At 72.6% G+C, this 55,734-nt stretch carries 52 protein-coding genes and 1 pseudogene (1 of these 53 cut by a window edge); 16 read left to right on the forward strand and 37 right to left on the reverse strand.

Features of this window, described 5'->3' with window-relative positions:
- Together ACIP94_RS20955 and ACIP94_RS20960 are read left to right on the forward strand one after the other, a co-directional pair.
- Positions 1-82, forward strand: partial view of an FMN-binding protein gene (locus ACIP94_RS20955; protein ID WP_402427419.1) — the end only. It extends 734 nt beyond the left edge of the window; 82 of the gene's 816 nt are visible here — the last part of the coding sequence; the start codon falls outside the window, past its left edge; the stop codon is at positions 80-82.
- 60 nt (positions 83-142) lie between these two features.
- Complete coding sequence (locus ACIP94_RS20960) at positions 143-880, forward strand: FAD:protein FMN transferase (RefSeq protein ID WP_402427589.1); 738 nt, start codon at positions 143-145, stop codon at positions 878-880.
- Positions 881-940: 60 nt separating this feature from the next.
- On the opposite strand, the gene ACIP94_RS20965 is transcribed toward ACIP94_RS20960, so the two are convergent.
- The 6 genes from ACIP94_RS20965 to argC are packed head-to-tail and all read right to left on the reverse strand — an operon-like array spanning position 941 to position 5,938.
- Positions 941-1,477: an arginine repressor gene (locus ACIP94_RS20965; protein ID WP_402427421.1), complete on the reverse strand. Its 537-nt coding sequence runs from the start codon at positions 1,475-1,477 to the stop codon at positions 941-943.
- A gap of 7 nt (positions 1,478-1,484) precedes the next feature.
- A complete protein-coding gene (locus ACIP94_RS20970; protein ID WP_402427424.1) occupies positions 1,485-2,729 on the reverse strand; it encodes an acetylornithine transaminase in 1,245 nt (414 codons plus the stop codon).
- Positions 2,726-3,643 carry an acetylglutamate kinase gene (argB, locus tag ACIP94_RS20975; protein WP_402427428.1) on the reverse strand — a complete coding sequence of 306 codons (918 nt, stop codon included), beginning with the start codon at positions 3,641-3,643 and terminating at the stop codon, positions 2,726-2,728. The genes ACIP94_RS20970 and argB overlap by 4 nt, the downstream gene beginning before the upstream one ends.
- Positions 3,640-4,791, reverse strand: coding sequence for a bifunctional glutamate N-acetyltransferase/amino-acid acetyltransferase ArgJ (gene argJ, locus ACIP94_RS20980; protein ID WP_402427431.1), 1,152 nt, complete (start codon positions 4,789-4,791; stop codon positions 3,640-3,642). Before argJ ends, argB begins: the two co-directional genes overlap by 4 nt.
- On the reverse strand, positions 4,788-4,913 hold the full coding sequence (locus ACIP94_RS20985) for a hypothetical protein (RefSeq protein WP_402427434.1): 126 nt from the start codon (positions 4,911-4,913) through the stop codon (positions 4,788-4,790). Before ACIP94_RS20985 ends, argJ begins: the two co-directional genes overlap by 4 nt.
- Positions 4,910-5,938 carry an N-acetyl-gamma-glutamyl-phosphate reductase gene (gene argC / locus ACIP94_RS20990; protein WP_402427436.1) on the reverse strand — a complete coding sequence of 343 codons (1,029 nt, stop codon included), beginning with the start codon at positions 5,936-5,938 and terminating at the stop codon, positions 4,910-4,912. The genes ACIP94_RS20985 and argC overlap by 4 nt, the downstream gene beginning before the upstream one ends.
- Positions 5,939-6,270: 332 nt before the next feature.
- Between argC and ACIP94_RS20995 the strand changes: the two are divergent.
- A pseudogene (locus tag ACIP94_RS20995) lies at positions 6,271-6,717 on the forward strand (DUF6314 family protein); the annotation flags it as partial.
- A 70-nt stretch (positions 6,718-6,787) separates the two neighbouring features.
- Here the strand turns inward: ACIP94_RS20995 and ACIP94_RS21000 are convergent.
- On the reverse strand, positions 6,788-7,366 hold the full coding sequence (locus ACIP94_RS21000) for a histidine phosphatase family protein (protein ID WP_402427439.1): 579 nt from the start codon (positions 7,364-7,366) through the stop codon (positions 6,788-6,790).
- Between the two features lie 199 nt (positions 7,367-7,565).
- Entirely contained in the window at positions 7,566-9,101 is a 1,536-nt protein-coding gene (locus ACIP94_RS21005) for a PLP-dependent aminotransferase family protein (protein ID WP_402427442.1), read from the reverse strand.
- Between ACIP94_RS21005 and ACIP94_RS21010 the strand changes: the two genes are divergently transcribed.
- Together ACIP94_RS21010 and ACIP94_RS21015 are read left to right on the forward strand one after the other, a co-directional pair.
- The gene (locus ACIP94_RS21010) at positions 9,007-9,987 is read left to right on the forward strand and encodes a DMT family transporter (protein WP_402427445.1); all 981 of its coding nucleotides are present in this window, start codon (positions 9,007-9,009) and stop codon (positions 9,985-9,987) included. The two genes, ACIP94_RS21005 and ACIP94_RS21010, sit on opposite strands and share 95 nt — an antisense overlap.
- A 94-nt stretch (positions 9,988-10,081) precedes the next feature.
- A complete protein-coding gene (locus tag ACIP94_RS21015; protein ID WP_402427448.1) occupies positions 10,082-10,288 on the forward strand; it encodes a DUF1918 domain-containing protein in 207 nt (68 codons plus the stop codon).
- Between the two features lie 88 nt (positions 10,289-10,376).
- Here the strand turns inward: ACIP94_RS21015 and ACIP94_RS21020 are convergent, their stop codons facing one another.
- The gene (locus ACIP94_RS21020; protein WP_402427451.1) at positions 10,377-11,597 is read right to left on the reverse strand and encodes a glycoside hydrolase family 10 protein; all 1,221 of its coding nucleotides are present in this window, start codon (positions 11,595-11,597) and stop codon (positions 10,377-10,379) included.
- A gap of 222 nt (positions 11,598-11,819) precedes the next feature.
- Between ACIP94_RS21020 and ACIP94_RS21025 the strand changes: the two genes are divergently transcribed.
- Both ACIP94_RS21025 and ACIP94_RS21030 read left to right on the forward strand, forming a co-directional pair.
- Complete coding sequence (locus ACIP94_RS21025; protein ID WP_402427592.1) at positions 11,820-12,680, forward strand: 3-hydroxybutyryl-CoA dehydrogenase; 861 nt, start codon at positions 11,820-11,822, stop codon at positions 12,678-12,680.
- Between the two features lie 215 nt (positions 12,681-12,895).
- Positions 12,896-13,153 (forward strand): hypothetical protein, encoded by a 258-nt coding sequence (locus ACIP94_RS21030; RefSeq protein WP_402427454.1) that lies wholly within the window; start codon positions 12,896-12,898, stop codon positions 13,151-13,153.
- A 21-nt stretch (positions 13,154-13,174) separates the two neighbouring features.
- Here the strand turns inward: ACIP94_RS21030 and ACIP94_RS21035 are convergent, their stop codons facing one another.
- The 10 genes from ACIP94_RS21035 to infC form a co-directional block, all read right to left on the reverse strand.
- Entirely contained in the window at positions 13,175-13,720 is a 546-nt protein-coding gene (locus tag ACIP94_RS21035; protein WP_402427457.1) for an NUDIX domain-containing protein, read from the reverse strand.
- 161 nt (positions 13,721-13,881) lie between these two features.
- Positions 13,882-15,222: a transcriptional regulator gene (locus tag ACIP94_RS21040; protein WP_402427460.1), complete on the reverse strand. Its 1,341-nt coding sequence runs from the start codon at positions 15,220-15,222 to the stop codon at positions 13,882-13,884.
- A gap of 608 nt (positions 15,223-15,830) precedes the next feature.
- Complete coding sequence (locus ACIP94_RS21045; RefSeq protein WP_402427463.1) at positions 15,831-16,820, reverse strand: PP2C family protein-serine/threonine phosphatase; 990 nt, start codon at positions 16,818-16,820, stop codon at positions 15,831-15,833.
- 384 nt (positions 16,821-17,204) lie between these two features.
- Complete coding sequence (gene pheT, locus ACIP94_RS21050; protein ID WP_402427466.1) at positions 17,205-19,733, reverse strand: phenylalanine--tRNA ligase subunit beta; 2,529 nt, start codon at positions 19,731-19,733, stop codon at positions 17,205-17,207.
- Positions 19,733-20,854, reverse strand: coding sequence for a phenylalanine--tRNA ligase subunit alpha (gene pheS / locus ACIP94_RS21055; protein ID WP_402427469.1), 1,122 nt, complete (start codon positions 20,852-20,854; stop codon positions 19,733-19,735). The genes pheT and pheS overlap by 1 nt, the downstream gene beginning before the upstream one ends.
- 147 nt (positions 20,855-21,001) lie before the next feature.
- Positions 21,002-22,147, reverse strand: coding sequence for an ATP-binding protein (locus tag ACIP94_RS21060; protein WP_402427472.1), 1,146 nt, complete (start codon positions 22,145-22,147; stop codon positions 21,002-21,004).
- Positions 22,148-22,236: 89 nt separating this feature from the next.
- Positions 22,237-23,097, reverse strand: coding sequence for a TrmH family RNA methyltransferase (locus ACIP94_RS21065; protein WP_402427476.1), 861 nt, complete (start codon positions 23,095-23,097; stop codon positions 22,237-22,239).
- Between the two features lie 150 nt (positions 23,098-23,247).
- The gene (gene rplT, locus ACIP94_RS21070; protein ID WP_301974986.1) at positions 23,248-23,631 is read right to left on the reverse strand and encodes a 50S ribosomal protein L20; all 384 of its coding nucleotides are present in this window, start codon (positions 23,629-23,631) and stop codon (positions 23,248-23,250) included.
- A 97-nt stretch (positions 23,632-23,728) separates the two neighbouring features.
- Complete coding sequence (gene rpmI / locus ACIP94_RS21075) at positions 23,729-23,923, reverse strand: 50S ribosomal protein L35 (RefSeq protein WP_055470308.1); 195 nt, start codon at positions 23,921-23,923, stop codon at positions 23,729-23,731.
- A gap of 186 nt (positions 23,924-24,109) precedes the next feature.
- Complete coding sequence (gene infC / locus ACIP94_RS21080; protein WP_402427595.1) at positions 24,110-24,757, reverse strand: translation initiation factor IF-3; 648 nt, start codon at positions 24,755-24,757, stop codon at positions 24,110-24,112.
- Positions 24,758-25,171: 414 nt separating this feature from the next.
- Here infC and ACIP94_RS21085 point away from each other — a divergent pair, with 414 nt between their 5' ends.
- Positions 25,172-25,564 (forward strand): DUF1844 domain-containing protein, encoded by a 393-nt coding sequence (locus tag ACIP94_RS21085; protein WP_402427481.1) that lies wholly within the window; start codon positions 25,172-25,174, stop codon positions 25,562-25,564.
- Positions 25,565-25,667: 103 nt separating this feature from the next.
- On the opposite strand, the gene ACIP94_RS21090 is transcribed toward ACIP94_RS21085, so the two are convergent.
- Positions 25,668-26,399 carry an SseB family protein gene (locus tag ACIP94_RS21090; protein WP_402427484.1) on the reverse strand — a complete coding sequence of 244 codons (732 nt, stop codon included), beginning with the start codon at positions 26,397-26,399 and terminating at the stop codon, positions 25,668-25,670.
- 366 nt (positions 26,400-26,765) lie between these two features.
- Here ACIP94_RS21090 and ACIP94_RS21095 point away from each other — a divergent pair, with 366 nt between their 5' ends.
- Positions 26,766-27,515: a serine hydrolase gene (locus tag ACIP94_RS21095; RefSeq protein ID WP_402427486.1), complete on the forward strand. Its 750-nt coding sequence runs from the start codon at positions 26,766-26,768 to the stop codon at positions 27,513-27,515.
- A gap of 19 nt (positions 27,516-27,534) precedes the next feature.
- Here the strand turns inward: ACIP94_RS21095 and mycP are convergent, their stop codons facing one another.
- Positions 27,535-28,782 carry a type VII secretion-associated serine protease mycosin gene (gene mycP / locus ACIP94_RS21100; protein WP_402427489.1) on the reverse strand — a complete coding sequence of 416 codons (1,248 nt, stop codon included), beginning with the start codon at positions 28,780-28,782 and terminating at the stop codon, positions 27,535-27,537.
- Positions 28,779-30,587, reverse strand: a complete 1,809-nt coding sequence (locus ACIP94_RS21105) for a hypothetical protein (RefSeq protein ID WP_402427492.1) — start codon at positions 30,585-30,587, stop codon at positions 28,779-28,781. The genes mycP and ACIP94_RS21105 overlap by 4 nt, the downstream gene beginning before the upstream one ends.
- Positions 30,588-30,876: 289 nt before the next feature.
- On the opposite strand from ACIP94_RS21105, the gene ACIP94_RS21110 reads away from it, so the two are divergent.
- Positions 30,877-32,079 (forward strand): amino acid deaminase/aldolase, encoded by a 1,203-nt coding sequence (locus ACIP94_RS21110; protein WP_402427495.1) that lies wholly within the window; start codon positions 30,877-30,879, stop codon positions 32,077-32,079.
- 126 nt (positions 32,080-32,205) lie between these two features.
- On the opposite strand, the gene ACIP94_RS21115 is transcribed toward ACIP94_RS21110, so the two are convergent.
- The 3 genes from ACIP94_RS21115 to ACIP94_RS21125 are packed head-to-tail and all read right to left on the reverse strand — an operon-like array spanning position 32,206 to position 35,755.
- Positions 32,206-32,997, reverse strand: coding sequence for a 3-oxoacyl-ACP reductase (locus ACIP94_RS21115; RefSeq protein WP_402427498.1), 792 nt, complete (start codon positions 32,995-32,997; stop codon positions 32,206-32,208).
- Positions 32,994-34,373 (reverse strand): aldehyde dehydrogenase family protein, encoded by a 1,380-nt coding sequence (locus ACIP94_RS21120; RefSeq protein WP_402427501.1) that lies wholly within the window; start codon positions 34,371-34,373, stop codon positions 32,994-32,996. The genes ACIP94_RS21115 and ACIP94_RS21120 overlap by 4 nt, the downstream gene beginning before the upstream one ends.
- 11 nt (positions 34,374-34,384) lie before the next feature.
- Positions 34,385-35,755, reverse strand: coding sequence for a glutamine synthetase family protein (locus ACIP94_RS21125; protein ID WP_402427504.1), 1,371 nt, complete (start codon positions 35,753-35,755; stop codon positions 34,385-34,387).
- A 75-nt stretch (positions 35,756-35,830) separates the two neighbouring features.
- Between ACIP94_RS21125 and ACIP94_RS21130 the strand changes: the two genes are divergently transcribed.
- A complete protein-coding gene (locus ACIP94_RS21130) occupies positions 35,831-36,568 on the forward strand; it encodes a FadR/GntR family transcriptional regulator (protein WP_402427507.1) in 738 nt (245 codons plus the stop codon).
- Positions 36,569-36,640: 72 nt separating this feature from the next.
- Positions 36,641-37,330 carry a gamma-glutamyl-gamma-aminobutyrate hydrolase family protein gene (locus tag ACIP94_RS21135; RefSeq protein WP_402427510.1) on the forward strand — a complete coding sequence of 230 codons (690 nt, stop codon included), beginning with the start codon at positions 36,641-36,643 and terminating at the stop codon, positions 37,328-37,330.
- Positions 37,331-37,349: 19 nt separating this feature from the next.
- Here the strand turns inward: ACIP94_RS21135 and ACIP94_RS21140 are convergent, their stop codons facing one another.
- Positions 37,350-38,267, reverse strand: coding sequence for a LysR family transcriptional regulator (locus ACIP94_RS21140; RefSeq protein WP_402427598.1), 918 nt, complete (start codon positions 38,265-38,267; stop codon positions 37,350-37,352).
- A 76-nt stretch (positions 38,268-38,343) separates the two neighbouring features.
- On the opposite strand from ACIP94_RS21140, the gene ACIP94_RS21145 reads away from it, so the two are divergent.
- A complete protein-coding gene (locus tag ACIP94_RS21145) occupies positions 38,344-39,468 on the forward strand; it encodes a TDT family transporter (protein ID WP_402427513.1) in 1,125 nt (374 codons plus the stop codon).
- On the opposite strand, the gene ACIP94_RS21150 is transcribed toward ACIP94_RS21145, so the two are convergent.
- Positions 39,434-40,153 (reverse strand): helical backbone metal receptor, encoded by a 720-nt coding sequence (locus ACIP94_RS21150; RefSeq protein WP_402427516.1) that lies wholly within the window; start codon positions 40,151-40,153, stop codon positions 39,434-39,436. The two genes, ACIP94_RS21145 and ACIP94_RS21150, sit on opposite strands and share 35 nt — an antisense overlap.
- A gap of 45 nt (positions 40,154-40,198) precedes the next feature.
- Positions 40,199-40,777, reverse strand: a complete 579-nt coding sequence (locus ACIP94_RS21155; RefSeq protein WP_402427519.1) for a helix-turn-helix domain-containing protein — start codon at positions 40,775-40,777, stop codon at positions 40,199-40,201.
- Between the two features lie 604 nt (positions 40,778-41,381).
- Here ACIP94_RS21155 and ACIP94_RS21160 point away from each other — a divergent pair.
- Together ACIP94_RS21160 and ACIP94_RS21165 are read left to right on the forward strand one after the other, a co-directional pair.
- Positions 41,382-42,311 (forward strand): 5'-3' exonuclease H3TH domain-containing protein, encoded by a 930-nt coding sequence (locus ACIP94_RS21160; protein WP_402427601.1) that lies wholly within the window; start codon positions 41,382-41,384, stop codon positions 42,309-42,311.
- 105 nt (positions 42,312-42,416) lie between these two features.
- Positions 42,417-43,259: a siderophore-interacting protein gene (locus ACIP94_RS21165; RefSeq protein WP_402427522.1), complete on the forward strand. Its 843-nt coding sequence runs from the start codon at positions 42,417-42,419 to the stop codon at positions 43,257-43,259.
- Between the two features lie 61 nt (positions 43,260-43,320).
- Here ACIP94_RS21165 and ACIP94_RS21170 read toward each other — a convergent pair whose 3' ends face one another.
- The 3 genes from ACIP94_RS21170 to ACIP94_RS21180 all read right to left on the reverse strand — a co-directional run bounded on the left by ACIP94_RS21170 (position 43,321) and on the right by ACIP94_RS21180 (position 45,971).
- On the reverse strand, positions 43,321-44,097 hold the full coding sequence (locus ACIP94_RS21170) for an ABC transporter permease (RefSeq protein ID WP_402427525.1): 777 nt from the start codon (positions 44,095-44,097) through the stop codon (positions 43,321-43,323).
- Positions 44,094-45,107, reverse strand: coding sequence for an ATP-binding cassette domain-containing protein (locus ACIP94_RS21175; RefSeq protein WP_402427528.1), 1,014 nt, complete (start codon positions 45,105-45,107; stop codon positions 44,094-44,096). Before ACIP94_RS21175 ends, ACIP94_RS21170 begins: the two co-directional genes overlap by 4 nt.
- Before the next feature lie 213 nt (positions 45,108-45,320).
- Complete coding sequence (locus ACIP94_RS21180; RefSeq protein ID WP_402427531.1) at positions 45,321-45,971, reverse strand: PadR family transcriptional regulator; 651 nt, start codon at positions 45,969-45,971, stop codon at positions 45,321-45,323.
- 429 nt (positions 45,972-46,400) lie between these two features.
- On the opposite strand from ACIP94_RS21180, the gene ACIP94_RS21185 reads away from it, so the two are divergent.
- The gene (locus ACIP94_RS21185; RefSeq protein WP_402427534.1) at positions 46,401-47,342 is read left to right on the forward strand and encodes an RluA family pseudouridine synthase; all 942 of its coding nucleotides are present in this window, start codon (positions 46,401-46,403) and stop codon (positions 47,340-47,342) included.
- Positions 47,343-47,346: 4 nt separating this feature from the next.
- On the opposite strand, the gene ACIP94_RS21190 is transcribed toward ACIP94_RS21185, so the two are convergent.
- From ACIP94_RS21190 to ACIP94_RS21215, 6 genes are all read right to left on the reverse strand, one after another.
- Positions 47,347-48,882, reverse strand: a complete 1,536-nt coding sequence (locus ACIP94_RS21190) for a cytochrome P450 (protein ID WP_402427537.1) — start codon at positions 48,880-48,882, stop codon at positions 47,347-47,349.
- A gap of 110 nt (positions 48,883-48,992) precedes the next feature.
- Complete coding sequence (locus ACIP94_RS21195) at positions 48,993-49,613, reverse strand: GTP-binding protein (protein WP_402427540.1); 621 nt, start codon at positions 49,611-49,613, stop codon at positions 48,993-48,995.
- Positions 49,594-50,070, reverse strand: coding sequence for a DUF742 domain-containing protein (locus ACIP94_RS21200; protein ID WP_402427543.1), 477 nt, complete (start codon positions 50,068-50,070; stop codon positions 49,594-49,596). Before ACIP94_RS21200 ends, ACIP94_RS21195 begins: the two co-directional genes overlap by 20 nt.
- Complete coding sequence (locus tag ACIP94_RS21205) at positions 50,067-50,474, reverse strand: roadblock/LC7 domain-containing protein (RefSeq protein ID WP_402427546.1); 408 nt, start codon at positions 50,472-50,474, stop codon at positions 50,067-50,069. The genes ACIP94_RS21200 and ACIP94_RS21205 overlap by 4 nt, the downstream gene beginning before the upstream one ends.
- Complete coding sequence (locus ACIP94_RS21210; RefSeq protein ID WP_402427549.1) at positions 50,471-52,093, reverse strand: ATP-binding protein; 1,623 nt, start codon at positions 52,091-52,093, stop codon at positions 50,471-50,473. The genes ACIP94_RS21205 and ACIP94_RS21210 overlap by 4 nt, the downstream gene beginning before the upstream one ends.
- Positions 52,094-52,706: 613 nt before the next feature.
- Positions 52,707-55,559 carry a DEAD/DEAH box helicase gene (locus ACIP94_RS21215; RefSeq protein ID WP_402427552.1) on the reverse strand — a complete coding sequence of 951 codons (2,853 nt, stop codon included), beginning with the start codon at positions 55,557-55,559 and terminating at the stop codon, positions 52,707-52,709.
- Positions 55,560-55,734: the final 175 nt, after the last annotated feature.

A 55,734-nucleotide genomic window follows, 5' to 3' on the forward strand; every position in this document is an offset into this window, starting at 1 on the left:
CGACGCGGTGTCCGGCGCGACCTATACCAGTGCCGGATACAAGCAGTCCCTTCAGTCGGCCCTGGACAAGGCCCGTGGCTGAGTGGCGGGACAGGTGACCGATCCCGGGGCACCGCCCGCGCTGCGCCACGCGGAGGAGGTGATGGGCACCGTCGTCTCCTTCGATGTGCGCGGTGGCGAGCCCGAGGCCGTGCGCACCGCGCTGGTGGAGGCGATCGCCGGACTCCACCGGGTGGACGAGGTGTTCAGCACCTACCGGGAGCACAGCCAGATATCGCGGCTCGCGCGCGGTGAGACGACCGTCGAGGAGTGCGACCCGGAGGTCGCCGAGGTGCTCGCGCTCGGCGCCGAGGCGGAACGGCTCAGCGACGGCTGGTTCAGCACGCGCTACGCGGGACGGACCGATCCCACCGGGATCGTCAAGGGCTGGGCGGTCGAGCGGGCGGCCCGGCTGCTGTCGGCGACCGGGGCGAGCGGAGTGAGTGTCAACGGCGGCGGGGACGTCCAGCTGTACGGGGCTCCAGAGCCGCACCGCCCCTGGCGGGTCGGAGTGTCGGATCCGCTGCGTCCGGGCGGGCTGGCCGCGGTGGTCTCCGCGGCCGGCGCCGACGAGCTCGCCGTGGCCACGTCCGGGACCGCGGAGCGCGGCACGCACATCGTGGACCCGCGCACCGGGCGTTCGGCGGTGACCGACCTGGTCGCGGTGACCGTGGTGGCCCCCCGGCTGATCTGGGCCGACTGCTGGGCGACGGCCGCGTTCGCCATGGGCTCGCGGGCGGGCCTGGCCTGGCTGGAGTCGCTGCCGGACGTGGAAGCGCTGCTGATCACGGCGGGCGACGAGGTGCGGTGCACGGGCGGTCTGGCGGCCCGGCTGGGCTGACCGCACATGGGGGAGGGCGCACCGGTTCCGGTGCGCCCTCCCCCATGTGTACGGGCGATCTCAGTGCCCGGTCTGCGCCAGCCGCAGCAAGTGGTCCGCGAGCGCCTGGCCCCCGGTCGGGTCCCGGCTGATCAGCAGCAGGGTGTCGTCACCCGCGATGGTGCCGAGGATGTCGTGCAGTTCGGCCTGGTCGATGGCCGAGGCGAGGAACTGTGCCGCACCCGGAGGGGTGCGCAGGACCACGAGATTGGCGGACGCCTCCGCGGAGATCAGCAGTTCCTGGGACAGGCGCCGCATCCGCTCCTCCTTGGCCGACCCGCCGAGCGGTGCGCGCGGGGTGCGGAAGCCTCCCTCGCTCGGGACGGCGTAGATGAGGTCGCCGTCGGTGTTGCGGATCTTCACCGCGTTCAGCTCGTCCAGATCCCGGGAGAGCGTCGCCTGGGTGACGTTCAGCCCGTCGTCGGCGAGAAGCTTCGCCAACTGGCTCTGGGAGCGCACCGGTTGCCGGTTGAGGATGTCCACGATCCGGCGGTGGCGCGCGGTGCGGGTCTGCGGCACGGCCGGTCCCGTGTGCTCATGGTCCTGCGCCTGGGTCATCGTCGTCTCATTCTCCGGATCGTCCGTCCCCGTTCACTGCGTCGAGGACACCGGGGAGTGCCCGGAGGAACGCCGCCACATCGTCATCGCCGAGGTTCAGCGGCGGCATCAGCCGTACGACGTTCGGGGCGGGCGCGTTCACCAGGAGACCGGCGTCCTGAGCCGCCTGCTGCGCCTGCTGCGCGAGCGGTTCGCTGAGCACGATACCCAGGAGCAGGCCCGCACCCCGGACATGGTCGATCAGCGGGTGCCCCAGCGACTCGATTCCCTCCCGCAGTCGCTCGCTCTGCCGCTTGACGTTCTCCAGGAGACCGTCGGCCGCGATGGTCTCGACAACGGCGAGCCCGGCGGCGCAGGCCACGGGGTTGCCGCCGAAGGTCGTGCCGTGCTGGCCCGGCTGGAGCAGCTCGGCGGCGCGGCCGAAGGCCACGGTGGCGCCGAGCGGCAGTCCGCCGCCGAGGCCCTTGGCGAGCGTGACCACATCCGGCAGGACGCCCTCATGGGCCTGGTACTCGAACCAGTGCCCGGTGCGGCCGATGCCGGTCTGCACCTCGTCGAGCACGAGCAGCGCCCCGGTGGCCGCGGTGATCGCCCGGGCCGCCTTGAGGTAACCGGCGGGCGGGACGACGACCCCGTTCTCGCCCTGGACGGGCTCGATGATCACGAGCGCGGTCTCCTCGGTGACCGCGGCGGCCAGCGCCTGCGCGTCGCCGTAGGGGACGTGCGTGACCTCGCCGGGCAGCGGCCGGAACGGCTCCTGCTTGCCGGGCTGGCCGGTGAGCGCGAGGGCGCCCATGGTGCGGCCGTGGAAGCCGCCGTCGGTGGCGACCATATGGGTGCGCCCGGTCAGCCGGCCGATCTTGAAGGCGCCCTCGTTGGCCTCGGCGCCGGAGTTGCAGAAGAACACCTTGCCGTCCCGGCCGAAGAGCTGGAGCAGCCGCTCGGCGAGGGCGACGGGCGGTTCGGCGATGAACAGGTTGGAGACATGGCCGAGGGAGGCGATCTGCCGGCCGACCGCCTCGACGACCGAGGGATGGGCGTGGCCGAGCGCGTTGACCGCGATGCCGCCGACGAAGTCGAGGTACTCCTTGCCGTCGGCGTCCCACAGCCTGGTGCCCTCGCCGCGGACCAGGGGCAGCCTGGGGGTGCCGTAGTTGTTCATCAGCGCGCCCCGCCACCGCCGGGTCAGCTCCTCGTTGGCGGAGTGCGCGACGCCTGCGGAGCCGGCGGTGACATCGGTCGTACCAGTCATACGGAGGTCCCCTGAGCGAAATCGTCGGGCACGACCATCGTGCCGATGCCCTCGTCGGTGAAGATCTCCAGCAGGATCGAGTGCTGGACCCGGCCGTCGAGGACGCGGGCGGTGGTGACGCCGTTGCGCACGGCGAACAGGCAGCCCTCCATCTTCGGGGCCATGCCGGAGGACAGTTCCGGCAGCAGCTTCTCCAGCTGGGAGGCGGTGAGGCGACTGATCACCTCGTCGGAGTTGGGCCAGTCCTCGTAGAGTCCCTCGACGTCCGTGAGGACCATGAGGGTTTCGGCGCCCAGTGCCGCAGCGAGTGCCGCAGCCGCCGTATCAGCATTGACGTTGTAGACATGTCCGTCGTCCTGACTGCGGGCGATCGAGGAGACGACCGGGATGCGGCCGTCGGAGAGCAGCGCCTCGATGGCTCCGGTGTCGATAGCGGTGATCTCGCCGACCCTCCCGATGTCGACCAACTGGCCGTCGATCTCGGGCCGGTGCTTGGTGGCGGTGATGGTGTGCGCGTCCTCGCCGGTGAGGCCGACGGCGAACGGACCGTGCTGGTTGAGCAGCCCGACCAGTTCGCGCTGCACCTGGCCGGCCAGCACCATGCGCACCACATCCATGGCGTCCTCGGTGGTGACCCGCAGGCCCGCCTTGAACTCGGTGGGGATGCCCTGCCGGTCGAGGGCCGCGCTGATCTGGGGGCCTCCCCCGTGCACGACGACGGGTCGGAGGCCGGCGTGCCGCAGGAAGACGACGTCCTGGGCGAAGGCGGCCTTCAGCTCGTCGTTCACCATGGCGTTCCCGCCGAACTTGATGACGACGGTCTTGCCGTGGTGGCGGGTCAGCCAGGGCAGCGCCTCGATGAGGATCTTGGCCTTGGGCAGGGCGGTGTGCTTGCGCGTGGTTCCGGTGCTCATGAGGAGTAGGCGCTGTTCTCGTGGACGTAGTCGGCGGTGAGGTCGTTGGTCCAGATGGTGGCGGTCTCGTTGCCGGCGGCGAGGTCGGCGAGGATGTGCACCTCGCGGTAGCGCATGTCGACCAGCTCGCGGTCCTCGCCGACGGAGCCGTTCTTGCAGACCCAGACGCCGTTGATGGCGACGTTGAGCTGGTCGGGCTCGAAGGCGGCCCGGGTGGTTCCGATCGCCGACAGGACGCGGCCCCAGTTGGGGTCCTCGCCGTGGATCGCGCACTTGAGGAGGTTGTTGCGGGCGATGGAGCGGCCCACCTCCACGGCGTCCTCCTCGGTCGCGGCGCCCACGACCTCGACCCTGATGTCCTTGCTGGCGCCCTCGGCGTCGCCGATGAGCTGGCGGCCCAGGTCGGCGCAGACCTCCCGGACGGCGTCGGCGAACTCCTCGTACTCCGGGGTGATGCCGGACGCACCGGAGGCGAGGAGGAGGACGGTGTCGTTGGTGGACATGCAGCCGTCGGAGTCGACCCGGTCGAAGGTGACCCTGGTGGCGGCGCGCAGGGCCCGGTCCAGGGTCTCCTGGTCGACGTCGGCGTCCGTGGTGAGGACGACGAGCATGGTGGCGAGGCCGGGCGCGAGCATGCCGGCGCCCTTGGCCATGCCGCCCACGGTCCAGCCTCCCCTGGTCACCACGGAGGTCTTGTGGACGGTGTCGGTGGTCTTGATGGCGAGGGCGGCCTTCTCGCCGCCGTGCTCGGAGAGCTGGGCGGCGGCCGTGTCGATGCCCGCGAGCAGCTTGTCCATGGGGAGCAGGACGCCGATGAGGCCGGTGGAGCAGACGGCGACCTCGATGGCGCCCCGACCGAGTACGTCGGCGGCCTTCTCGGCGGTCGCGTGGGTGTCCTGGAAGCCCTTGGGGCCGGTGCAGGCGTTGGCGCCACCGGAGTTGAGGACGACCGCGGAGACCTGGCCCGCCTTGAGGACCTGCTCGGACCACTGCACCGGCGCGGCCTTCACACGGTTGGAGGTGAAGACGCCCGCGGCGGCGCGGCGGGGCCCGTTGTTGACCACGAGGGCCAGGTCCGGGCCGCCGTTCTCCTTGATCCCGGCGGCGACACCGGCCGCGGTGAACCCTTTTGCTGCCGTGACACTCACTGCGACTCCTTGTTCGCTTCTCCGCCCGTACGGCGCGGCGGTGCGCTCTTCTCCCCCGGTGCCTCAAGGGCCTGGGAGGCGCCCCCGGTCTGCGGCCCGGTGGCTGCACGTACGTCGCTCACGGTGCGACTCCGATCGTGGAAAGCCCGGTGGTCTCGTCGAGCCCGAGGGCGATGTTCATGCTCTGGACGGCACCGCCCGCGGTGCCCTTGGTCAGATTGTCGATGGCGCTGATCGCGATGATGCGGTGCACAGCGGCGTCGTACGCGACCTGCACCTGAACGGCGTTGGAACCGCAGACGGACGCAGTGGCGGGCCACTGTCCCTCGGGCAGCAGATGGACGAAGGGTTCGTCGGCGAAGGCCTTGTCGTAGGCGGCGCGGACGGTCTCGGCGGTGACGCCGGGCCTGGCCTTCGCGCTGCAGGTGGCCAGGATGCCGCGGGGCATGGGCGCGAGGGTGGGCGTGAAGGAGACGGATACGGTCTCCCCGGCGGCCGCGCTGAGGTTCTGGATCATCTCGGGGGTGTGGCGGTGCACCCCGCCGACGCCGTACGGGGACATCGATCCCATGACCTCGCTGCCGAGCAGGTGCGGCCTGGGTGTCTTGCCGGCGCCGGAGGTGCCCGAGGCGGCGACGATCACTGCCTCGTTCTCGGCGAGACCCGCGGCGTAGGCGGGGAAGAGCGCGAGCGAGGCGGCGGTCGGGTAGCAGCCGGGCACCGCGATGCGCTTGGCCCCCGCGAGCCGGGGTCGGCCGCCGGGCAGCTCGGGAAGGCCGTAGGGCCAGGTCCCGGCGTGCGCAGTGTCGTAGAACCTCTCCCACTCGGCCGCGTCCTCCAGCCGGAAGTCCGCGCCCATGTCGATCACCAGCACCTCCGGCCCGAGCTGCTCGGCGACCGCGGCGGACTGTCCGTGGGGCAGGGCCAGGAAGACCACGTCGTGCCCGGCGAGAACCCCGGGGGCGGTCTCCTGGAGCACGCGGTCGGCGAGGGGCAGCAGATGCGGCTGGAGCGCTCCCAGCCGCTGCCCTGCGTTGGAGTTCCCGGTCAGGGCGCCGATCTCGACCTCGGGATGGGCCAGGAGCAGACGCAGCAGCTCCCCGCCCGCGTATCCGCTCGCTCCGGCGACCGCCGCACGTACCGTCATGGAACCTCCTCCTGGATGGCATGACTATACGTATCGCTGCACGTTTATGCAATCCTGGAGACCGACCCTCCCTTCCGATGGTGACCGCCGAACCGCGTCACCGCACAGGAGGATGCGCGGGAGCGCCTCCGTCCCGGGAGAGCATGATCGTGCGGGAGACCACGAAGGTCACCGGAATCGCCGCCGAGGTGGTTGTGCCCTCATCGGAAAGTGAGGCGATTAACTCCGAATACGCGCCGGGGGTGGTGCGGCGCGGCACGGGCCGGAGGCACCGCTCGTCCCGGGCCTGGGCGGCTGCGGGCAGGGGCGGACGCGGGCATAGGGTCGGCGGCATGGATTCCAGCTTCTGGCCCGTGCCGGACGTGCTCGCGCATCTCGCCGGGCGGTGGAGGGTCGAGCGCGTCGTACGCGACCTCGCGAACGACGAAAAGGGCCGCTTCACCGGGACGACGGTGTTCCGCCCGCTGGAGGACGGCGGCGACGGGCTCCTGCACCATGAGTCGGGCACGTTCGTCTGGCGGGGCACACCCCGTCCCGCCGAGCGGACGCTGTGGTTCCTGCCCGGGGACTCGGCCGGCACGGCGCAGGTGCGGTTCGGGGACGGCCGCCCGTTCCACGACCTCGACCTCACCACCGGCCGCCATGTCGCCGACCATCCGTGCGCGGCGGATCTGTACCGGGGGGAGTTCACCGTCCGGGACGCGGACCACTGGCGCACGGTGTGGCGCGTCGGTGGGCCCGCGAAGGACCTGGTGCTGACAACCGACTACACACGCGAGCGCCAGCCGCCCGTCCGGCCCTGTGTGTCGCGCGCCCAGCGGGGAGCCGCCCCACGCGGGGCCGCTCCCGCTACCGGGCCTCCGGCTCCAGACGGAGGTTCCAGCGCCCGTCCCGTCCGGCCAGCGTGACCGTCGACAGCGGACGGACGTCGATGTTCCAGTACGACGACGGCTGCGCCCGCAGCGCGTAGACCAGGGCGGCCCGCACCACCGAAGGCTCCGCCACGGCCACGATGCGGCTGCCGTCGTCCACCGGACGGGTCTCCAGCCAGCCGCCCACGCGGGAGATGAACGCGGTCAGCGACTCGCCGCCGTGCGGTGTGGAGCGTGGGTCCGCGAGCCAGGCGTCCACCGCCGAGGGCTCCCGGGCCATCGCCTCGCCCAGCGTGAACCCGCGCCAGCGGCCCATGTCGCAGTCCCGCAGCGCGAGCTGTACCAGCGGCGCGTATCCGAGCGCGTCCCCGGTGGCCCGGCTCCGCGGCGTCGGCGAGCAGTAGCGCAGCTCGGCCGCCGCCAGCGGCACCAGATCCCGGGCGGCCCGTTGCACCTCGTCCCAGCCCGCCTGGTCCAGCGGGCGGTCGTCCTCGAAGCGTTCCGCGAGCAGCGAGGAGCTGCGCGCGGCGGCGACGAACGTGACCCGAACATGCACACGGCGATGGTGTGACGCGCAAGTGCGCAGGTCAAGACCTGTTACCCAGGAGATACCAAGGGCGTCGTCCGCGCCGGCCGGTGCGTCTTGCGGCCCGGTGACCCGTTTCGTCCGCGCTGGTGCCCCGTTCCGTGCGCGGACCCGTGACCGTTTCATCCGCCGGCCGGCGCGCCTACCTCCGCGGGCGCGGCGCCCTTGGCTACCGAGCCCCGAGCACCTCGTCGCAGGCGGTGCGCAGGCGCCGTACGCCCTCCACGATCTCCCCGGTCCCGCCAACCGCCGCGAAGCTCAGCCGGAGGTGGGCGGCGGGGGGTTCCGCACTGAAGTAGGGACGGCCGCGGGCGACCGCGACGCCCGCGCGCAGGGCTCCCGCGACGAGGGACGACTCGTCGGTGCCGTCGGGCAGACGGGCCCAGAGGTGGTATCCGCCGGAGGGGACGTGCGCCAGGGCGAGTTCGGGCAGGTGCAGTCCGAGGGCGGTGGTCATCGTGTCCCGGCGCAGCTTCAGCTCGGCGGCCACGGCGCGCAGATGGCGGGGCCACGCGGGCGAGCCGACGAGCTCCAGAGCGGCCTCCTGGAGGGGGCGCGGCACGAAGAAGGTGTCGACGACCTGGATCGCGCGCAGCCGCTCCAGGACCGGGCCGCGTGCGGCCAGCGCGCTGACCCGGAAGCTGGGCGAGGTGGCCTTGGTGAGCGAGGAGACATGCACGACGACCCCGTCGGGATCCTCCGCGATCAGCGGGGGCGGCAGCGGACCGGCGTCCTCGTGTGCCAGCCGCCGTACGAAGTCGTCCTCGATGACGAACGCGCCGGCCTCGCGTGCGATGCGCAGCACCTCGCGCCGGCGCTCCGGCGCGAGGACGGCTCCGGTCGGGTTCTGGAACAGCGGCTGGCACACGACGACACGGGCCCCGCTCGCCCGGAAGGCGTCCGCGAGCAGGGCCGGTTTCATCCCGTCCGGGTCGACCGGCACGGGCACGGGCCGCAGACCCGCCGCGCGGGCGATCGCCAGCATGCCGGGGTAGGTGGGTGACTCGACCAGCACGGGCGCGCCGGGCGGTGCCAGGGCCCTCAGCGCGGTGGTCAGCGCGGACTGGCCGCCCGCCGCGATCAGCACATCGGCCGCGGTGATCGCGCCGCCGATACCGCGCGCGAACCACTCACGCAGCTCGGCGACGCCCTCCACCGGCGGCCGGGCCCACACACCGGGGCGGCGCCCGGCCCGGGACAGGGCCGCGCCCATGGCACGCTCCGGTTGCAGGCCCGGGTGCAGATAGCCGCCGTTGAACTCGACGACGCCGGCGGGCGGGGCGGCCAGCGTGTCCAGCACGCCGGAGGCATCGACACTCCGGGGCACGAGCTCGGCGGCCGCCTCGGCACTGAGGGCCACCTCCTGCCAGGCGGTGTCCCCCACGGCCGGGGCCGACGCACGCGGCTCGGCCCGGAAGGCGCCGGCCCCGGGCCGCGTCACCACGAGCCCCTCGGCGGCCAGCCGGGCGAGCGCGCGCGACACGGTCACCGGACTGACCCGGAACCGCTCGACGAGTGCCCGACTGGCGGGCAGCTTCTCGCCCGGAGAGTAGCGGTTCACCTCGGACCGTAGATGCTTCGCCAATTCGGTGACACTGCTACGCTCTTGCATGAGAGCAGAGGATAGCGCTACTAACACTACGGCGATAGCGGCCGCACAGCCGAACGGCGGCACGGCCGGGGAGCCGAGGGCTCCCCGCCGCATCCGGCGGGGCGGGGCGGCGGGAACCGCCCCGCGGCACGGCGGCACGGTGCAGGCCGCCCTCGGAGTCGTCGCCTTCTCCCTCACGTTCCCCGCCACCGCCTGGGGACTGGAGGGGTTCGGGCCGTGGTCGCTCGTGGCGGTGCGCAGCGCGCTGGCCGCCGTCATCGCCGGCGGCTGTCTGCTCGCGCTGCGGATCCCTCTGCCCCCGCGCCCGCACCGGGCGGGGCTCGCCGTGGTCGCGGCCGGGGTCGTGCTCGGCTTCCCGCTGCTGACCACCCTCGCCCTCCAGACCTCCACGACGGCGCACGCCGCGGTGGTCGTCGGACTGCTCCCCCTCACGACTGCCGTCTTCTCCGCGGTGCGCGTCGGCGCCCGCCCCTCCCGTACCTTCTGGCTGGCGGCCCTGGCCGGTGCCGCGGCCGTCATCGCGTTCACCGTGCAGCAGAGCGGCGGCGCGCTGACCGGAGCGGACGCCTATCTCTTCGGGGCACTGCTGATCTGCGCCGCGGGCTACACCGAGGGCGGCCGGCTGGCCCGGGTCATGCCCGGCTGGCAGGTCATCGGCTGGGCACTGGTGCTGTGCCTGCCGCTGAGCGTGCCGGGCGCGCTCATCGCCCTCTCCCACGAGCCGGTCCACCTCACCGTGCACGCTGTGGCGGGGGTGCTGTGGGTGGCGGCCGGCTCCCAGTTCCTCGGACTGGTCGTCTGGTACCGGGGCATGGCGGCCGTCGGAATCCCCCGTGCCAGCCAGTTGCAGCTGGCACAGCCGCTGCTCACACTGGTGTGGTCGGTACTGCTCCTCGGCGAGCATCTCACCCCGGCCGCTCCGCTGACGGCCGCCGCGGTGCTGGTGTGTATCGCGGTCACCCAGCGGACGCGGTCCTGACCGGGGCGGAGGGCGCGGACGGGTCGACCGGCGCCACCGGCCGTAGACCGCGGCCACGGACCGATACTCCCGCACGTGACGAGGAGGGCCCCAGATGCACGCAACTGTGGGTGACAAGCTGGTGCAGCACGGCAGGATCGTCGGGCAGCACGACAAGGTCGGCGAGATCGTCGAAGTGATGGGCTCAGACGGCACGCCGCCGTACCGTGTCCGCTTCCAGGACGGGCACGAGGGGCTGTGCTCCCCCGGACCCGACACCGAGATCCGCCACAAGGAAATGGGTCAGCAGATCGGACAGTAGAGCGAGGACCGGACGGCGGGGCCCGGATCGGAGCGGGTCCCGCCCTCGTGCGCGGCGATCCGGGCACGGCGACGGCGATCCGGCACGCTCAGCGCGGGGGCCTCGCCGGCTGCCCGTAGTGGTCGGCGACGACCCGCGCCATCGCCCCCGCGGGGTCCGCCCGTACCTCCTTCGCCGCGAAGAAGACATGACCGCGCACCTGTGGATACCTCGCGGCGAGGCCGAGGTGGCGCGAGAGTTCCTCCGGGTCCTGCCACGCGTCGGGTTGCGCCAGGTCCCCGGCCTTGTAGAGCGCCTCTCCCACGTACAGCTGCACGCGCGTGCCCCGGGTCACCTCGGCCCACCAGGGCACGAGCGTCGCGTAGTCGGCGGCGGGGAAGCCGATGTTCCAGTAGATCTGCGGGCAGATGTAGTCCAGCCACCCGGACCGCACCCATGCCCGGGTGTCGGCGTACAGGTCGTCGTAGGCCTGCACCCCGGCCCGGGTGTGCGAGCCTCGGGGGTCGTTCTCGGCGTTGCGCCACACCCCGAAGGGGCTGACGCCGAAGCGCGCGGTGGGCCGGAGCGCGTGGACGCGCGTCGCGGTCTCCCGCACCAGGAGGTCGGTGTTGTGCCGCCGCCAGGCGGCCCGGCTCGCGAACCCGCCGCCGTAGGCCGCGTACGCCTCGTCGTCGTCGAAGACCCCGCCCGCGACGGGATACGGGTAGAAGTAGTCGTCGAAGTGGACGCCGTCCACCGGATAGCGGCGTACGGCGTCGAGGATCGCGTCCTCGACGAACATGCGCACCTGCGGCATCCCGGGGTTGTAGTAGAGCTTGCCGCCGTAGGCCACCACCCAGTCCGGGTGCCGGCGCGCGGGGTGCCCGGCGGCGAGTCGCGTCAGGTCGGTGTGGGTGGCCACCCGATACGGGTTGAACCAGGCGTGCAGCTCGAGCCCCCGGGCGTGCGCCTCCTGGACCGCCGTGCCGAGCGGGTCCCAGCCCGGGTCCTTCCCCTGGGTGCCGGTCAGGAACTGGGACCAGGGCTCGTAGGGCGAGGGCCACAACGCGTCGGCCGAGGGACGGACCTGGAAGAAGACGGTGTTCAGCCGGCGCCGTACCGCGGTGTCGAGGTAGGCACACAGCTCGGCGCGCTGCACGGCGGCCGGCAGTACGGCCCGGGAGGGCCAGTCACGGCGGAACTCGGTCGCCAGCCACATCCCCCGCATCTCCCCGCCCGCCGCCCGGCGTGGGAGCGCACGGGCATCGCCCGCCGTCACCAGGGCCGACAGGGCGGCCACCGTGAACGCCCGGCGTGACACTCGTCGCATGCACTCGCCCCCATACGTACTGTTTCCGTCCGGTCACGGATCGTATCCCCTGGAGTGGGTTCCCACCCGGACGATCGATCATCGGCACGCCGGGGGTAACGTGCAGAGTCACAAGCAGGCACCGAACCACGGGGGACCTGCCAGAGGGCGTCCTGTGACCGCGCGAGCCGGCGTGGTGCGCACACCCCCTCCCCAGGTCGGATGATCAGCGAAAGGGACGATGTGACCGACATCGAACGCGTCGGAGTGGTGGGCTGCGGCCAGATGGGAGCGGGCATCGCCGAGGTGTGCGCCCGCGCCGGACTGGACGTGAAGGTCGCCGAGACCACCGGCGAAGCCCTGGAGATCGGCCGGACCCGCCTGCTCAACTCCCTGTCCAAGGCGGCCGAGCGAGGCAAGATCTCCGAGGAGGAGCGGGAGGAGACGCAGGCGCGCCTCACCTTCACCACCGACCTCGGGGAGTTCGCCGACCGCGACCTGGTGATCGAGGCCGTCGTCGAGAACGAGCAGGTGAAGACGGAGATCTTCCAGGTGCTCGACCAGGTGGTCACCCGCCCGGACGCGATCCTCGCCTCCAACACCTCCTCGATTCCGCTGGTCAAGCTCGCGGTCGCCACCTCGCGGCCGGACCACGTGATCGGCATACACTTCTTCAACCCGGCGCCGGTGCAGAAGCTCGTCGAGCTGATCCCGGCCCTGACCACCTCCGAGGGCACGCTCGGCCGGGCCCAGCTGTTCGCGGAGAAGGTCCTCGGCAAGCACGCGATCCGTGCCCAGGACCGCTCCGGCTTCGTCGTCAACGCACTGCTCGTGCCCTATCTGCTCTCCGCCATCCGGATGTTCGAGTCGGGCATCGCGGGCCGCGAGGACATCGACAACGGCATGGAGCTGGGCTGCGCCCACCCGATGGGCCCGCTGAAGCTCTCGGACCTGATCGGCCTGGACACCATCGTCTCCATCGCCAACTCGATGTACGAGGAGTACAAGGAGCCCCTGTACGCCGCTCCCCCGCTGCTCCAGCGCATGGTGGAGGCGGGCCGGCTCGGCCGCAAGACGGGCTCCGGCTTCTACACCTACAGCTGATCCGGGGGTCTCCCACCCCACCTGGTCACAGACCGTGAGTCTCGGGCCAGGACGGGCCCGGCGCCGTTTTCGGTGCCGGGCCCGCGCCATTCACACACCGTGTGTGCCGGGGACACGCATATGCCTTTCGCACACTCTCCCCACGCGTCCACCAGGCGAGTTGACTTCTCATGCGCATGCAAAGGGATGTGACGACTACGGAAAGGAGCGGACACGTGAGCGCCGACCCCGAGCATCCCGTGGTCCATGGAGAAGTCGCAGAGTTACGCCGTCGCCTCGATGTGGCGCACGCCCGGGTCGAGGGAGGGCTGGCACTGCTCAGTCATCGTGCCGAGGAAACCGCCAAGGATCTCGACGAGTTGAGCCTGCGGGTGGTCGCGCTGGAGCACACGCGCTGGCCACTGCCCGCGGTCGCCGTCCTCACGGCGGTGGGCGCACTCGTCGTGGCGGTCTGGCAGGCGCTGGGTCGCTAGCCCGTCGGACGCGGTGGGGATTCAGGGCAGTGCGTCCTGCCCGAGCCTGAGGTGGTGCAGCAGGAGTAACGCGGCCGCCATGGTGGCGGCCGGGACCTCTCCGCGGGCGACCAGGTCGGGGGCGAGCTTGAGGGGAACCCATTCCCGACGGTCCGACTCGAAGTCGTCCACGGGGTGTCCGACGTACTCTCCCTCGTCGGCCCAGTAGACGTGGTGCCGGGCGTCGGTGAGTCCGTTGGAGGGCTCGACGCTCATGAGATGGCGCAGAGGTCCCGGCCGCCAGCCGGTCTCCTCCTCGAGTTCGCGGGCCGCCGCGGCGGCGATGTCCTCGCCGTCCTCCACGACCCCGGCCGGGAGCTCCCACCCCCAGCTGTCGGTGATGAAGCGGTGCCGCCACAACAGGAGCACCTCGTTGGCCTCGTTCACGACGGTGGCCACGGCGACGGGCCGCAGCCGGATCAGGAAGTGGTCGAGATGCCGGCCGCCCGGCACCTCCACATCGGCCAGATTGACGCTGAACCAGCGGTTTTCATACACAGTCTGTTCGTTCAGTTTCGTCCACTGCACGGTTCTGCCACCTTCCGCTGAGTAAGTGGCAATATCGCAGCAGGAGCGGCCTCTCAGCAGGCTCACAGCGGTGCATGCCCGGCGCATCGGGAGACACAGTGGCCCGCGTCGGCGGGAATCCCGGTGGGCCGGCGCGGCCGTCCGCAGGGGCCCCCGGGTCTCTACAGCGGTACGCGCAGTGCGCCGTCGATGAGTTCGGCTGCCTCCGCCGTTCCGGCACAGCCGCTGCGCACCAGGTGCTCGCGCACCGCGCGCAGTCTGTCGCGCAGGCGCATGGACTCCATCCCCCGCGCCCGCTCGGCCATTTCGACCGCGGTGGCCGCCGCCCGGTCGGCATTGCCCTGCCGCAGTTCGATCTGGCTGAGCATGGCGAGCCGGTGCACACGGCCCCGGTCGTGCGCGGGCGTGTCCACGGCGGCCGCGGCGTGCTCCCCCGCCGCCGTCAGATCGCCGAGGCTGAGCAGCGCCTCCGCGACCTGGACGTTGACGAGGCCGGGCTGGACATAGCCGGTCTCGTCCGGTTCGTGGCCGCGCAGGATGCGGTCGGCGGCCGACTCGGCCCGCCGGATGCAGGCCAGCGCGCTCGTCGCGTCCCCGAGATGCGCGTACGCCTTCGCCTGCATGGCATAGAGGTCGGAGGCGAGCGCCGGGGTGATGTGGGTGCCCGCGGCGCGCAGCGCGGCCTCCGCGAAGGCGACGGCCTGCCGGTACTCCTTCATGAACAGGGACTGGTTGACCAGCAGCGCTATCACATACGCGCCGAGCCCCCGGTCCCCACTGGCCTTCGCCAGGCGCAGGGCCTGGTGGAAGTAGCGCTGGGCGAGGCCGTGGGCGTCCGAGTCGTAGGCGCAGATGCCGGCGATGGCCACCAGGCCGCCGGTGGCGCGGTGCAGTTGGCGGCCCATGGCGTCGGTGTAGCTGCCGCGCAGCAGCGGCGCGGTCTCGGAGTTCAGGAAGCCGACGATCCGGCTGCGGGTCGCTATGCCGCCCGCCTTGCGGTACATCTGCTCGTAGTGGCTCCGGGCGGCGCGCAGCATCTCGATGTCGGCGGGGGTGACCCGGTGCCGGCCGCCGCGCGAGACGTCCACGTCCTCGGGCGGGTTCTCCCACTCCCACACCGGCATCACGGCGGGCGTGCCCGTGACCGCGGGCGCGTCGAGGAGGTGCGAGCGCTGCTGCTCGTCGGAGCGCCACAGGGCGGTGGCCCGTTCGACGAAGCCGGACAGGCCCGAGCTGTGCGGGGCGGCCGGCTCGCCGGGCACACCGAGGCCGATGTCGTCGAGGGTCACGGGGCGGCGCAGCCGGGCGGCGAGCACCTCGCAGATCAGATCGGGCACCTGGCCGCGCGGACGCTGGCCCTTCAACCACCGTGCCACGGCGGTGTGTTCGTACCGCAGCGCGAGGCCGCGCGCCCGCCCCGCCTGGTTGACGTGTGCGGCGAGTCCCGCGTGGGAGATCCCGGCCTCGTCGAGGATCGCGTCGAGCAGGGTGTTGGGCTGCATGGAATGCCCTCCGGTGGCTCGGTGCGGACAGCGTAGTGCGTCCGGGTTCACACGGGGTGTGAACGGAGTGCCCGCATCCGGGCTGTGCGTGCGCTGTTGCGGAGCGTTTCCGGCCGGTTGACTGAAACCCCTCGTAAGGGGCCGGCGGGCCGCCGGCTCCCCCTCGTACAGTGCGGCGGCCCGAACTCCGCGCCGTCCGCCCCGCTGCCTGCCCGACACTCCGTGGCGGGGTGGACGGCGCGTCGGCGCGCCGCCGCGAACGCCGGGGGGCCGATCCGTGCTTCGGCCGGTGGCCGACCGCGGCTCGTGGATCGCCGATCCGTGCTTCGGCCGGTGGCCGACCGCGGCTCGTGGATCGCCGATCCGTGCTTCGGCCGGTGGTCGATCCGTGCTTCGGCCGGTGGTCGATCCGTGCTTCGGCCGGTGGTCGATCCGTGCTTCGGCCGGTGGTCGATCCGTGCTTCGGCCGGTGGCCGATCCGTGCTTTGGCCGGTGGCCGATCCGTGCTTTGGCCGGTGGCCGATCCGTGCTTTGGCCGGTGGCCGACCGCGGCTCGTGGATCGCCGATCCGTGCTTCGGCCGGTGGCCGACGCCTGGCTCGTGGATGGCTATCCGTGGTTCGTCGGATGCGGATCCGTCGTGGTGTGCCGCGCGGCGCCCCGGGCCCCCGACGGGGCGTCCCGGCGGTCGTTGCGCACCGCCAGGAGGGCCACGTCGTCGGAGAGGCGTGCGCCGCTGTGGCGGAGCAGGCCGGCGAACACGGTGTGCAGCACCCTCTGGGGTACGACGTCGTCGCGGACGGCCTCCGTCAGGGCCGCGGCCAGGGGGAAGAAGCGCCCCTGCGGGTCCCGGGCGTCCTCGGCGCCGTCGGTGTGCAGGAACAGCGCCTGTCCGGGCGCCAGTCTCCCGCAGTCGACGGCCGGCAGATCCTCGGGAAGGGGGAACGGGCCGAGCGGGGGCAGGGGTTCGGCGCCGCTCAGGGGGACGGCCCCGCCCCGGTCCAGCAGATACGGCCACGGATGGCCGCAGTTGAGGACACGCAGTTCTCCCTCGCGGCCGACTTCGAGGAGCAGGAGGGTCACGAACTCCTCCGCGACCGGGCTGTCCGGCTCCCGGCCGGACGAGGGGTGTTCCGCCCGGACCCGCTCGCGCAGATGCCGGGCCAGCGCCCGGTCCAGCCGCCGCAGCACCGGGGCGAGTTCGGACTCGTCGTGCACGGCTTCGCGGAAGCTGCCGAGGACGGCGGCGGCCGTGGCGAGGGCCGCGAGTCCGTGTCCGCGCACATCACCCATCACGATGCGCACCCCGTGCTCGGTGGCGATCACCTCGTACAGGTCACCGCCGACGGCGGCTCCGCGGTCCGCGGAGAGCTGCGCGGCGGCCACCCGCAGCCCGTCGATCCACGGCGGCAGCGGGCGCAGCAGCACGCTCTGAGCGGCTCCCGCGACCTTCCGGGCCTGTCTCAGCTCCCGCAGATACACCTGCCGGACGTGCAGCAGCAGCCCCGCGCCGGCCGCCAGGAACACGGCGCTGCCCGCGATCCGCGCACCGAGTGCGTGCTGCTGGGCGAGCGGACAGGCCAGCTTGTACGAGACCATGGTCGCGCCCCACACGGTGGGCAGCCCGACCGAGAACGCCCGCCGCAGACGCCGGGGGCCCCTGTGGGCGCGGTGCCCGACTCCGCGGGCGACGACCGTGCCCCATCGGCCCCGGCAAGGTACACCGGGCCACGGCCCGCGAGGGGGCCCAGCCTTGATACGGATCATGCCGGCCCCCCATGAGAGCCCCGAATGCCCAGAATCGGCCCGCGGAGTCCCACCTCACGCCCCTGGGCCGGTCCGATTCTGTCGGTCCGATCGGCTGCCGGTCGGGATCATCGGGACTCGCCACCCTAATGAGTGAGGTGGCTCAAGGGAGTACGGGGGCGCAGGGCTGAGGGGAGCCGCGCGGTGAAGCTCCCCTCGCCCTGGTGCGTGCGGTGACTAGCTCCGCAGTGCCGCCCCGGTGCGCTCGGCCGCCAGCGCGACCGCCGCGTCACGGGCCGCGGAGGCCTCGTCGACGGTCAGGGTGCGGTCGGGGGCGCGGAAGCGCAGCGCGTACGCGAGCGACTTCTTGTCCTCGCCGAGCTGCTCGCTCTCGTAGACGTCGAACAGCCGGATGGACTCCAGGAGTTCACCGGCACCCTCACGCAGCGCGGCCTCGACGTCCGTGTGCGGGACCGTCCTGTCCACGACCAGGGCGACGTCCTGGGTGGCGACCGGGAAGGTGGAGATGTGCGGCGCCTGCGGGGTGTCGTTGCCCACCTGCTCCAGGACGTCCAGGTTCAGCTCCATGGCGCAGGTGCGCTCCGGCAGGCCCAGCGTCTTCACCACCCGCGGGTGCAGCTCGCCCGCGTGGCCCACGACCCGCTCGGTGCCGTCCATGGCGACCGTCAGCTCGGCGCAGCGGCCCGGGTGCCACGGCCCGTACTGGCCCTTGCGGACGATCAGCTCGGCGCCGGCCTCGCGGGCGACGGTCCGTGCCGCCTCGACGGCGTCGGCCCAGTCGGCCGGGCGGCCCTTGCCCCACCAGCCGGCCTGTTCCCGGGCGCCCGCGAGGACGACGGCGACATGGCGCGGCTGCTCGGGCAGCGCGGCGTTCAGCTCCGCGATCTCCTCGTCGGTCGGACGACGGTCGACGGACAGGTGCGCGGCGACGCGCCGCCCGCCCGCGGAGCCCTCGGGCCGGGGATGGAAGACCAGGCCGGTCTCGAACAGCGCCAGATCGTGGTTGCCCCGGCCGCCGTTTCGGCGCAGCGCGCCCAGCAGGCCCGGCAGCAGCGTCGTACGGAGCGCGGGCTCCTCGTCGTTGAGCGGGTTGACCAGCTTGACGACCCGGCGGGCCGGGTCGTCGCTCTCCAGGCCGAACTGGTCGAGGACCTGCTCGCTGACGAACGGGTAGTTCGGGGCCTCGACGTATCCCTCCCCGGCGAGGATCCGGCCGACCCGGCGGTGCAGGCGCTGCCGGTGGGTCAGCCCGCGGCCCGAGGGGAGCTTGGGCAGCGTGGAGGGCAGGTTCTCGTAGCCCTCCAGGCGGATGACCTCTTCGGCCAGGTCGTTGGGGTCGGTCAGGTCGGGCCGCCAGGACGGGACGGTCACGACCAGCTCGTCCTGCCCGTACACATCGCAGCCGACCTCCTGGAGGCGGCGGACGACGGTCTCACGGCCGTAGTCGACACCCGCGACCCGGTCCGGGTGGTCGGCGGGCATGGTGATGGTGTGCGGGGCGGACGGCGCGATGATCTCGGTGACGCCCGCGTCGGCCGTGCCACCCGCGAGCAGCACCAGCAGGTCGGCTGTGCGCTGGGCCGCCGCGGAGGCCGCCTGGGGGTCGACACCGCGCTCGAAGCGGCGGGATGCCTCGGTGGACAGCTTGTGGCGGCGGGCGGTGCGCGCGATGGAGATCTGGTCGAAGTGCGCGGCCTCGATGAGGACCTCGGTGGTCGCGTTCTCCGGGTCCTCCCCGTGGTCGGCGATCTCCGTGTTGGCGCCGCCCATGACGCCCGCGAGGCCGATGGGGCCACGGTCGTCGGTGATCACGAGGTCCTCGGCGTGCAGCGTGCGCGTCTGACCGTCGAGGGTCGTGAACTTCTCGCCCTCCTCGGCCCGGCGCACGCCGATCGTGCCCTGCACCAGCTTGCGGTCGTAGGCGTGCAGCGGCTGGCCGATCTCCATCATCACGTAGTTGGTGATGTCGACGGCGAGCGAGATCGGGCGCATGCCGACCTTCTGCAGCCGGCGCTGAAGCCAGATCGGGGAGCGCGCGTGAGGGTCGAGGCCGGTCACCGTGCGGGCGGTGAAGCGGTCGCAGCCGCGCGGCTCGGAGATCTTCACCGAGGGGCCGAACGCGTTGGGGGCCGGGACGTCGAGCAGCGCCGGGTCCCTGAGCGGCAGGCCGTAGGCGATGGCGGTCTCGCGGGCGACACCGCGGATGGACAGGCAGTCGCCGCGGTTGGCGGTGACCGCGATGTCGAGGACCTCGTCCACCAGCTGGAGCAGCTCGATGGCGTCCTTGCCGACCTCGGTCTCCGGCGGCAGCACGATGATGCCGTGGTTGCCGTCGTCGCCCATGCCCAGCTCGTCGCTGGAGCAGATCATGCCGTGCGAGGTCTTGCCGTACGTCTTGCGGGCGGAGATCGAGAAGCCGCCGGGCAGCGTGGCGCCCGGGAGGACCACGACGACCTTGTCGCCGACGGAGAAGTTGCGGGCGCCGCAGACGATCTCCTGGGGCTCGCCGGTGCCGTTGGCCTGGCCGACGTCGACGGTGCAGAAGCGGATCGGCTTCTTGAAGCCCTCCAGCTCCTCGATGGTCAGCACCTGGCCGACGACGAGCGGCCCCTTGAGGTCGGCGCCGAGCTGCTCGACGGTCTCGACCTCGAGGCCCGCCGAAACGAGCTTGGCCTGGACGTCGCGCCCGGTTTCAGTCGCCGGCAGGTCGACGTACTCCCGCAGCCAAGAAAGCGGGATCCGCATCAGATCTCCATCCCGAACGGCCGGGTGAACCGGACGTCACCCTCGACCATGTCTCGCATGTCTTCGACGTTGTGGCGGAACATCAGCATCCGCTCGATGCCGAACCCGAAGGCGAAGCCGCTGTACTTCTCCGGGTCGACGCCGCAGGCGGTGAGCACCCGCGGATTGACCATGCCGCAGCCGCCCAGCTCGATCCAGCCCTCGGACGAGCAGGTGCGGCAGGGGCGGTCGGGGTTGCCGACGGACTCGCCCTTGCAGACGTAGCAGAGCATGTCCATCTCGGCGCTCGGCTCGGTGAACGGGAAGAAGTTCGGCCGCAGCCGGGTCTTCATGCCCTCGCCGAACAGCGACTGGACCATGTGGTCCAGGGTGCCCTTGAGGTCGGCCATGGTCAGGCCCTCGTCCACGGCGAGCAGCTCGACCTGGTGGAAGACGGGCGTGTGCGTGGCGTCCAGCTCGTCGGTGCGGTAGACGCGGCCGGGGCAGATCACATAGACCGGCAGCTCGCGCTCCAGCAGGGAGCGGATCTGCACCGGCGAGGTGTGCGTGCGCAGCACGACACCGGAGTCGCCGCCGCCGTCGGGGCCCTGCACGAAGAACGTGTCGGCCTCGCCGCGGGCCGGGTGGTCCGGGCCGATGTTGAGGGCGTCGAAGTTGAACCACTCCGCCTCGGCCTGCGGGCCCTCGGCGACCTCGTAGCCCATGGCCACGAAGATGTCCTCGATGCGCTCGGAGAGCGTGGTCAGCGGGTGGCGGGCGCCGGCCGGGACACGGTCGTAGGGCAGGGTGACGTCCACCGACTCCTCGACCAGGACCCGGGCGTCCCGCTCGGCCTCCAGCTCGGCCTGTCGGGCGGCGAGGGCCTTGTTCACGGCGCCGCGTGCCATGCCGACGCGCTTGCCGGCGTCGGCCTTGGCGTGCGGGGGCAGGGCGCCGATCTCGCGGTTGGCCAGGGCCAGCGGCGAGGCGGGGCCGGTGTGGGCGACCTTGGCCTCGTGGAGCGCGTCGAGGGAGTCCGCGGCGGTGAAGGCGGCGAGCGCCTCGTCCCGCATGCGCTCGATCTCTTCCGGTTTCAAGGCCTCGACCTCGACAGGGTCGTACGACTTATTGGGTGCCGACATCTCTTCCCGTGCTTCCGATTGGCTGGCTGAGGGTCCCCGTCACCGACTCGTGGGTGAATCGTCTCCGTCTTCGGGACGCAAAGGTGCCAAAGGTCGAGTCTAACGGTGCCAGGGAAAGCGAATGCGCCCATGGGGCTCGGGCGGCGCCTACAGCAGGTGCGCCGGGGTCCCCACGGGCAGGGTAAATCGGAACTCCGCCCCGCCGCCGCGTGCGCGGCCGACCGTGATGGTGCCGCCGTGAGCCTCGACGATGCCCTTGACGATATAGAGCCCGAGCCCCGTGCCACCGCGCTTGCTTCCCCGCCAGAAGCGGGTGAACACGCGGTTCATGGATTCCTCCGGGATGCCGGGGCCCTCGTCGCTCACGGTGACCGACGTGGCGGTGTTCTGTTCGTCCTCCCCCTCGCGGGGGGACAGCGCGGGTGTGACGTCAATCGTGACGGTTCCCTCGCCGTGACGCACCGCATTTTCGATGAGGTTGCTGAGCACCTGGTCGATCTTGTCGGGGTCCGCCCACAGGGCGGGCAGGGGCTGCTCGATGCGGAGCAGGAAGCGGTCGGCGGGCTGGCCCGCGGCGACGTAGGCCTGGATGTGCCGGCCGACCGCCGCGCCCATGTCGACGGGCTGCCGGCGCACCTCCAGCCGTCCGGAGTCGATACGGGAGATGTCGAGCAGCTCGGCGATGAGCCGGGTGACCCGGTTGGCGTCGGCGTCGACGGTCTCCAGCATCAGCCGCTTCTGGTCGTCGGTGAACCGTTCCCACTTGGCGAGCAGGGTGGCCGTGAAGCCCTTGACGGAGGTCAGCGGCGAGCGCAGTTCGTGGGCCACGGTGGCGATCAGCTCGGCGTGGCTGCGCTCGGTGCGGCGCCGGGCCTCGGTGTCGCGCAGGGAGACGACGACGCGGCGGATGGGCCCGGCCGGGTACGCGCGCACATACCGGGCCGAGACGAGGACCTCGCGTCCCCCGGGCAGCAGCAGATTGCGCTCGGGCTGCCGTACCCGGATCGCGAGCCCGCCGTAGGGGTCGGTGAGCTGCCACCAGCGCCGCCCCTCCAGGTCCTCCAGGGGCAGCGCGTGCTCGAGACGCCTGCCGAGAGCCTCGGCGGCGGGGACGGCGGTGATGCGGGCGGCCGCGGCGTTGAAGCAGATCACGTGGCCGTGTTCGTCGGCGACCACGAGTCCGTCGGGGAGTTCGTCCGGGTCGATGCCGAGTTCGGCGAGATCAACGCACCGGGAGGCGGGCGCGCGGTGCGCATCCCGTGCTCCCGGCGCTCTGCTCGTGCCGACACCCATCGCCGTACCTCACCTCTCGTCTGGCGTGGGGAGCCTGCCTCCCCGCTCAAGCCGAGAGCTGGGGGAGGGCCCCCGAGCCCGCCACCCTACTAGCCGGTGGTGACGGAACGGCACCCTCCGTAGGCGCGCTGTGCCCGTGCGGACGCATAGAGACATACGGCGGCGGCGGTCGCGAGGTTCAGGCTCTCGGCCTTTCCGTGGATCGGCACCCGTACGACCGCGTCCGCGAGCTCCCGCGTCTCCTCCGGCAGCCCCCAGGCCTCGTTGCCGAACACCCAGGCGGTGGGGGTGCCCATGGTGCCCTGGTCCAGCTCGTCGTCCAGGTCGCGGTCTCCGGCCCCGTCGGCGGCCAGGATCCGCACTCCGGCCTGCTTCAGGCCCGCCACGGCGCGCTCGACGGGGACGCCGACGGCGACCGGGAGATGGAAGAGGGACCCGACGGAGGCGCGGACGGCCTTGGGGTTGTAGAGGTCGACGGAGGCGTCGGTGAGGACGACGGCCTCGGCCCCGGCGGCGTCCGCGCAGCGCAGTACCGTCCCGGCGTTGCCGGGGTCGCGGACATGGGCGAGAACCGCGACGAGCCGGGGACGGCGGTCGAGGATCTCGTCGAAGGGGGTGTCGAGGAACCGGCAGACGCCGACCAGCCCCTGCGGGGTGACGGTGGTGGAGATGTCGGCGATCACGTCCTCGTCCGCGAGGTGGACCCGGGCACCGGCGTCACGGGCCTGCCCCACGATGTCGGCGTACCGCTCCGCCGCCTCCACGGTGGCGAACAGCTCCACGAGGGTGGCCCCGGCGGCGGTGCGGTGCCCGGCGGCCTCGCGCACCGCCTGCGGCCCCTCGGCGAGGAACAGCCGCTCCTTTCCCCGGAAGTTCCGCTTGGCAAGCCGTCGCGCGGCGCCGACGCGGGGCGAGCGGGGGGAGATCGGCTCGGGGGCGGCGGGGGGCATGTGTGTCACCTTCGAAAGTTCAGGAGTCGTGGTTCGGCGGCGGCCGCGCGGCGCGCCGGCGGTGTGCGCCACCGCCGCCGAACACAGTCGGACCCGCAGGCTGCAAGCCTGCGGGTCCGTTCAGTCACGTCGGCTGGGCCGGCGCGGCGTTCAGGCGGCCTTGGGGGCGTTCACGTCCGACGGCAGCGCCTTCTGGGCGACCTCGACGAGCGCGGCGAACGCGCTCGCGTCGTTGACGGCCAGCTCGGCGAGGATCTTGCGGTCGACCTCGACGTTGGCGGCCTTCAGACCCTGGATGAAGCGGTTGTAGGTCATGCCGTTGGCGCGGGCAGCGGCGTTGATGCGCTGGATCCACAGCTGACGGAAGTCGCCCTTGCGCTTCTTGCGGTCGTTGTAGTTGTAGACCAGCGAGTGGGTGACCTGCTCCTTGGCCTTGCGGTACAGACGCGAACGCTGACCGCGGTAGCCGGAGGCCTGCTCGAGGATCGCCCGGCGCTTCTTGTGGGCGTTGACTGCCCGCTTGACGCGTGCCACTTGTTAACTCCTTGTAGCGGGGCCGCGGTGGTACTCACACGGCCCGGAATCGATTGGGTCCCGGTTTTGACGTTCGGCGCTCAGGAGCGCCGTCGCGTCACTTGCCGAGAAGCTTCTTGATCTTCTTGGCGTCGGCCGGGGCCATCTCGGCATTGCCGGTGAGGCGACGCGTCAGACGGGACGACTTGTGCTCGAGCAGGTGGCGCTTGCCGGCGCGCTCACGGAGCACCTTGCCGGAGCCGGTGACCTTGAAGCGCTTGCTGGCACCGCTGTGCGACTTGTTCTTCGGCATAGCGCCGTTCTCTCCTCGTCGGTGGCGCTCCGGTGCCCGGCTGCGAAAACCGGGCACGATGAAGCGTCTCTTGTATCGGTTACATCCTGGGACTGATGTCCCGGGCTTTCCGGGGTCCGCACGTCCGCCTCGCGACGGTCCGTACGTCCGTACGTCCGGTGTTCCCCCGGGGCGTCGGCCCCGGGATCACGCCTCGGCGGAAGCCTCGGCCGGGGCCTCAGCGGTCTCGGCTTCAGCGGCGTTCTGCGAGCGGCCGGGGTGGGCCTTCGCCTCCGCCTTGCGAGCCTCCTGCGCCTGACGAGCCTCGGCCATCGCCTCGGTCTTCTTCTTGTGCGGACCGAGGACCATGATCATGTTGCGGCCGTCCTGCTTCGGGTTCGACTCGACGAAACCGAGGTCCTGGACGTCCTCCGCGAGGCGCTGCAGCAGTCGGTAGCCCAGCTCGGGCCGGGACTGCTCGCGACCACGGAACATAATCGTGATCTTGACCTTGTCGCCCTGCTTGAGGAACCGGACGACGTGACCCTTCTTGGTGTCATAGTCGTGCGGGTCGATCTTCGGCCGGAGCTTCATCTCCTTGATGACCGTGTGCGCCTGGTTCTTGCGCGCCTCACGGGCCTTCATGGCCGACTCGTACTTGAACTTCCCGTAGTCCATGAGCTTGCACACAGGCGGACGGGCGTTCGCCGCGACCTCGACCAGGTCCAGGTCGTACTCCTGCGCAAGCTCCAGGGCCTTGGCAAGCGGCACGATACCGACCTGCTCGCCACTGGGACCGACAAGTCGCACCTCGGGAACGCGAATCCGGTCGTTGATGCGGGGCTCGGTGCTGATGGATCCTCCTCGGTAGCACCATACGACCGCCTGGCGGGCAGCCGCGTATGTCCGGTTGACATAAGGACCAACCACCGCAGCACATGAAAAATGCCCCGGACGGTACACAGGCGGGACTCCGAACCTTCCGGAGCACCGACGCGGTGACCGCGGGGCGCACATTCGGGCGACTCCACCGTCCGTACGGAACGGTGGGGGCCGCCTGACCGGTGACCCGCCGCCCAGAGGGCGGTCAGGTGGGAGATCGGAGCCTCCACTTGTGGGCCGGGCACAGCCGTGCTCGGCCGGTCGTCACACAAGGTTAGCAGCTCCCCGGCCCAGGTGCGAACCGGCGTGCACCGGGCATCCGCGGCCCCGGCCGCCGGGCCCCTCCCGCGCGCGGGCGGGGGCGCGCCGGGGCCTATCGTGTGAGGCATGAGTGACACCTCCCCCGAGGAATTCCCGGCCGCCGCGGGATCTCCGGCCGCCGAGAGTCCCGACTTCGACGCCATGACCCGTGACATCGCGGAGGTCCCGGCCGTCGAGGTGATCGTGACGGTCGCCGTCAACCTGATGAGCGCCGCCGCCGTGAAACTCGGTCTGACCGAGGAGGGCGACAAGTACAAGGACCTGGACGAGGCCCGCAAGCTCGTGCACGCCCTGGCCGGTCTGCTCGACGCGAGCGCGACGGAGATCAGTTCCTTCCACGCGGCTCCGCTGCGCGACGGCCTGAAGTCGCTCCAGCTCGCGTTCCGCGAGGCGTCGATCGTCCCCGACGAGCCGGGCCAGGGTCCGGGCGAGAAGTACACCGGACCGGTCTACGGCTGACCCGGACCCGTCGTCACGGCTGATCGCCCGCCGTCACGGCTGATCGCCCGCCGTCACGGCGCGCCCCGGCCCGCCGTCGCGGCTGATCACCGTCGGGGCCGATTCACCCTCGTACGTACAAGGGCTCGCCCGGAGGCGTCACCCCGGCCGGCAGCAGTGCCAGGTCGAGACCGCGCACCAGGCGGGCCCTGAGCGTTTCGTCGGCCGCCAGCCGTCCCGCCACGGCGCGTGCGGCCTCGGCCGGCGGCGCCGACGGGTCGAGGACGAGGGCCAGGGTGCCGTCGGCCTCGCCAGGGCCCAGATGGGCGCGGACCACCGACGGCTCCGCGGCGACGGCGGCACGCACGGCCTCGCGCACCACGGGATCGGCGAGCGGGTCGACGCTGGTGCGTCCCTCGGCGAGCGCCAGAAGCACGGGTCCCGTCAACTCGAAGGGCACCGGCCCCGACATGTCCAGCACGATCGTGTCGGCCTTCTCGTGCGCCGCCGCCTGGAGGGCCCGGTGCAGGGATACGGCGACGGGGCGGGCGCCGGGATCCCAGCGCGCCAGCGCGTCCGTGGAGGTGAAGGCGGGCAGCGCCGTGCGGCCCCCGGCCTTCAGCGTCGGCACGGCCATGTCGCTGGTCTTCTCGCGGCGCAGGCCGTTCCCGTCCTCCTCGACCTCCCCGAGCACCGCGACGACGGGCACCAGGAGCCGTGCGCCCTTCAGCGCCTCCAGGACCGGCCCCACCGCCGCGCGGTCCTCGGCCCACGCGGCGAGCGCCGCGCCGAGCCGGGGGTCGGCCGCACCGTCGTCGTCGGAGAAGCCGGAGTCGGGAATGTTCTTGTTCGCCACGGTCACCGACCCTATCGGGGGGTCTCGTCAGGGCCGGCGCCGCCCCTGACGCACGGCGGCCATCGGTTTCACGGGTCTCTCAGGCCGGGCTGACACGGATCTCACCTCCGTCCAACGGCGCCCACAGCAGCGTTCCCGAGCATCGCGGCCATGGAGTCCCACAGAGCCCCCCGTCGCCGCCGTGCCCGCCCCCGCGGCGCCGCCCGCTGCTCTGGACGGCGCCGGCCTCGGTCGCCCTCGCCGGCGGTACGGTCGTCGCGACCGAGCGCGTATGTGAAGAGGCAGGCGCATGCCGCCGCGGGCGCCGTATCGTCGCAGTCGTCGCCGACGCCCCGGGCGTCGGCCTCGGTGACCCGGGAGGCATCGGTGGAACCTGCGGCGAAGCCCTCGGCGGACCGGGACGCGCTGCTGGCGAAGGCCATGAAGGCCCTGACCGTCGAGGGCAGCGCGGAGGTGGCCGTAGCGGTGCTGGCGACGGAGTCCGGCGAGAGTGCCGTCTACGGCGACGGCACGTTCGAGACGGCAAGCATCGTGAAGGTCGACATCCTGGCGACGCTGCTGCTCCAGGCGCAGGACGCGGGCCGGCATCTGACGGGGCAGGAGCGGGCATACGCCACCGCCATGATCGAGAACAGCGACAACGCCTCCGCGTCGGCGCTGTGGACGGTCATCGGGCAGGCGGACGGCCTCGACACCGCGAACAAACGTTTCGGCCTGACGGGCACCGCGGGCGGTGACGGTGCGCTGTGGGGGCTGACCCGGACCACGGCGGCCGATCAGCTCACCCTGCTCCAGCAGGTGTTCGGGGACGACTCCAAGCTGAGCGAGGCGTCGCGGACGTATCTCCAGGGGCTCATGGGACATATCGCCGAGGACCAGCACTGGGGTGTGTCGGCGGCGGCGGACGGCACGCGGTGGGCGCTGAAGAACGGCTGGCTGACGCGCAGCACGACCGGGCTGTGGGTCATCAACAGCATCGGGAGGGTCACGGCCGACGGCCACGACTATCTGGTGGCGGCGCTGTCGAACGGCAACTCCACGAAGGACAGGGGTGTTTCCCTGGTGGAGGCGGCCGCGCGGACGGCCGTTTCCACGTTCGCGGACGACCCGGCCTGAGCGCCGGGCCGAACCGGCGTCACAGGCCCTGGGAGCGTGTTCTGGTACGGCTTCCGGTGCGGCCTCGCCACAGCATCACCGCCACCACCAGCAGCACCGCGCCCAGTCCGCCGGCCAGCGGGACCACCCAGTCCGGAGAGCCCGTGCCGTCGTCGGCCGTGCCCGGACCAGGGCCGAAGTACTTCGTGGCGTACTCGGCCGCCCCGGGGTCTCCCGGTTTGAGCTTCGCCGCCGCCTTGACGGCCGCCGCGGGATCCACGAGGCCGAAGCCGCGGGAGTCGTCCCGGCCGCCGGTGGGGGCGTCCTCGGCCGTCTGCTCCAGAAGCCGCTTGATCTGGGCCGGGGTGAGGCCCGGCCGGGCCGCCTTGATCAGCGCGACGACGCCCGAGACGAAGGCGGAGGCCGCGCTCGTGCCCCAGCCCTCGTAGTAGCTGCGGTCGGGGTCCGCTATGACGACGTCGACGCCGGGCGCACTGACCGTGGCGTACCAGCGGCGGGTGGAGAAGGAGGCGCGGGTGTCGTTGCGGTCGACGGCGGTCGCGGCGATGACGCCCGGGTAGGCCGCCGGATACGAGATGTGGTCGCCCTTGTCGCCGCCGTTGCCGGCCGAGGCCACCACGGCGACGCCCTTCTTCAGGGCGTACTGGACCGCCTCGTCCTCGACCGCTTCGGGGTGCGCGGAGTCGGAATCGTCGCCGAGGGAGAGGTTGATGACGTCGGCGCCGTGGTCGGCGGCCCAGCGGATGCCCTCGGCGAGGGCGTTGCCCCGGGTGTTGCGGGCCTTCGTACGGGCCGGGTCGCCGTCCTCGAGGATGACGCGGACCGGGAGGATCTTCGCCTCGGGTGCGATGCCCATGACGCCGTCGGAGTCACCGATGCCATGGCCGTGACCGGCGATGAGACCGGCCATGGCGGTCCCGTGCCGGGCCCAGGGGCGGTCGCCGCGCCGGGCGCCGAAGCCCACCATGTCCTTGTCGGGGAGCACATTGCCCGCGAGGTCGGGATGGGTCGCGTCCACACCGGTGTCGAGGACGGCGACGGTGATGCCCCTGCCCTTGGTCGTCTGCCAGACCTCCTGGGCGTGCAGGGCGTCCAGGGCCCACTCCTGGGCGCGGATCCCGTCGGCGTGCGCGGCGGTGGACGGCAGCAGGGCCAGGGAGCCGGCGAGCAGGACGGTCAGGAGCCGGGCGCAGGTTCCACGGCGGGTCGTGACGGCACCCTCGGCGGTGGGGCGGGACCGTGGGCGGAGGGTCGTAGGGCGGTTCATGACCGCTGCTCCGTCGCCGCGGTGACGGTCTTGTGGAGGGCGGCCGCGATGCGGTCGGCGAGGCCCGTCGCCTCGTTGCCGAGGCCCGCCTGCGCGGGGGCCGTGGTCGCGCCGGTCTTCACGGCGTCCGCGGCGGGCTGCGGTTCGGTGACGGTACGGCCGTCGGCGAAGCCGGAGACGGCGTAGACGACGACGGGCAGGTCCGTGCGGATGGAGAGCGTCCAGGAGGCGCGCTGGTCGTCGCCGAAGCCCGCCGCGACGGTGCCCTCGGCGGCGTACGGGCGGGGCATCAGGTCGGTGCGCCGGTCCAGGCCCTCCTTCTTGAACCGGGCGGCGAGGGCGCCCATGGCGGCGGAGTCGGCCCGGGTGAACAGCAGGCCGACGGTGGTGACCTGGCTGCGGGTCGCGTCCGTGTAGGTGGCGCGCAGCAGACGCAGACAGCCGACGGGGGCGAGGGCCTTGCGCAGCAGCGGGTCGAAGGCGTTCGCGCAGCCGCTGTCGGGGGCGACGGCGACCCGGGTCCAGGTGCGGTCGGCACCGCCGGGGCCGGCGCCCGGGCCGTGGACGGTGGGCGGGAAGAGCTGGTCGACGGGCACGTCGTGCCAGAGGCTTCCGGCGACCGCGAACGCTCCCCGCGCGCGCTCTCCCGAACCGTCGTCGATGAGCCAACCGCCGGTCACGGCACCGCCGATGAGTCCGAGACCGAGGACCAGGCAGATGGCGGCCCCGGCGGCACGGGGGCCCACCAGGGCGCCGAGCAGCCCAGGGCGCGCGGTGTCGGCATCGCGGATGTCGGGCTCGGCGAAGGTGACGACGGGGCGCGGCGAGATGACCCGGCGGGCCGTGTCGGGGCCGGGGCGCAGGCGCGCGGTCGTCTCCACGATGCCCTCGGCGGGCAGCGGCGATGCGAGGTCGGCCGCGCCGTCCGGCGAGGGGACGCCCACGGCGGGCGGCACGTCCGGGAAGCGCGAGGAGGCCGCCGGCGGGGGCGGGGCGGTGGGGCGGGCCTGCCGGTCGAGACGAGGGTCCGGGGATCGGGGGTGTGCGGCGGCACCGCGTGCGTATGCGTCCGCGGCTCCGCCGGGGGCGGGGGCGGCGGTGGGGGCGGCGGTGGCACCGGGCGCCGGGGCAGCCGCACCACCGAACGCCGAGGCCGCCGTGGCACCGGCCGTCGGGGCAGCCGTAACACCGGACGCCAGGGCCGCCGCACCACCGGACGCCGGGGCAGCCGTAGCACCGGACGACCGGGGTGCCGTGCCACCGGCGGCCGTGGCCGTCTGCTGCGGGCCGGACGCGCCGATCCGGAAGGGCCGCGCGGTCGCACCGGACCGCGAGGGCCTGCCGACGGCAGCGGCCCCACCCGGGGAACCGTTCACGCCGGGCCGTCCGGAGGAGTGGTGCGCGGCCGGCCGGTCCGGCGTCGGCTGTGCGGCCGCCGGGGCCATCGGCTCCCCGATGGCCGTCCCGTGCGGCGTGGCCGGTGGCTGGGTGCCGGTCGCGGGGCGGGGCGGAACCGTGCGCTCGGCGGACCGATCCTGCGCGGGGATCCCGCGCGGCGGCCCGCTCGGCCGGGGCGGTGTGACCGGGCGGGCGGTGACGTCGCGCCCGGGTGCGATGCCCGGCGCGGGCGGCTGGTCGGGGCGGGCCGGGACCGTGGCGCCGTCGCGGGGCGCCGGCAGGGGCGGGACCTGCGGAGCGGGGGGCGTCCGACCGGGCTCCGCGGAGGCCGTGCCGGGCGGGTTCGTGGGGCGGGGCGGATGCGTGGGGCGCGGAGGGATGAAGGCGCGACGCGCTTCCGTGCTCATGCACCCCCCGTTTCGTGTGGCCGGGCCGCCCCGGGGTCTCCCGGGGAGTTCGACCGCCCGCGGGGAGCGGTCCCTACGCGGTGCGGACGCGCCGCCCGTCCCCGGGCAGGCATACCCGCGTGGCCGGACACCCACCCCCGGCGTATGCGCCGGGCGGCGTTCGTCACGTCCCGCGTTCGCGTCACTCTACGGGTTGATGCCCCTCGAACGGGAACCAGTCGCCGCCACCGGGGCATCTGCCCGGATCGTCCCCCTACCCTGCGGAATTCGCATCTGGCAGGCTTCGTTCATGACTGCCCGCGCCGCAGACCGGGCCCGCTACGACCGGGCCACCGCCCATCTCGACGCGCCTGTCGCGATCGTGGACCTGGAGGCGTTCGACGCGAACGCCGACGACCTCCGGCGCAGGGCCGACGGCAAGCCGATCCGGGTCGCCAGCAAGTCCGTGCGCTGCCGTGCGCTGCTCGAACGCGTCCTGGCCCGGGACGGTTTCGCGGGCATCATGTCCTTCACGCTCGCCGAGTCCCTGTGGCTGGCCCGGTCCGGCTTCGAGGACGTGCTCCTCGCCTATCCGTCGGCCGATCGCCGCAGCTTCGCCGAGCTGACGGGCGACCCCAAGCTGGCCGCCTCCGTCACGGTGATGATCGACGACCCGGCCCAGCTGCGTCTCATCGACGACGCCCGCGAGGGCGGCACCGAAGTGGTGCGTGTCTGCCTGGAGTTGGACACCTCGCTGAAGCTGCTCGGCGGGCGGGTGCGGGTCGGTGCGCGGCGCTCGCCGCTGTACTCGGCCGCCCAGGTCGCGGAGATGGCCCGGGTGGTGACGCGCACCCCCGGCTTCCGGCTGGTGGGGCTCATGGCGTACGAGGGCCATATCGCCGGTGTCGGCGACGCGGTGGCGGGCCGGCCGGTGCACTCGCGGGCCATCCGGATGATGCAGGCCACGGCGCGCAGGGAGCTGGCCCGCCGGCGCGCCGAGGTGGTGCGTGCCGTCCGGGCCGTGGCGCCGGACCTGGAGTTCGTCAACGGCGGGGGAACGGGCAGTGTGCAGTACACGGCCGCCGAGGACGCGGTGACCGAGATCGCGGCGGGCTCGGGGCTGTATGTGCCCCGGCTGTTCGACAACTACACCTCCTTCCGGGGCCGGCCGGCCGCGCTGTTCGCCCAGCCCGTCGTGCGCCGGCCGGGGGTGGGTGTGGTGACCGTGCTGGGCGGCGGCTACCCCGCCTCGGGCGCGGCGGGACGCGACCGGCTGCCCGTCCCCTACCTGCCCGAGGGACTCGCCTACGACCCCCAGGAGGGTCCGGGCGAGGTGCAGACGCCGCTGCTGGGCGCGCCTGCCGACGACCTCCTCGTCGGAGACAAGGTGTGGTTCAGGCACGCCAAGGCGGGCGAGCTGTGCGAGCGGTTCGATGTGCTGCACCTGGTGGAGGGCGACGAGGTCACCGCGACCGTGCCGACCTACCGGGGCGAGGGACACACGTTCCTGTGAGGCCCGCCGTCCCGTGAGGACCCGGCGCGCGCCGCCGGGACGGCGGCCGCGACCGGGGCACACGCGCGTGGAAATGCCCCGCAGGGGAGGCGGTGCCCCTTGGGGCGTGAACGGCCCCCTTCGGCCCTACAGGGGTGTGACGTACGCACCCGAGATGCCGCCGTCCACCAGGAAGTCGGTGGCGTTGACGAAGGAGGAGTCGTCGCTGGCGAGGAACGCGACGGCAGCGGCGATCTCCTCGGCCTCCGCGAACCGGCCGAGCGGGATGTGGACCAGGCGCCGGGCGGCTCGCTCGGGATCCTTGGCGAACAGCTCCTGCAACAGCGGGGTGTTGACCGGCCCGGGGCACAGGGCGTTGACCCGGATGCCCTCGCGGGCGAACTGCACGCCCAGCTCCCGGGACATGGCGAGCACACCGCCCTTGGACGCGGTGTACGAGATCTGCGAGGTGGCCGCGCCCATGCGCGCGACGAACGACGCCGTGTTGATGATGGACCCCTTGCCCTGGCGCCGCATATACGGGATCGCGGCCTTGCAGCACAGGTAGACGGAGGTCAGGTTGACCTCCTGGACCCGCTTCCAGGCCTCCAGGCCGGTCTCCAGGATGGAGTCGTCGTCAGGCGGTGAGATACCGGCGTTGTTGAAGGCGATGTCGACGCTGCCGTAGGCGTCGTGGGCGGCCCGGAAGAGCGCGTCGACCTGTTCGGCGTCGGTGACGTCGACCTTCACGAACAGCCCGTCGACCTCGTCGGCGGCGGCCTTGCCGCGGGTCTCGTCGATGTCGCCGCAGACGACGTGGGCGCCCTCGGCGGCGAGCCGGCGCGCGGTGGCGAGACCGATGCCGCTGCCGGCTCCGGTGACGACGGCGGTCCGGCCGACCAGGCGGCGGCAGATGATGTCCGGTGTCTGCGAGGTCACTGTGCGGGGCCCTCCGTGCTGATGAAGACGTTCTTGGTCTCGGTGAAGGCGGTCAGGGCGTCCGGGCCGAGTTCACGGCCGATCCCCGACTGCTTGAAGCCGCCGAAGGGGGTCCAGTAGCGGACGCTGGAGTGGGAGTTGACGGACAGGTTGCCCGCGCGGACGGCCCCGGAGACCCGCAGCGCGCGGCCGACGTCCCGGGTCCAGATGGAGCCCGAGAGGCCGTAGGCGGTGTCGTTGGCGAGGCGGATGGCGTCGGCCTCGTCCTCGAAGGGCAGGACCACGGCGACCGGCCCGAAGACCTCCTCGACGGCCACGCGCGCGTGCGGCTCGACCCCGGTGAGGACGGTGGGCGGGAACCAGAAGCCGGGGCCCTCGGGGGCCTTGCCGCGGATGCCGGGGGCGTCGGCGTCGACATAGCCGCGGACCCGTTCCAGCTGGGCCCTGGAGATCAGTGGGCCCATCTGGGTGCTCTCCTCGGACGGGTCGCCGACCACGACCGCTTCGATCGCGGGCGCGAGCAGATCGAGGAAGCGGTCGTAGGCGGAGCGCTGGACGAGGATGCGGGTGCGGGCGCAGCAGTCCTGGCCGGAGTTGTCGAGGAAGGACAGGGGGGCGGCGGCCGCGGCGGCGTCGAGGTCGGCGTCGGCGAAGACGATGTTGGGGCTCTTGCCGCCGAGTTCCAGGGTGACCCGTTTGAGGAGCGCGGAGCCCTTGGCCAGCACCTGTCTGCCCACGGCCGTCGACCCGGTGAAGACGATCTTCGCCACGCCCGGGTGCTCGACGAGGGCGTTGCCCGCGACGGGACCGTGGCCGGGCAGCACCTGGAACAGCCCCTCCGGCAGGCCCGCCGCAAGCGCCAGTTCGGCCAGGCGCAGGGCCGTGAGCGGTGTGGTCTCGGCCGGTTTGAGCAGTACCGCGTTGCCGGCCGCGAGCGCCGGGGCGGTGCCCCACGCGGCGATCGGCAGGGGGAAGTTCCAGGGCGCGATGACCCCCACGACGCCGAGCGGCTCGAGGATCGTGACGTCGAGGCCGCCCGGGACCGGGATCTGCCGGCCCGTGAGCCGCTCCACTCCCCCGGCCGCGTAGTCCAGCAGGTCGCGGACGTTGCCCGCCTCCCAGCGGGCGTTGCCGATCGTGTGTCCCGCCTCGCGGACCTCCAGCCGCGCGAGTTCCTCGAGGTGTTCGTCGACGGTCACGGCGAACCGGCGCAGCAGCCGGGCGCGGTCGCCGGGCGGCAGCGCCGCCCACCGGGACTGCGCCTCCGAGGCTCGTACGACGGCGGCGTCCACGTCGGCGGCGGTGGCGGCGGGGACGGTGGCGACGACCTCTTCGGTGGCCGGGTTGAGTACCTGGAGCTCAGGCGCGTTCGACACGACAGGACCCCTCACATGCGTTCGAAGGAGCGGCGCAGCTCCCAGTCGGTCACCGCGGCGTCGAAGGCGGCCAGCTCGACGCGGGCCATGTTGCCGTAGTGCGCCACCACCTCGTCGCCGAAGGCGGCCTTGGCGATGGCGCTGTTCTCCCAGAGTTCGGCGGCCTCGCGCAGCGTGGTGGGGATGTGCTCGTACTCGGCGGCGTAGGCGTTGCCGGGGCAGGCGTCGGGAAGCTCCAGCCGCTGCTCGACGCCGTACAGGCCGGCCGCGACCATCCCGGCGACCGCGAGGTGCGGGTTGACGTCGCCGCCGGGCACCCGGTTCTCGAAGCGCAGCGAACGGCCGTGCCCGACCACCCTCAGGGCGCAGGTGCGGTTGTCGTGCCCCCAGGCGACCGCGGTCGGGGCGAAGGATCCGGGCTGGAAGCGCTTGTAGGAGTTGATGCCCGGGGCGTACAGGAGCGAGAACTCACGCAGGGCGGCGAGCTGTCCCGCGAGGAAGTACCGCATCACTTCCGACATCCCGCCGGGGTCGTCCGGCGCGCCGGGCATCACGGTGTGCCCCTGCTCGTCCGTGAGCGAGAGATGGATGTGGCAGGAGTTGCCCTCCCGCTCGTTGTACTTGGCCATGAAGGTGAGCGAGACACCTTCCTGGGCCGCGATCTCCTTGGCCCCGGTCTTGTAGACGGCGTGCTGGTCGCAGGTGACCAGGGCCTCGTCGTACCGGAACGCGATCTCGTGCTGGCCGGGGTTGCACTCGCCCTTGGCGGACTCGACGACGAGGCCGGCGGCCGCCATCTCGTTGCGGATGCGGCGCAGCAGGGGCTCGATGCGGCCCGTGCCGAGCACGGAGTAGTCGATGTTGTACTGGTTGGCCGGGGTCAACCCCCGGTAGTTGGCGTCCCACGCCTGCTCGTAGGTGTCCTTGAAGACGATGAACTCCAGCTCGGTGCCCACCTGGGCGGTGAGCCCGAGGGCGGCGAGACGCTCCAGCTGGTGGCGCAGGATCCGGCGGGGCGCGGCGGCCACGGGGGATCCGTCGCTCCAGGCGAGGTCGGCGACGACCAGGGCCGTGCCCTCGTGCCAGGGCACCCGGCGCAGGGTGCCGAGGTCCGGGTGGAGGGCGAAGTCGCCGTAGCCGCGGTCCCAGGAGGACATCTCGTAGCCGTCGACCGTGTTCATCTCGGTGTCGACGGCGAGAAGGTAGTTGCAGCCCTCCGTGCCGTGCTCCAGTACCTCGTCGAGGAAGAAGCGGGCGGCGAACCGCTTGCCCTGGAGGCGCCCTTGCATGTCGGGGAAGGCGAGGACGACGGTGTCGATCTCGCCGCCCGCGACGAGGGCATGGAGTTCCTCGACGCCGAGCGGGGGTGTGCGGTGTGCCACGGGAGGTCTCCTTCGGTCCGCCGAGAGCCATAAGGTATTTCCGAGGACCATTTCTTGGGAAGGGGGCGCGGCCAGATGGCGCAGACGGAGGCGGGCGGCGGCCCGCGGGACCGGCTGACCCCGGTGCTGCGGCCCGTGCGGGCGGGCAACGGCTTCGAGGAGGCGCTGGAGCAGATCCTCCAGGTCATCCGCCTCGGACTGGTGCCCGGAGGCGAACGGCTGCCCGCCGAGCGGGAGTTGGCCGAGCGGCTGGGGATCAGCCGGGTGACGCTGCGCGAGGTGCTGAAGGTGCTTCAGGACCAGGGCCTGGTGGAGTCGCGGCGCGGGCGCTACGGCGGCACGTTCGTGCGGCCGCGCGCCGACGGGCGCGGCGAGGACGAGCTGCGCCGGCGCGTCGCGGGCACCGACATCGAGGATGTGCTGCGGTTCCGCGAGGTGCTGGAGGTCGGGGCGGCGGGCCTGTGCGCCGCCCATGGCCTCACCCGGGAGCAGTGCGAGCGGCTGCGGGAGGCGCTGGCGCGCACACAGGACGCCCCGCTCACGGAGTACCGGCGACTGGACACGCTGCTGCATCTCACGCTGGCCGAGCTGTGCGGTTCGCCGTCGCTGACGGCGCAGTACGCGGCCGTCCGGGCGACGGTCAACGACCTGCTGGACTGCATCCCGTTGCTGGTGCGGAACCTGGAGCACTCGCAGCGCCAGCATGAGGCGCTGGTGGAGGCGGTGCTCGACGGGGACACGGACGGCGCACGGGAGATGATGCGGGAGCACTGCGGCGGGACGGCGGCACTGCTGCGGGGGTTCCTGGCGTGAGCACATGGCGCGGGATACCCACATCCAGGGCAAAGGTATGAGTTCACTCCATTGGTGTCAGGGGAGGCCCAGGTGACCGGACGACCACTGATCGGTGTCAGCACCTATCTGGAGGCCCGCACCCGCTGGGGCCGGTGGGAGCTGGACGCGGCGCTGCTGCCCGCGGGCTATCCGCTGCTGGTGCAGCGGGCCGGCGGACTGGCCGCGATGCTGCCGCCGGACGATCCGGCGCACGCGGCGGCGACGGTGGCCCGGCTGGACGGTGTGGTGATCGCGGGCGGTCCGGACGTCGACCCGTCGTGCTACGGCGCCGAGCGGTCCCCCCGGACCGGCACACCGGCGCCCGAGCGGGACTCCTGGGAACTCGCCCTGATCGAGGCGGCGTTGACCTCCGGCACCCCCCTGCTCGGCATCTGCCGGGGGATGCAGCTGCTGAACGTCGCCCTGGGTGGCACGCTCGTGCAGCACATCGACGGGCATGCCCAGGGGGGCGGGGTGTTCGGACGGCACACGGTCGAGCCGGTGCCGGGCACACGGTACGCGCAGGTGGTCCCGGAGCCGGCGTCCGTGCCGACGCACCACCATCAGGCGGTGGGCCGGCTCGGCGACGGGCTGGTGGTGTCGGCGTACGCCGAGGACGGCACGGTCGAGGCGGTGGAACGGCCGGGCGGCGACTGGGTGCTGGGCGTCCAGTGGCATCCGGAGATGGGCGAGGACCTACGGGTGATGACGGCGCTGGTACGGGCCGCGTCGACCGCCTGACCGCCTCGGCCCGCGGCGCCTACCCGCGCGTCAGCCCGAGCAGGTCCCGGCCCGGGCCCGTCGGCCGGTGGCCCGTGCGCCATACGGCCCGCAGCGCCCGGTCCAGTCGGACGCCCTCGACGGGGACGCTCACCAGACGGCGGGCCGAGAGTTCCTCCCCGACGGCGAGTTCGCTCAGCACCGCCGGGCCCGCCCCGCTGACCGCGGACGCCTTGACCGCCGTCGTCGAGGACAGTTCCAGCAGAGGGCGGGCCAGGCCCCCCAGGGCCGCCTGGAGGACCTGACGGGTGCCCGAGCCCTCCTCCCGGAGGATCAGCGGGGTCGAGGCCAGTTCCCCGGCGGACAGGGGCGCACGACGCCGCGCCCACGGGTGCCCCGGTGCCGTCACCACGATGAGGCGGTCGCGGGCGACGACCGCGGCGTCCAGGCCCGTCGGCACGGTGAGGCCCTCCACGAAACCGAGATCCGCCTCGTCCGCGAGCAGGCGCCGGGCGACCGCCGCCGAGTTCCCGGCCAGCAGCGACACCGCCGTGTCCGGCCGCTGCGCCCGCAGCGCGATCAGCCAGCCCGGCAGCAGATACTCCGCGATCGTCATGCTCGCGGCCACCCGCAGCCGTGAGTCCCGGCGGCCCCGCAGTGCCTGTACTCCCGCGTCGAACGCCTCCGCGGCCTCCACGATCCGCCGCGCCCAGTCGGTGACCAGCGCCCCGGCGTCGGTCAGCCGTGAACCGCGCGGCGAGCGGTCCACCAGCGCCACACCCAGCTGCCGCTCCATCGACCGGACCCGGCTGCTGGCCGCGGGCTGGGTGATCCCCAGCTCCCGCGCCGCGCGCCCCAGGCTCCCCAGCCGGGCGACGGCGAGCAGCAGTTCCAGGGCGCCCAGGTCCGGCACCCGGCGTCCCAGGCCGGCCACCGGGGTTCCCTCGTCGTCCGCCATGCTCATAAGGACAGCTTATGTCCTCATAGAGGCAGAGTCCCTGGCCGGCGAGGTGGTCCCGGGAGATGGTGCGGTCATGGTCACCGCAGCCCGGCCCCTGGTCCTCCCCGGCACTCCCCGACGGCGTGCCGCCGCCGTCCGACACCTCGGCCCGAACTGGTACGCCTCCGTCATGGGCACCGCGATCGTGGCGACGGCCGGTGCGGGGCTGCCCGGTGCCGCGCAGCCGCCGGGACTGCGGGCCGCCTTCGCGGCCGTCTGGGCACTCTCCCTGGCCCTACTCGTGCTTCTCCTCGGCGCCCGCGCCCTGCACTGGATCCACCACCGCGACCAGGCCCGCGCCCATCTCCTCGACCCCGCCATGGCCCCCTTCCACGGCTGCCTCGCCATGGCCCTGCTCGCCGTGGGCGGGGGTGCCGTGGTGGTGGGCCGGGACTGGATCGGGCCGGGCCCCGCCGTCGTACTGGACACCGTCCTCTTCACCGCCGGAAGCGCCGCCGGGCTGGCCGTCGCCGTGGTCGTGCCGTATCTGATGGTCGCCCGGCACCGCATCGAAGCGGACCAGGCGGGCCCGGTCTGGCTGCTGTGCCTGGTCGCGCCCATGGTCTCCGCGGCCCAGGGGCCGCTGCTGGTCCCGCATCTGCCCCCTGGGCAGGGCCGGGAGACGCTGCTGCTGGGGTGCCTGGCGATGTCCGGGCTGAGCCTTCTGGCCACGCTCGTGATGCTGCCGCTCATCCTCGCCCGGCTGATCACCCGAGGCCCGCTGCCGCTCGCGCAGACGCCGACCCTGTTCCTGGTCCTCGGTCCGCTCGGTCAGTCCGTCACCGCCGCCGGCGCGCTGGCGGGCGCCGCACCGGGGGTCGTCCCGCCGCCGTACGCCCGCGGCTTCGAGGTCCTCGCCCTGCTCTACGGCGTTCCCGTACTGGGCTTCGCCCTGCTGTGGCTGGCCCTCGCGGGCGCGCTGACGGTGCGCGCGGGGAGGCGGGGCATGGGATTCACGATGACGTGGTGGGCGTTCACCTTCCCGGTCGGGACGTGTGTCACCGGCGCGGAGGCACTGGCCCGGCGCACCGGGCTCACCGGCCTCGACGCGCTCGCTACCGGACTCTACGCGCTGCTCGTCGCCGCCTGGGCGGTCGCCGCCTCCCGCACGGGCCGGGGAGTCGTCAGCGGCGAGCTGCTCGCAGCGCCTCGGCGATGACGCGCGGCGCCTCGGCCAGGGAGGGGCCGTACCAGGTGAGGTGGCGTCCGCCGACCAGGGCGCACGGCGTCCCCGGGAACGCCTCCGGGCCGTCCCCGGCCGTGAAGCGGTACGGCTCGTCGGGCAGGACCACGAGCGAGGGGGCCGCGGCGCGCAGTTCCTCCAGGGGGATCCGCGGATAGCGCTCCGGGTGCGTCCCGTACACGTTGTCCACCCCGAGCCGGGCCAGGACGTCCCCGGCGAAGGTGTCCCGGCCCAGCACCATCCAGGGCCGCCGCCAGACGGGCACCACGGCGGTCGTACGACGCCCCGGCACCGGCAGCCGCGTCCAGGCGGCGCGGGCCTCCTCCAGCCAGCGCGGCCGGGCGGGCGCCCCGCACGCGGCCACGACCCGCCCCAGCTCGCGGAAGGCCCCCGGCACGTCCCGCACCTCGGTCACGAGAACCCTCACTCCCGCCTCGCGCAGCGCTGCGAGGTCCGGCTCGCGGTTCTCCTCCTCGTTGGCGAGCACCAGGTCGGGGGCGAGCCGGACGATCCGCTCGACCTTGGGGTTCTTGGTGCCGCCGATCCGGACGACATCGAGGTCCGGGGGGTGGCTGCACCAGTCGGTCGCCCCGACCAGCGCGCCGGGCACGGAGGCGGCCACGGCCTCGGTCAGTGACGGCACGAGTGAGACGACACGCATGGAGGCCTCCTCGGGCCCGGCGGGCGGGGACAGGACCCGGCGGGGTCAGCGGCGCCGGCGGGAGGGGTCCTCGACCGCCTCGACATGGTCGGAGACCGCGACGACGATCACCCGGGTGTCCGGCACGGTCGCCCGCCAGCGGTGGCGCACTCCCCCGCTCAGATACAGGGTGTCGCCGCGCCCGAGCCGGTGCGCCCGGCCCTCCGCCTCCACCTCGACGGCGCCCTCGACGACGTACATCAACTCGTCATTGCGGTGCTGGAATTCACGGCCCTCGTCGTGGTCCCCGATGAACTCCATCGCGTGCAGCTGATGGTGGCCGCGCACCAGCGGGCGCACCAGCGCCCGTCCGGGCTCGACTGCCTCGTCGACGGCGCGCAGGACGTCCACGCTGCACGCCGGGTCGGCCGCCGCGAGCAGTTCGACGGCGGTGGTGCCGAGCGCGTCGGCGATCCGCTCCAGGGAGGGGCGGCTGGGGCGCGCCCGCTCGTTCTCGACCTGGCTCAGGAAGGGGACGGACAGGCCGCTGCGCCGGGCCACGACGGCGAGGGTGAGCTCGAGGGCCCGGCGGCGCCGCCGGACGGCAGCGCCCACCCGAAGGGGCTGTTCTTTGTGGTCGCCCATCGCTCCGGCTCCCTCCCTCGCTCGTCGGTCCGTCCGCCCCGCACGGCAGACGCGCCGCCCGGGCCTGATGATTCATCGGTGCACTGCTTCTGTTGAGTTGTCTGCACCCTACGCATGTTCGGCAAACCGTTTCATGCGCCCGTCACATCGGTGCCCTATACAAGAGTGGTGAGGGTCCCGGTTCGCGCCACCGGCCGAGCCACTCCGCCACCCCGCGCACGCCGTCCCCTCACCGGGCGAAAGGGCTGATCAGGGGCCCTTCCGATGCCTCCGCGACCGCTCCGCCCGACTGCGCGGCAGGGCGGTCGGCCGGGTTCCGGAGGCCGGAGCGGGCCGTCCCGCCGGTCGGGGGTCGCCGGGCCGTCCGCGGGGCCGGAGCAGCACGGGCGGGGCCGGCGGTGCCGGAGCGGCATGCGGCACCCCTGGGGCGGACGAGGGACGGTGCGGCGGCTCCGGGGAGCCTCTCGGGTTGTCCTGATCCTTCTCGTACGTCCGTACGGATGGGACCGTACGCCTGTACGGAGGCGGGGTCCATCGGGGGAAGCCGGCCCCCTGGACGGCCCCCGCGGGAGCCTTCGGATCGCTGTCGGTGCCGTACGGCATGATGCGGAAGGTGACCCGACGCCTGATGCTCCTCGACACCGCCTCGCTCTACTTCCGCGCCTACTTCGGCGTCCCGGAGTCCGTGAAGGCCCCGGACGGCACCCCAGTGAACGCCGTACGCGGGCTGCTCGACTTCATCGACCGCCTGGTCCGGGACCACCGTCCGGACGAGCTGGTCGCGTGCATGGACGCGGACTGGCGCCCCCGCTGGCGGGTCCAGCTGATCCCGTCCTACAAGGCACACCGGGTGGCCGAGGAGCACGCGGCGGGCCCGGACGAGGAGGAGGTGCCGGACACGCTCTCCCCGCAGGTGCCGGTCATCGAGGAGGTGCTGGACGCGCTGGGCATCGCGCGGGTCGGCGTGGCGGGATACGAGGCGGACGACGTGATCGGCACGTTCACGGCCCGCGCCGAGGGCCCGGTCGACATCGTGACCGGCGACCGCGATCTGTACCAGCTGGTCGACGACGCGCGCAGGGTGCGCGTGCTGTATCCGCTCAAGGGCGTCGGCACGCTCCAGCTCACCGACGAGGCGGTCCTGCGCGAGAAGTACGGCGTCGACGGGCCCGGTTACGCGGATCTGGCGCTGTTGCGCGGCGACCCGAGCGACGGGCTGCCGGGGGTGCCGGGCATCGGCGAGAAGACCGCGGCCAAACTGCTCGACCGGTTCGGGGACCTGGCGGGGATCATGGCCGCGGTGGACGAGCCGACGTCCGGACTCACCCCGGCCCAGCGCAGGCGGCTCGACGAGGCACGGCCGTATGTGGCGGTCGCGCCGCGGGTCGTACGGGTCGCCGGCGACGTCCCCCTGCCGGAGGTCGTGACGGCCCTGCCGCGCGCGCCGCGCCATCCCGCCGCCCTGGACGCGCTGGCGGCCCGCTGGGGCCTGGGCGGCTCACTGCAGCGCCTGCTCACCACGCTCGGCACCTGAGGTGACGGTTCCGGAAAGCCGCGTCACCGGCCCTTCATGAGGGAGGTGTTCACTGGAAGGAGGTGCTAACTTAGGTAACCCTAAGCAAGGGATTGGGAGGCCGTCATGGCAGAGCGCCCGGCAGGCAGGGCACGAAAGGTCCACGCGGCGCAGGTCATCCGCACGGAGCGGCTGACCCCGCATATGCAGCGGGTGGTGCTGGGCGGCGAGGGGCTCGCCGAGTTCGCCGCGGGCAGTTGCACGGACCACTATGTGAAGCTGCTCTTCCCGGCCGAGGGCGTCACCTATCCCGAACCCTTCGACGTGCAGCGCATCCGCGAGGAGTTCCCGCGCGAGCAGTGGCCGGTGACACGGACGTACACGGTGCGCGGCTGGGACCCCGAACACCGGGAGCTGACCCTCGACTTCGTCATCCACGGCGACGAGGGCCTGGCCGGCCCCTGGGCGCTGCGCGCGCAGCCGGGCGAGACCGTGCGGTTCATGGGTCCCGGCGGCGCCTACGCCCCGGACGCGAGCGCCGACTGGCATCTCCTCGCCGGGGACGAGAGCGCGCTGCCGGCGATCGCGGCCGCTCTGGAGGCGCTGCCCGACGGCGCCGAGGCCTACGCCTTCGTGGAGGTCGCGGGCCCCGAGGAGGAGCAGAAGATCGACTCCCAAGTGGAGGTCGTCTGGCTGCACCGCGGCGACCGCCCGGTCGGCGCGGCCCTGATCGAGGCCGTACGGGCGCTGCGGTTCCCCGAGGGCCGGGTGCACGCGTTCGTCCACGGCGAGGCCGGCTTCGTGAAGGAGCTGCGCCGGCTGCTGCGCATCGAGTACCGGATCCCGCGCGAGGACCTCTCGATCTCCGGCTACTGGCGCCTCGGCCACAACGAGGACGGCTGGCAGGCGTCCAAGCGGGAGTGGAACGCCCGCATCGAGGCGGAGCAGGAGGGCGCGTCCGCCGCGTGAGCACGGCGGGAGAACGGGCAGGGGCGGCACCGGCGCGGTGCCACCCCCGCGCGTACGCTGATCAGACCGACCGCTGGTAGGACCGGAACGTCCGGATCGACAGCCACACCGCGGCGATCGCGAGCCCCAGCAGCCCCCCGCCCCGGCCGAGCACATCGCCCCAGTCGGGATGCGCGGACATCGCCGAACGGCCCGCGACCATCGCCCAGTCGAGCGGGTTGAAGTCGGCGATGCGCCGGATCCACGAGGGCATCTGCGACGGTGCCATGAAGGCGGAGGACAGGAAGGTCAGCGGGAGCAGCAGGAAGGTGTTGATCCCGATGATCGACTCCCGCTCCCGCACCAGCATGCCGAGCGCGTTGGACAGCGCCCCGAAGATGGTGCCGAGCAGCACCGAGGCGACGACGAGCACGGCGACACCGCCGATGCCGCCCGGATAGTCGGCGCCGCCCAGCAGGCCGAGCAGCACGATGACGACCGACTGAAGGGCCGTGACCAGGCCGTTGTTGACGACGTTCCCGTTCATCAGCGCGGCCCGGCTGACCGGCGTGGTCAGAAAGCGGTTGAGCGTGCCCCGCTGGATCTCCTCCAGGGTGCCCATGCCCGCCCACATGTTGGAGCTGAGGGCGCTCATCACCACCACGCCCGGGACGAGGTAGTCCAGGTACGAGGTGGTGCCGAAGCCGCCGAGTTCGACGACCTTCTTGAACAGGCTGCCGAAGAGGAACAGCCAGATCACCGGCTGGATCAGGGTGATGACCGCATACGCGGGCTGCCGGGCGAAGACCACCAGCTGACGCCTGGTCATGTACCAGGTCTCGACGAGCGCGGCGCTCATCGGGCACCTCCCGCGAGGGCGAGGACCTCGGCGGCGGGGGCTTCCGCATCGGAGTAACGGCGCCCCGCGTAACGGAGGTAGACGTCGTCGAGCGAGGGACGGGCGACGGTCACGGAGGCCACACCGGTCCCGGCGCGCTCCAGCGCGCCGAGCAGCCCGGGCACGGCGGCCGCCCCGTCGTCGGCGCGGACGCTGACACGGCGCCCGTCGAGCAGGACCTCGTGCACGCCCGGGACCGCTCCGAGGGCGCCCCGCAGCAGGGCCCGCCCGTCATCACCGAGCGTCTCGCGCAGCTCGACATGGACGGCGTCACCGCGCAGTTCACCCTTGAGGGCGTCGGGCGTGCCCTCGACCACGACCCGGCCCCGGTCGACGATCGCGATGCGGTCGGCGAGCCGGTCGGCCTCCTCCAGGTAGTGCGTGGTGAGCAGGATGGTCAGGCCCTCGTCGCCGGCCAGACGGGCGATCTCGTCCCACATCGCGGTGCGCGCCTCCGGGTCGAGACCGGTGGTGGGTTCGTCGAGGAAGAGCACCTCGGGGCGGTGGACGAGGCCGAGCGCGACGTCGAGGCGACGTCGCATACCGCCCGAGTACCCCTTGACCTGGCGCCGGGCGGCCCCGGTGAGGGTGAAGCGCTCGAGGAGTTCGTCCACGCGCGTGGTGAGCCGACGGCCCCTCACCCCGTAGAGGCGGCCCTGGAGTTCGAGGTTCTCGCGGCCCGTTGCCACGGGGTCGGCCCCCGAGTTCTGCGCGACCACCCCGATGACCCGGCGTACCCGGTCCGGGTGGCGCAGCACATCGTGCCCGGCGACGGCGGCCGAGCCCGAGTCGGGGCGGGCCAGGGTGGTCAGGATCTTGACGGCGGTGGATTTGCCGGCGCCGTTCGGGCCGAGGAGCCCGAAGACGGTGCCGGGCTCGACGGTGACGTCCAGGCCGTTCAACGCGGTGACATCACCGGGATAGGTCTTGACGAGCTGACGCGCCTGCACTGCGGGCGCACGGGTGTTCATGGCGACTGCTCTCCTCACTGAGCTGCATGAGCGGAGGTATCGGGATCCGCTGTGCGCGGAAGGACGACTGATCCGCGTGAGGAGCGCCGGGCTATCCTGGGTGTGCCGCACCTCGATCGCCTGGATGTGCCTCACGGCGGATTCAGTCGCGGGGTTCGAGACCCCGGCGGGGCTGCTGCAACAGCCCGGCCGGGGTCTTCGCCGCTACGGCGGCTACGGTCCGTTCACGTCGCCGCCCTCCGCCTTCCGGTACTCCTCGGGAATCTCCCCCGTCTCGCGAAAGGTCCGCCACTCCCGTACGCCGGGAAACGTGCCGACCCGAAGCTCCGCGAGGATGCCGCGCACCCACGCGGCCTCCGCCTCGACCATGTGGAGCTCGTACTCGCTCTCGATCAGGAAGAGCCGGGGCAGTGTCTCGTGGAGCTTGTCCAGCACGCCCCGCAGGCTCGCGGCCCGCACCTCCAGGCTGCCCAGCCGCTCCGCGAGCAGCCGGGCCACCTCCTCGGGATGGAGCGCGCCCATCAGCGAGAGCGCCGCCCCGAAGATGGGGAACTCCGCCACCGGGACGGCCAGCAGGTCGGACAGCCACTCGGCGGCCTCTTCCCGGCCGGCGTCCGTGATGCCGTAGAGCGTGCGCTCGGGGCGGTTGCCCTGGCGCTGCACCTCGGCGACCTCCACGAAACCGTGCTTCTCGAGGTTCTGGACAACCGTGTACAGCGAGCCGTAGTTGATCTTCAGGCTGGTGTCCTTGCCCCGGCGGCGCAGGGTCTGGGCGATCTCGTACGGGTGCATCGGCCGCTCGGTGAGCAGCACCATGACCGCGAGCGCGAGCGGGTTGCCGAGTTTTCGGCGCTTCGTCGCCATGGGATGTCACCTCGCTTCCGAATATCCGTGGCCGAACATATCGCGACCCACCGACGCGACGCAATACACACGACATATCGCGAACCAGGGAGCGTGCGCAAGGGGCGCGAAGACCCGGCCCCGCCCGTGACATGGCGACGCGACGCGGGTGAAGCAGCCGGTGCGATCGGGGCATCCCCGGCATGCAGAAAGCGGACCGCCGCCCGGCTCCTCGCCGGGGAAGCCTTCCCGAAGGCGGCCTCCTGGGCCTCTAGGTCGATGTCAGCGGGGCGGGCCGGGGCCCAGTGGATTCCGGCCCTCCCGGCATCGCCTCCCCCCGCTGCCCCGCGCCGGTCCCGCTCCGCCTCGTGCCCGGGGCCGCCACGGCACCTTGGGTCCCGCTCCGCCTCATGCCCGGGGCCGCCACGGCACCTCGTACGCTTGGCCGTGATGCGACGCAAGACCCGGATCCCGGCCCCTCCCCTCCCCCAGCGCGACGGGGTCGATCCGGTGCGGGTGCGCCTGCCGTTCGGGCAGGAGTGGGCCACCGTGCGGGACCATCTCGTCGCGCGGCTCGCCGCCGGTGACGGGGTCATCGACACCATGCTCGAGGAAGGGCTGATCGTCGGGGCGGACGGGCGGGCCGTCGGGCGCGACACGGCCTATGTGCCCGGCATGTACGTGTGGTTCCACCGCGCCCTGCCCGACGAGGTGCGCGTGCCGTTCCGGGTCGAGGTGGTCTACCGCGACGAACGCATCGTCGTCGCCGACAAGCCGCACTTCCTCGCCACCACCCCGCGCGGCAGCCATGTCGCCGAGACCGCTCTCGCCCGGCTCCGGCGCGACCTCGGCCTGCCCACGCTGACCGCCGCGCACCGGCTGGACCTGCTCACCGCGGGCCTGGTGCTGTTCACCGTGCGCCCCGAGGACCGCGGCGCCTACCAGTCGCTGTTCCGCGACCGACGGGTCACCAAGGAGTACGAGGCCGTCGCCCCGTACGACCCCGCGATGGCCCTGCCACGCACCGTGCGCAGCCGGATAGTGAAGGAGCGCGGGGTACTCGCGGCCCGCGAGGTGCCCGGCGAGCCCAACGCGGTCAGCCGGATCGAGCTGCTGGAACACCGGGGCGGCCGCGGACGCTACCGGCTGCTCCCCGCCACCGGGCAGACCCATCAGCTCCGGGTGCACATGGCCGCGTCGGGGCTGCCGATCCTCGGTGATCCGCTCTACCCGGTGGTGACCGGCCCCCGGCCGGCCGGTGACTTCCGGCGCCCGCTCCAACTGCTGGCGCGGGTCCTTCAGTTCACCGATCCGGTCACGGGGCACGACCACCGCTTCGTCAGCGGGCGGGTGCTCGAGGCCTGGTCGGCGTACGAGGCCTGGGCCCGATAGCCGCTCAGTCCCCCCGCCACCAGCGCAGCACCCGCCGCCACGGACCGGGACGGCGTCGCGGCTCCGCGGCCGGCTGCGGGGGTGCGGCCGGCTGCGGGGGTGCGGCCGGCTCCGCCGGAGTCGGCCGCTCGGCCGATTCCGGCGGGAGCGGCCAGCCGGCCGCCGGCTCCGTGGTCTTCGGCCCGTCGGTCGAGATCAGCCAGCCGGGGCGCTGGGCGGGCAGCGGGCGCAGGGCCGGCCGTTGTGTCACGTCCTGCGGCGGCCTCGGCTCGAAGCGCACCGGCAGCTCCACCAGATGCCGTGACGCGATGGACGCCGTCCAGCGCAGCTCCTCCTCCGCACAGTCGAGCCGGATGTCCGGCAGCCGCATCAGCAGCGCGTCGATGCCGGTGTCGGCGATGGCGCGCCCGATGTCCTGGCCCGGGCACTCGTGCGGGCCGCCGCCGAAGGCGAGATGGGAGCGGTTGCCCTGCATACTGGCGGACAGGTCGGGCCGTACGCGCGGGTCGAGATTGCCCGGCGCGATGCCGAAGAGCAGCCCGTCCCCCTTGCGGATGCGCTGGCCGCCCAGCTCGGTGTCCTGCTTGGCGAAGTAGCCGAGGATGCCGCTGAAGGGCGGCTCGTCCCACAGGGACTGCTCGACCGCCTCGGGCACCGTCATCTGCCCGCCGTTGAGCTGGGCCCGGAAGCGCGGGTCGGTGAGGATCACCCGCAGCACGTTGGCGATGAGGTTGGCGGTGGCCTCGTAGGCGGCGATCAGGATCAGCCGCAGATGCTCCCGGACCTCGTCGTCGGTCAGCCGTGCAGGGTGGTTGACGAGGTGGGTGGTGAAGTCGTCCTCGGGCTGGGTGCGACGGCGGGCGGTGAGCCGGGTCAGGGCGTCCACGATGTACTGGTTGCTGGCGATCGCCGTCTCGGTGCCCTTGAGCATGTCGCGGGCGGCCTGCACGATCCGGTCGTTGTACTCGTCGGCCATGCCGAGGACCTCGCACATCACCGCCATCGGCAGGTGGTCGGCGAACTGGCCGACCAGATCGGCGCGGCCCTCCTCGCAGAAGCGGTTGACGAGACTCTGCGTCGCCCGGTTGATGTACCGGCGCAGTCCCCGGTAGTCGATGGTCGACATCGCGCCGGTGACCGCGCCGCGCAGCCGCAGGTGCTCGTCGCCCTCGGCGTAGGAGCAGATCGGCTGCCAGGCGAAGTGGGGGGTGAGCGGGTGGTCGGGCCTGACCCGGCCGGACCTCAGTTGCTCCCAGGTACGGCTGTCCCGGGTGAACTGCGAGGGAGAGCGCACCATGTGCAGGTTCTCGGTGTGGCCGAGCACCACCCACATCGGCACGTCGTCGTGGATCAGCACCGGGGCCACGGCGCCGTGCTCGGCACGGAGTTTCTCGTACAGGGCCTCCAGGTTCTCCGCCTCGGGGCCGTACAGCCGGCGCACTCCGCCGGGGCCGAGAGGGTGGACCGGGCAGCCGGGCGGCGGCACGGGCCCGTCGGCGGCGGGGCCCCGGTCGGTCAGGGAGTGGGATTCAGGCGTCACGATGGTCGCTCCGAAGCGTCGGGGGATGCGGGGTCTGGGGGTCGGGACGGGAGATCGGAGGCGTGGGGGGACACGTGTGGGGAAAGATGGGGGCGGCGGGTGTGCCCCGGTCAGGCGGGGGCGTGGGTCAGCGCCAGGGAGTGCAGGAAGCGCATCAGCGTCATCAGGACCTCACGGCTGGAGGCCCGGCGCCGCGCGTCGCACTCCATGATCGGGATCTCCTCGGACAGGTCGAGGGCCCCGCGCAGCTCCTCGATGGGGTAACGGGGCGCGTCGGGGAAGGAGTTGACCGCGACCACGAAGGGCACGCCACGCTCCTCCAGACGGCCGATGACATCGAAACTGACCTCGAGCCGACGGGTGTCGAGCAGTACGACCGCACCGAGCGCGCCCTCGAACAGGCCGTTCCACAGAAACCAGAACCGCTCCTGGCCCGGGGTGCCGAACAGGTACAGCACCAGCCGCTCGGTGATGCCGATCCGGCCGAAGTCCATGGCCACGGTGGTGGCCGTCTTGCTGTCGGAGCCGTAGTTGTCATCGACTCCGATGCCTGCCTGGGTCATGGTCTCCTCGGTCGTCAGCGGCCTGATCTCGCTGACGGAACCGACCATGGTGGTCTTGCCGACCCCGAAGCCGCCCACGATCACGATCTTCACCGCGGCCTGGGTGGTGTGCGGCAGGTGGTCCTCGGCCCGTGGGCCGGGGACGCTGTCAGAGCTTTTGAAGTCCATGCATCACCGCTTCGAGGAGGGATCGGTCGGGCACCGCCTGGCGTACGATCGGGGCGCGTGCCTGGACCAGTTCGGCCGCCAGCAGGTCGGTCAGCAGGACCGTCACCACACTGAACGGCAGACCGAGATAGGCCGAGATCTCGGCCACGGACAGGGGGGCCCGGCACAGCCGCAGCAGCGCCGACTGCTCGGGTGTGGCGGTGGGCGGCGGGTCGGCGCTCGTCACGATCAGGGTGACGAGGTCGATCGGGGCGCGCTCGCCCCCGGCGGCCGCCCCGGTGAGGATGTACAACCGCTCGGGATTCTTCTGCTCGCCCTCCTTCTGCTCGCCCTCCTGCTGCCCGCTCTCCGTCTGCCCGCTCTGCGTCTGCGCGCCCTCCTTGGGGCCGCCTGCCGCGACGGGCTCCGGCGGGGGCTGTTGTCTGGGCTGACGCCGGCGGCGTCGCGGAGGAGTCATACGGCCTGCCCGTTGCGCCGTGGCGGACTCGTCAGATGGGAACCGATGCGGAGGACGAGGTCGCGCATGCGGTTGCTCATCAGGCCGGCCTCCGCGACCGTGTCGGCGAGGACCGCGAGGTAGGCGTTGGGTCCGGCCGCCATCATGTAGAAGTAGCCGCCGTCGATCTCGATGATGACCATGCGCATCCGGCCGTCGCTGTCCGGGATCTCGGCCGCGACCGCTCCGGCCAGGCTCTGCAGTCCGGCGCAGGCCGCGGCGACGCGATCGGCCGCGTCCGGGTCACCGCCGTAGCGGGCGATGCGCAGACCGTCGGCGGAGAGCACCACGACCTGGTGGACGCCCGGTACGCCGTCGGCGAGTTCCTTCAGCAACCAGTCGAAACTGCCTCGCTGCTGGATCACTTGTGGTCCCCCTCGTCATCGGCCTGGACAGGGGCCGGCTCGTCGTTGCTGATGAATGCGTGTGGATCGTCGGCCGGGGGCCCGGCGGAGAAGGCATGGGGGTCCGGGGCCTTCTTGAGGCCGTTCATGAACGCCTCCACCCACAGTCCGGGAGCGGGCTCCTCCTTCTCCGGCTGGAGCTCGGGCCCCCAGGGGGCGTGCGTCGCGGCCTCCACGGCCTGGGCGGCGGCCTCCGCCGCGGCGGCCTCCGCCATGCGCTGGCTGAGCGGGGTCTTCACCCGGCTTCGGCGCTGCGGCAGACCGTTCGCGGTCCACTCCGTCACCACGGGGACGTCGTCCTCCATGGAGAACTGCTCCGGGATGCGCGGCCCGGTGGTGGGGCGGCGCCTCTTCTGCACGCGGGCGGGCCCCTTGACCCCGTCGTTGTCCAGGGTCGGCACGGAGGTGGCGCCGATGCCGTGGGCGAAGCCGGGAGCCGGCTCGGTGGTGAGCATGTCGTTCGGGATGACGAGGATGGCGCGCACGCCGCCGTACGCCGACTGCCGCAGCGAGACATGCATGTTGAACATCGTCGACAGGCGCCCGACGACGGCGATGCCGAGGCGCGGCGCCTCGCCGATCTCCTGGACGTCCACGCCGGCCTGGGCCTCGGCGAGCATCCGCTCGACCTTGGCGCGGTTCTCCTCGCTGAGGCTGATCCCGCCGTCCTCGATCTCGACGGCGATGCCCGTCTGCACCTCGGTGGCGGTGACATGCACCTTGGTCTGCGGCGGGGAGTAGCGCGTGGCGTTGTCGAGGAGTTCGGCCGCGGCGTGGATGATCGGCTCGACGGACGTGCCCTTGATGTTGACCTTGGCGATGGAGTGCAGCTCGATCCGGGTGTACTCCAGGATGCGGGACATCGCGCCGCGCAGCACGCTGTAGAGCGGGACCGGCTGGGGCCACTGACGGCCGGGCCGGCCACCGCCGATGACGGCGATGGAGTCGGCGAGGCGGCCGATCAGCGCGGTGCCGTGGTCGATGCGCAGCAGGTCGTCGAAGACCTCGGGGTTGCGGCCGTGGTCCTCCTCCATCTCCCTGAGTTCCTTGGCCTGCTGGTGGACGAGGGCCTGGACACGGCGGGCGATGTTGACGAAGGCGCGCAACGCGGAGTCGCGCCGCGCGATCTCGCGGTCGACGATCTGGAGCACGGTGCGCAGCAACTGGCGCTGCGGCTGCGGCAGTCCGCGGAAGTGGGGGTTCTCGTCGACGACCGTGCGGATCACCTCCGCCGGAGAGATGCCGCCGCGGACCGTGTCGAGGGCCCGGGGCACGATCTCGGTGCGGAAGAATTCGAGGTCGTCGTCCTGTGAGGCGATGCGCTGTTCGAGGTAGGCGGCGCGCTGCGCGAAGTCGGCACGCAGCGAACGCAGGGCGCGGTCCCGGCGTGCCGCCAGGGCCGCGACGGCGCTCACGAGGATCGTGGCCGCGACGCCGAACCAGCCGACGGCGGACCTGGCCGGAGCCGTCACCAGGGCGACGGCGGCCCCGGTGGCCGCGGCCATCAGTATGGCGGGCAGCAACAGCACGGGTGCGTAGGGAAGTTCGCGGCCACCGGGAGGCGATGGAACACTCACCATGTATGCCCTCTGAGACGAATCGGCTGGATCGGGAGGTTGCCCGACGCAGGTGCTCGCCGGGCACAAGGGGGTGGACACCGGAACGGAATCCGGCATCCACGGACCTTCGACATGTTGGAGAACAAGCGCACGAATACGCCTCAACTCGGTGCGCTGCGGGCGAGCTTAGTCCGACCGGATCATCGCCATTTCATATTCCGCAAGCACCTGAAATGGCCCTGGGGGCAGGAGTACGCTCGACTCCTTTTGCACGCTGGGCCCCCGTTCGCACACGGCGTGTGACGGCGAACGGGTGTCGGGAACGGTTAGCCCGGGTGGGTGAAATTCCTCCGTCGCACCTGACGTGCGGGGCCCTCAGGTCAGGGGCCTGAACACCGGCGCGGTCGAGACCGAGGTACGGCGCCGGCGGCGGAGGGCCCGGCGGCCGTCCGGACCGCCTCATGGAGACGGTCCGGAACCTGCCGAGGACCCGGGGCTGACCGGTGTGCGGCTCAGCCCCGTGTGCCGCTCAGCCCGGTGGGGCCGCTCAGCCGGATGTGCCGCTCTGCCCTGGTGTGCCGCTCTGCCCTGGTGTGCCGCTCAGCCGGATGTGGCAGGTGGCCGGTGTGGCGGGTCAGCCCACCGAGGAGTAGGCGACGACACCGCGCAGCAGGGCGTCGACCGCCTTGCGCGCGTTCTTCACCACCGTGGAGCCCTCGACGGGGGCCGCCGCCGCGATCTGGCCGAGGACGTCGATGACCTGCTTGCACCAGCGCACGAAGTCACCGGCCGGCATCTCGGCCTCGCGCAGGACCTCGTCGAGGCCCTTGCCGCTCGCCCACATATAGGCGGCCCAGGCGAAGCCCAGGTCGGGCTCGCGCTGGCCCACGCCCTCGGTCTGGTTGATGCGGAACTCCTCCTCCAGGCCGTCGAGCCGGCCCCAGATGCGCACCATCTCGCCGAGCGCGGCCTTCGCCTTGCCCGACGGCAGCTTCGGCGCCATGGCGTCGTCCCCCACCCGGGCCTCGTACACCAACGCCGAGACACACGCGGCCAGTTCGGCCGGGGCGAGCCCCTCCCAGACGCCCTCGCGCAGGCATTCGCTGGCCAGCAGGTCCAGTTCGCCGTACAGCCGCGCCAGGCGCTTTCCGTGCTCGGTCACCTCGTCGCCGCGCAGATAGTCCATCTCGGTGAGCAGGGCGACGATACGGTCGAAGGTGCGGGCGATGGTGTTCGTCCGGCCCTCGATCCGGCGTTCCAGCTGTGAGGTGTCGCGCATCAGACGGTGGTAGCGCTCGGCCCAACGGGCGTGGTCCTCGCGGTCGTTGCAGCCGTGGCAGGGGTGGGAGCGCAAGGCGGTGCGCAGCCGGGCGATCTCACGGTCGTCGGCGGCCGCGGAGCGCTTCTTGCGCTGCCGCTCCGGCGGGATGTGCCCGGCCTTGGTGCGCAGGGCGGAGGCGAGATCGCGACGGGACTGCGGGGAGCGGGGGTTGAACGACTTCGGGATGCGCATCCGCTCCAGCGCCTCCACAGGCACCGGGAAGTCGATCGACGCCAGCCGCTTGACCTGGCGTTCGGCGGTGAGCACCAGCGGGCGCGGGCCGTCGTGGTACTCCAGGCCGCGGTGGCCGCCCGCGCGGCCGGCGGGCAGTCCGGGGTCCAGCACCAGGGCCAGGCCCGCGTACTTGCCCGTCGGCACATGGATGACGTCACCGGGCTTGAGCTTCTCCAGGGCGACGGCGGCCTCGGCGCGACGCTGGGCCGCGCCCTGGCGGGCCAGCTCGGTCTCGCGGTCCTTGAGTTCGCGGCGCAGCCGCGCGTACTCGTCGAAGTCGCCGAGGTGGCAGGTCATGGCCTCCTTGTAACCGGCCAGTCCCTCCTCGTTGCGCTGCACCTGGCGCGAGATGCCGACGACCGACTTGTCGGCCTGGAACTGCGCGAAGGATGTCTCCAGCAGTTCACGGGAGCGGTGCCGGCCGAACTGCTCGACCAGGTTCACGGCCATGTTGTACGACGGCTTGAAGCTGGAGCGCAGCGGATACGTCCGGGTGCCCGCGAGGCCGGCGAGGTGCTCGGGGCTCATCCCGCGCTGCCACAGCACGACCGCGTGGCCCTCGATGTCGATGCCGCGCCGGCCGGCGCGACCGGTGAGCTGGGTGTACTCGCCGGGGGTGATGTCGGCGTGCTGCTCGCCGTTCCACTTGACGAGCTTCTCCAGCACCACCGAGCGGGCGGGCATGTTGATGCCGAGCGCGAGGGTCTCGGTGGCGAACACCGCCTTGACCAGGCCCCTGACGAACAGCTCCTCGACGACCTCCTTGAACGTCGGCAGCATGCCCGCGTGGTGGGCGGCGATACCGCGCTCGAGGCCCTCCAGCCACTCGTAGTAGCCGAGCACGTGCAGGTCCTCGGTGGGGATGGAGGCGGTGCGCTCCTCGACGAGCGCCCGCACCTGCTCCCGGGCCTCCTCGTCGTTGAGCCTGAGGCCCGCGTACAGGCACTGCTCCACGGCGGCCTCGCAGGCGGCCCGGCTGAAGATGAACGTGATCGCGGGCAGCAGGCCCTCGGCGTCGAGCCGCTCGATGACCTCGGGCCGGCTCGGCGTCCAGACCCGGGAACGCTGTCTGCGCTCCCGCTCGCGGTCGGCCTCGCGCATGGACCGGCCGCGTCTGCGGTCCTGGTACGACGGGCGGGTGGCCTCCATCCTGGCCAGGCGCGTGAGGTCGGGGTTGACGGCCTTCTTGTGGCCCTCGCCCTCCTCGAACAGGTCGTACATCCGGCGGCCGGCCAGCACATGCTGGAACAGCGGCACGGGCCGGTGCTCGGAGACGATCACCTCGGTGTCACCGCGGACGGTGTCGAGCCAGTCGCCGAACTCCTCGGCGTTGGAGACGGTCGCCGACAGCGACACCAGCGTCACCGACTCGGGCAGATGGATGATCACTTCCTCCCAGACGGCGCCGCGGAAGCGGTCGGAGAGGTAGTGCACCTCGTCCATGACCACATAGCCGAGGCCGAGGAGGGTCTGGGAGCCCGCGTAGAGCATGTTCCGCAGGACCTCGGTCGTCATCACGACCACCGGGGCGTCGGCGTTGACGCTGTTGTCTCCGGTGAGGAGGCCGACCTTCCCCGTGCCGTAGCGACGGCACAGGTCGGAGTACTTCTGGTTCGACAGGGCCTTGATGGGTGTCGTGTAGAAGCACTTCTTGCCCTGGCTCAGGGCCAGGTGGACGGCGAACTCGCCGACGATCGTCTTGCCTGAGCCGGTGGGCGCGGCCACCAGAACGCCCTTGCCCGCCTCGAGCGCCTGGCAGGCCTCGATCTGGAAGGCGTCGAGGCCGAAGTCGTACATCTCGCGGAAGGAGGCGAGCGCGGTGGCCTGCTCGGCAGCGCGCCTGCGTGCTGCCGCGTACCGCTCGGCCGGTGAGAGGTCCTCTGTCATCGTGCTTTCGAGCGTACCGGGCACCACTGACAACACGACGATCATTATCCGGATCGCAACGATGGGTGCGGGAACGGTCACTCTGGGCCGCCCCGTGGTGGGCGGTGATGGGCGGTGGTACGGGCCGGCGCGGCTCGGCGGAAGCGGCGGCCCGCACGGCCCGGGCAGTCGTTACCCGCGGCTGTGGGCCCCACCGATTCCCTCGGTGGGGCCCACAGCC

It is taken from the genome of Streptomyces sp. NPDC093261, from assembly GCF_044753645.1.
Classification (GTDB): Bacteria; Actinomycetota; Actinomycetes; order Streptomycetales; family Streptomycetaceae; genus Streptomyces.

Coding starts and splice junctions, on each gene's coding strand:
- ACIP94_RS20960 (WP_402427589.1), top strand. CDS start 143: ATGGGCACCGTCGTCTCCTTCGATGTGCGCGGTGGCGAGCCCGAGGCC.
- ACIP94_RS20965 (WP_402427421.1), bottom strand. CDS start 1,477: ATGACCCAGGCGCAGGACCATGAGCACACGGGACCGGCCGTGCCGCAG.
- ACIP94_RS20970 (WP_402427424.1), bottom strand. CDS start 2,729: ATGACTGGTACGACCGATGTCACCGCCGGCTCCGCAGGCGTCGCGCAC.
- argB (WP_402427428.1), bottom strand. CDS start 3,643: ATGAGCACCGGAACCACGCGCAAGCACACCGCCCTGCCCAAGGCCAAG.
- argC (WP_402427436.1), bottom strand. CDS start 5,938: ATGACGGTACGTGCGGCGGTCGCCGGAGCGAGCGGATACGCGGGCGGG.
- ACIP94_RS21010 (WP_402427445.1), top strand. CDS start 9,007: ATGAGAGCAGAGGATAGCGCTACTAACACTACGGCGATAGCGGCCGCA.
- ACIP94_RS21005 (WP_402427442.1), bottom strand. CDS start 9,101: ATGCGGCGGGGAGCCCTCGGCTCCCCGGCCGTGCCGCCGTTCGGCTGT.
- ACIP94_RS21015 (WP_402427448.1), top strand. CDS start 10,082: ATGCACGCAACTGTGGGTGACAAGCTGGTGCAGCACGGCAGGATCGTC.
- ACIP94_RS21020 (WP_402427451.1), bottom strand. CDS start 11,597: ATGCGACGAGTGTCACGCCGGGCGTTCACGGTGGCCGCCCTGTCGGCC.
- ACIP94_RS21040 (WP_402427460.1), bottom strand. CDS start 15,222: ATGCAGCCCAACACCCTGCTCGACGCGATCCTCGACGAGGCCGGGATC.
- ACIP94_RS21045 (WP_402427463.1), bottom strand. CDS start 16,820: ATGGTCTCGTACAAGCTGGCCTGTCCGCTCGCCCAGCAGCACGCACTC.
- pheT (WP_402427466.1), bottom strand. CDS start 19,733: ATGCGGATCCCGCTTTCTTGGCTGCGGGAGTACGTCGACCTGCCGGCG.
- pheS (WP_402427469.1), bottom strand. CDS start 20,854: ATGTCGGCACCCAATAAGTCGTACGACCCTGTCGAGGTCGAGGCCTTG.
- ACIP94_RS21060 (WP_402427472.1), bottom strand. CDS start 22,147: ATGGGTGTCGGCACGAGCAGAGCGCCGGGAGCACGGGATGCGCACCGC.
- ACIP94_RS21065 (WP_402427476.1), bottom strand. CDS start 23,097: ATGCCCCCCGCCGCCCCCGAGCCGATCTCCCCCCGCTCGCCCCGCGTC.
- rpmI (WP_055470308.1), bottom strand. CDS start 23,923: ATGCCGAAGAACAAGTCGCACAGCGGTGCCAGCAAGCGCTTCAAGGTC.
- ACIP94_RS21085 (WP_402427481.1), top strand. CDS start 25,172: ATGAGTGACACCTCCCCCGAGGAATTCCCGGCCGCCGCGGGATCTCCG.
- mycP (WP_402427489.1), bottom strand. CDS start 28,782: ATGAACCGCCCTACGACCCTCCGCCCACGGTCCCGCCCCACCGCCGAG.
- ACIP94_RS21105 (WP_402427492.1), bottom strand. CDS start 30,587: ATGAGCACGGAAGCGCGTCGCGCCTTCATCCCTCCGCGCCCCACGCAT.
- ACIP94_RS21110 (WP_402427495.1), top strand. CDS start 30,877: ATGACTGCCCGCGCCGCAGACCGGGCCCGCTACGACCGGGCCACCGCC.
- ACIP94_RS21130 (WP_402427507.1), top strand. CDS start 35,831: ATGGCGCAGACGGAGGCGGGCGGCGGCCCGCGGGACCGGCTGACCCCG.
- ACIP94_RS21140 (WP_402427598.1), bottom strand. CDS start 38,267: ATGGCGGACGACGAGGGAACCCCGGTGGCCGGCCTGGGACGCCGGGTG.
- ACIP94_RS21145 (WP_402427513.1), top strand. CDS start 38,344: ATGGTCACCGCAGCCCGGCCCCTGGTCCTCCCCGGCACTCCCCGACGG.
- ACIP94_RS21150 (WP_402427516.1), bottom strand. CDS start 40,153: ATGCGTGTCGTCTCACTCGTGCCGTCACTGACCGAGGCCGTGGCCGCC.
- ACIP94_RS21155 (WP_402427519.1), bottom strand. CDS start 40,777: ATGGGCGACCACAAAGAACAGCCCCTTCGGGTGGGCGCTGCCGTCCGG.
- ACIP94_RS21160 (WP_402427601.1), top strand. CDS start 41,382: ATGCGGAAGGTGACCCGACGCCTGATGCTCCTCGACACCGCCTCGCTC.
- ACIP94_RS21165 (WP_402427522.1), top strand. CDS start 42,417: ATGGCAGAGCGCCCGGCAGGCAGGGCACGAAAGGTCCACGCGGCGCAG.
- ACIP94_RS21170 (WP_402427525.1), bottom strand. CDS start 44,097: ATGAGCGCCGCGCTCGTCGAGACCTGGTACATGACCAGGCGTCAGCTG.
- ACIP94_RS21175 (WP_402427528.1), bottom strand. CDS start 45,107: ATGAACACCCGTGCGCCCGCAGTGCAGGCGCGTCAGCTCGTCAAGACC.
- ACIP94_RS21180 (WP_402427531.1), bottom strand. CDS start 45,971: ATGGCGACGAAGCGCCGAAAACTCGGCAACCCGCTCGCGCTCGCGGTC.
- ACIP94_RS21185 (WP_402427534.1), top strand. CDS start 46,401: ATGCGACGCAAGACCCGGATCCCGGCCCCTCCCCTCCCCCAGCGCGAC.
- ACIP94_RS21195 (WP_402427540.1), bottom strand. CDS start 49,613: ATGGACTTCAAAAGCTCTGACAGCGTCCCCGGCCCACGGGCCGAGGAC.
- ACIP94_RS21200 (WP_402427543.1), bottom strand. CDS start 50,070: ATGACTCCTCCGCGACGCCGCCGGCGTCAGCCCAGACAACAGCCCCCG.
- ACIP94_RS21210 (WP_402427549.1), bottom strand. CDS start 52,093: ATGGTGAGTGTTCCATCGCCTCCCGGTGGCCGCGAACTTCCCTACGCA.
- ACIP94_RS21215 (WP_402427552.1), bottom strand. CDS start 55,559: ATGATCGTCGTGTTGTCAGTGGTGCCCGGTACGCTCGAAAGCACGATG.